Source organism: Desulfovibrio piger (genome assembly GCF_012843875.1).
Lineage (GTDB): Bacteria > Desulfobacterota > Desulfovibrionia > Desulfovibrionales > Desulfovibrionaceae > Desulfovibrio.
Genome location: NZ_JABAFY010000015.1, coordinates 1 through 55,720, shown reverse-complemented (window position 1 = coordinate 55,720; position 55,720 = coordinate 1). Strand labels below are relative to the sequence as shown.

Here is a 55,720-nt window from a genome sequence, read left to right as displayed (position 1 = left end):
GGTTTCAATCCACGCACCCGCGTGGGGTGCGACTTTCAGCTCGTCGATTAGATCACGGGTGAGGTCGAGTTTCAATCCACGCACCCGCGTGGGGTGCGACGGTAAGCGCAAGATTAGATATTATTTATGCGGAGTTTCAATCCACGCACCCGCGTGGGGTGCGACAAGATATACTCGCAAAGATATCACCGTGACGATGGTTTCAATCCACGCACCCGCGTGGGGTGCGACTTTCAGCTCGTCGATTAGATCACGGGTGAGGTCGAGTTTCAATCCACGCACCCGCGTGGGGTGCGACGGTAAGCGCAAGATTAGATATTATTTATGCGGAGTTTCAATCCACGCACCCGCGTGGGGTGCGACACGGGAGCAGCATCATCAGCACCGCATCGAACGCACGTTTCAATCCACGCACCCGCGTGGGGTGCGACGGCAAGCGGAAGATACGGTATTATTTGTGCGGTGTTTCAATCCACGCACCCGCGTGGGGTGCGACGTGCCAACGCTGCAGCTCTCAATCAGGCAAATTATGTTTCAATCCACGCACCCGCGTGGGGTGCGACGTGCCAGCTTGGCTACGCTTTGAGCCGCAAGCCGTTTCAATCCACGCACCCGCGTGGGGTGCGACTCGACAAACTGTACACAATGACGCCATCTTTTCAGTTTCAATCCACGCACCCGCGTGGGGTGCGACGATAAGGATATACGCCATGATGCGCGAGAAAGTGACGTTTCAATCCACGCACCCGCGTGGGGTGCGACTCCGGATGACGTTTACACAATTGACGATTTTTCGCCGGTTTCAATCCACGCACCCGCGTGGGGTGCGACTTGTACGCGTCTATTATGAAAAGCGCTTTACTATCGTTTCAATCCACGCACCCGCGTGGGGTGCGACTCAAGCCAATAGTCGCCCTCGCGCCATCCACCGTTAGTTTCAATCCACGCACCCGCGTGGGGTGCGACGATAGGGAAACTGCTATCCTGTGTCAATAAAAAAGTTTCAATCCACGCACCCGCGTGGGGTGCGACCGGCACAGGAGCTGCTCCACGCGCAGGTTGTTTCCGGTTTCAATCCACGCACCCGCGTGGGGTGCGACTGTTTCCATGTTTTATCCAGTAGATTCCCGTGATTAGCAAATCCTTTTCGAGGATGAAAAAAGATTCAGGTCAAAGGCAGGACGTTTTTTCAAACTGGAAATATATTTTTTAATGATATCAATATATAACAGGCATCGATATCCTGCCGGGAAAAGACGCCCCATAGAGGTCCTCGATCAGAATATCAGCGGACCTTCCGGATCGTAGGCTGCCTTGACGCCGATATGCTCTATCTTGCTTCGCCAGTGGTTCCCCAAAAAATAGAAGCGCAAGCTGTCCCGTTCCGGGTCCATCTCGTCCAGGAGCTGCGCACGCAAGACCTGCCATTGGGCATTATCGAGCAGGCACTCAAAAACAGAAAACTGGACCCGCTGCCCCCAGCTGGTGCAAAGCCTGGCTATGCGGCGCAGCCTGCGTTTGCCTGCGGCATCCTGTGTATTCACGTCATAGCTGACAAGGACGACCATGATCACCTCACGACAAAGGGGGGATAGGCTTCCAGATCATCACGGAGGGTCCTGGCCAGCAGGCGGGCCTGGATGAAAAAACAAGGCCGACAGCCATGCGTTCATGGAGGAAGGGATGCTCCACGTCGTCTTTTTTTCTTTCCTGCCAGGCAACGATGACCTTTTTTCGGCTTTTTTCCTTCATGGTGACAGCTCCCGACGGTGCGCGGATGAAGTCCTTTGCCGTCAGCTGCTGTCGGTTGATGAGCGACAGGGCCAGCCTGTCCGCAAGATACGGACGAAATTCTTCCATGATGTCCAGCGCCAGGCTTGCCCGGCCGGGGCGTTCCCGATGGAGAAAGCCGACGGCCGGATCCAGGCCGACGCTTTCGCACGCGCTGCGGATATCATGGGCAAGCAGGGTATAGAGAAAGGAAAGGAGACAGTTCACCTCGTTCATGGGAGGGCGCCTGCTCCTCTGCTCAAAGACCATGCCCCCGGCACGGCATTGGGGACGGATGAGCAGATCGAAGGCGCCGAAGTATGTCCGGGCGGCATCGCCTTCCAGCCCTCGCAGGGTCTCCAGGTCGTCTTCCCGGCGGAGCTGCCTGAGGGTATGGCCCAGGGATTCGATGGCGGCGGACAGGGCCGGAAGAGGGGCGTTGCGCGCCTGTCGCATGAGTATGGTCCTGCAGTTGGCCACCTTGCCTATCAGGAAGGAGCGCGCAAGGTCGGCCGTCTGCCGGGGGCTGTCGGTCGCGCGGTACTGGGCCCGGCGCAAGAGCACGTTCCCCCTGGTCGGGCCCTGGACAGACGCCATGAAACGGCCGCTCTCGGAAAACCAGGAGACCGTGACGCCCAGTGCCGCACAATGTTCCAGAAGATACGGGCTGCAACTTACCCGGCCAAAGCAGGCGATGGACTGGAGTGTATGCAGGGGGATGGTCCCAAGGCTCTGTCCGTCATGGTGCAGCTCCACACATTCCCCCTGTTTGGAGAGCCAGGTATCCTGCGTGGTGACGAACAAGGTATTCAGATAGCGTTTCATCCCTCTTCCTCACACAGTTTGTCCAGATAGACGGAAACAGCAGGCGGCGAACCGGGCATGCAGCAGGCAGCAAGCGAGCAGGAAGAACAGACGGCGCTTTTTTGTGCGCAGGGCAGCCGGGCGCTTGCCAGCATCTCCCGCACGGCCGCGACGGTCCGCTCCGTTTTTTCCCGAAGCTCCGGGCTGAACCGCACCAGCGTACGCCGGTGAGGCGTGCCGTAAAACAGGGCCCCTTCGGGGATGGACGTGGCAAACATCTCTTCCAGACACAGGGCTTGCCCGCAGAGCTGGATGCTGTCCGCCAGACAGTCTCCATGGGGAGAGCCTTTTTTGTATTCCACCGGGTAGGGCCGCCATCGTCTGCCGTCGCGGTGGAGCTCCACGGCATCAGATTTGCCGCGGAGCCCCAGCCGCGTGGAATGGAGTTCAAGGTCTGTGACGATCCTGACGCCGTCCCGCAGCCGGGTCTCCCCGCTGTGGACGGACTCGTGCAGCAGGCGTCCCGCGGCGGTGTGCTCGTTTTCCGTCCATATCTGTTCCATATGGATGAGCGCGCACTGCCGGGGACAGACCACATAATGCTGCAGGGCGGACAACAGGATGTCGTGCATGGCTACAGGCGTTCTTCCACACTGATGCCTTCAGGGCAGGTGCCTTCCAGCGTGACGGCATAATCCGCAAAGCCGCGGGCCGGGCCTTCACTGGTGCGGCGGCAGTGCACCATGTCGAAAAGCTTTTGTGCGGGCGCGTTGCCCATGCGTTTTTCATGCTTGAAGATGAACAGCTTGCGGGCGCCCATCTTGCCGCGTGCCGCTGAGCGGTCATGCTCGAACATGTTGCTGAGCGCCTCCCACAGCAGGTCCAGGTCGTCATCGGCAAAGCCGCTTTTTTCCGCCAGCGGGACGGAAACAAAGCCCTCCATCCGGTACAGGCCGTAAGGCACGATGAACTTGCGGCCCATGGTGCGCTCTTTTTCCAGGTCTTTTTCATTGGTCACGGCCATACGCGTGATGCTCACCTCGGCAGGGACGACGGGCTCCACGCTGCGGGCAAAGGTCAGCTGCACCGGGCCGCGTACCTGACCGCAGTTCACTTCCGTGCTCATGACAGCGCCGAAGGTACGGATGTCGAAAAAGTTCTCGCACATCCAGGCCGTGACGGCGCGGGCGTCGTCAGGCTTTTTGGGCAGCTTTTTGGATTCCGCCTTCAGCGACAGGGCCGTGTAGGCTTCCTGGTTCTTCTGGTTGAGCACGGCTTTTTCCTGCACATAGATCCGGTAGCCGGTGGCTCCTTCCTTGGCCAGCTCCACATAATTGCGCACCTTGCGCTTGAGGCAGACGTCCGTCACCAGCCCCAGGCCGGTCTCGGGATCGATGCGGGGCATGTTGCCGGCGTCGGGATCGCCGTTGGGGTTGCCGTTCTCCACGTCGAAGAAAAGCACGAAGTCATAACGGTTCGTGATGGCAGGCATGGCAGTTCTCCTTAGTTTTCGGCGTCGTCAGCCGTCTTTTTCTGATAGAGTGCGTTGTTCTGATGATAGTAGCCCAGCATGAAGCGGCCCTGATCCTCCAGCGAGAGCACAGGCGGAAAGACCGTCATGCCGTCCATGATCTCGCTTACCAGACGGGAAAAGCGGATGTCGTAGCCGGGATGCTGCTTGGCACTTTTGGAGATGTGGAACTGGGCCGTCTTCAGCAGCTGCGGGAACACCAGGCAGGGCCGCGTCGAGGCCGCGCCGATGTAGCGTTCCCGGAGCGACGCGTTCACGCTGCCCAGCGCGTCGGTCTGGGCTTTTTCCAGGACCGCGAACAGGCGGCCCAGCCGGTAACCCTTGTTCTGTTCTTCCTTGTCCAGTGACATGGTGGCTCCTTTTGCTGTCGTATCGCAAAGATGGGCCTTGATGAGCGCGGCCCGGTAATAGGTGACGTTCTTGTCCGCGTGGATGCGCTGCAGGGCGGCAGTGTACATGCTTTGCGGCCAGGCGCGCCCCAGCAGGATGCTGCGCAGCAGCTGCCCGCCGAGCAGGGGCGGGATGTTTTCGGATTTTTGCAAGGGGGCAAGGTCCCGCAGCAGCTGCCACAGGGCGGGGTGCTCCTCTTCGCCGGGGTAGCGGCGTTCGATGGCCAGGTCGCGATACCAGCGGCCGAAGCGTTGCAGCAGATTGCCGAAGGTGTCCGTCACCCAGAGACGGACGCCCAGCCGGGCGGCATTGGGGGCAAGTCCGAGTACGAAAAAGCGTACGCTGGTGTCGATACCGTCATCTTCACTGACGGGGCGGCCGCAGGCCATGGCCGTCAGCAGGGAGCGGACCTTGTGCAGCAGGGCGTTGTCCTGCGTCTGCTCGGTGGCGTCGAGGCCGTCGAACAGGGCCCCGAGCAGGGATTCCTCCGCGCAGGCCCTGTCCGTCCAGAAGACGATGCTGTCTTCCCCCAGGCGCACGACCTGTTTGTGCTCCTTTTGGAGCAGGTAGTTCAGGGCCGTGGTATAGCCGCGGGCCGCGCGCGGGCTGACAGGGGCATTTTCGCTTTGTTCCTTGCCGAAGGACTGGAACGAGTTGCAGGTGAACGAGATGAGACGGGCCCCCGAGGTCTGGGCGCCTATGACGCCTTTGATGACGGGATGCACTTTCAGGATGGGGCCTTCCCTGCCCGTGACGAGGCACTGGCCCTGCGGGCATTCCTGTCCGTCGAGATTGTCCAGCCAGATCCGCTGCAGGGCGGGGTGTTCGTGCAGGAATCCCTCTTCGCCCTGGAGCCGGAAGACCAGGTTGCTGTCCAGAAGGGCCTGACGTTCGGGCAGGCTTTGGAGCATCTCCGGCTGCCAGCGGTCCAGAAAGGCCAGCAGGGCGCGGGCGTGTCTGTCGTCCGCATCCTGCAGCAGTTTCCTGTGGAGGGCGTGGAAGGCTGCCGCGGTCTCCGGGCTGGGGCGTGTATCGTCCTTTCCGTCAACACCCAGCACATACGCCGCCTCATCCCAGAGCATGTTCGGGAGCAGTTCCTTTTTCTGCCGCCGTGCCGCCGGGACGGACATCTTGCGCGGCTTGCCTTTACTGTCGCGCAGGTCGCGGACAGATCTCAGGCTGCCGTCTTCAGCGATGACCAAGGCAAAGGAGATCTCTGCGCTGCCCGTTGCCGGGCCTGTGTCCATGGCCGGTTCTTCGTGGAGGAAGCGGTCTTCGCCTTCAAGCTGGAAGACCAGGCGGCTACCCAGCAGGGCCTGACGTTCGGGCAGGCTGTGGAGCATCTCCGGCCGCCAGTGATCCAGAAAGGCCAGCAGCGCCTTGGCGTGTCTGTCCGGGCAGGCATCGAAACGCTCATGATGCAGCGCCAGAAAGGCCTGTCGTTTTTCCGGGGAGGGGCAGGAATCGTCACGTCCGTCGATGCCGAGGACGTAGGAGGTCTTGTCCCACAGGAAGTTGGCGGCGACATTGCTCGATCGGCTGACCGCCGCCGGTACGAAACGGCGCAGCGGCTTGCCTTTGCTGTCGCGCAGGTCATGCACGCCTTTCAGGCTGCCGTCTTCGCCGATGACCAGAGCAAAGTGGATGGCTTCGGCGCTCATGCCTTCGGGCGGCATGCCGGACTGGGGATCCTGCGTCATGCGTTCGTAAAAACGGTACAGTTCTGTCAGATACATAGGGTTTCCCTTTTCCAGCGGGCCACGTCGATGATCCCCTGTTCCAGGCGCGGACGATAGAACAGGGGCTTCATGCCGTGGGCATAGTCGATGTCGTACAGCATATAGCCGAGATCGCGCGGCGCATCGTGGGCCAGGCTGGAGGCGGGCATCGCATCCTCTTCTTCCAGAAGGGAAAAATAGGCGGGGAACTCACGGCAGCCCAGGCAGGGCTGCTGGAAGCACTCGCCATTCCGTGCGCGGCGCCGAAAGATGTCGATGTGCTTGCCTTCGTTGTCCGACGGGCCGGCTTTGTCCGTCAGCTCGAAATGGGCCTCGATGACGTAATCCACATGCCGCAGCAGCAGGGTGGCCCGTTGCTGGCGGCATTCGTCGGCGAACAGGTACAGGGGCGTGCCGTTCTTTGCCGCATTTTTGACGCTTTTCAGGCTGGGGCCCTTTTCCGAGACCTCGTTGCGCCGGATGCTGTCGAACACGATGGGGTTCAGGACGTGGATCCTGTCCACGAGCCAGCGTATGGCCGGTTTCCAGTGGATGGCTTCAAGGATGCCGCGCATCGCCGATGGCGTGGGGACATCATAGCTGCAGCGTTCCCCCTTGTTTTCCGGGCGGGTGAACAGGGCATAGTCGCCCCGGACCCGTAATCTGACTCCGATCATGGGAGCCTCCTTTCAGTTGCTGTCCTTGCCGGGATCTTCCCGGCCTGTCTGGCGGATCAGAAAACCAGATCTGCCGAGGAGATGCCGTCCGCCATCCGCACATCCAGTCCGGTGTCCTCCGCATAGCCCAGACCGCCGCTGAGCAGGTACACGCAGTCATGGAGGCACTCCAGCCGGCCGGCCTGTTCCATGGCTTCCCGTTCCCAGCGATAGACCTGGACGCTGTAGGATTGCAGCCTGCGGAACACCCGGGAGGGGAGGGCCTGCGCGTTGCGCAGGCAGGTGCGCAACTCTTCCGGGAGCTGGGATTCGATGACCACGCTATCCGTTTGAGATTCGATAAACTGGAATGTTCTGTCGATCTCCGCAAAATCCGCATCCAGCTTGGGGATGCGGTAAAAGCGCGGGTCCAGTGCGGCATTGGAGGAGGTGACGAGCTTCATCTTCCGGAGGATGGCGTGCTCATCGAGCAGTTCCGGGTGGCTGTACAGGGCCTGGAAATAACGCCGGATGGTCGCGGGCCCGAACAGGTCGTCCGCATCCTGGACAAGGGCACAGGCCTCGCGCCTGCGGTTCAGGTCGGCGGCCCGGAGGGGAACGGGCTGTTCGCCGTCAAAGACGCAGACCTGCCCAAGCTCCCGTTCTCCATGCCTGTTGCAGCGCCCGGCTGCCTGGGCAATGACATCGAGGCCGTTGCGTTCGCGGTAGACCACGGGAAAGCTGATATCCACGCCGCACTCGATGAGCGAGGTGCTGATGACACGGCAGGGAAGGCCGCTGGCCAGCCTTTCCCGTATGGTCTGCAAGGTGCGGCTGCGGTGGCAGGGCGTCATGTACGCGCTGAGATGGAAAAGATCCTCGTTTTTGCCGCATCGCTCGAACAGCGCGCGGGCATGGCGCCGTGAATTCAGGATGCAGAGCACCTGGCGCTCCGCCAGCAGGCGTGCGCCCAGTTCCGCATCGGTGAGCATGGGCTCAAAGGTCGTCCGCACGCGTTCAAAGATCCTGAACAGGGCCGGGAGGGTCGCTTCGGGCACCAGGCTGCGGACTTCGTCCGGCTCAAACCCGCAGGGCAGGGCCGTGGAGCGCAGCAGGGCCGGCTGGGTGGCCGTGCAGAGGACGATGCTTGTCCCGTAGTGCCCGGCAAGGCTGCGCAGGGCTTCCACGCAGGGGGCGACAAAGGGCACGGGGATCATCTGGGCTTCGTCGAGGATGACCACACTGCGGGCGATGTTGTGCAGCTTGCGGCAGCGGGAAGGCTTGCAGGAAAACAGGGATTCGAAAAACTGGACGGACGTGGTGACGATGACGGCTGCTTCCCAGTTTTCCGTACTCAGCCGGTATTGCAGGCTGGCCGTGCTTTCGTCATCACCTTCGTCGGGATGGACGAAATTGCTGTGGTGTTCCAGCACCACCTCATCGCCGAGCGCCTCGCGGAATATTTGGGCGTTCTGTTCGATGATGCTGGTGTAGGGCACCACAAAGATGATGCGGCGCAGATCGTGCCGGATGGCGTGCCGTATGGCGAAAGACAGCGAGGAGAGCGTCTTGCCCCCTCCGGTCGGGACTGTGAGCGAGAACAGGCCGGGAGCGGCGGCCGCAGCCTGTTCGCACTGTTCGCGGATGAAGGAGCGGGCCAGGGCGATGGCCTTTTGGCGTTCACTGCTGCCGCAGGGCGCGGCCGCACCTGCCTCAAGTTCTTCCGGGGCCACACGGCTTGCGTGCAGGAATCCTTTGCGATGCAGATAGTCTTCCAGACGGACGGCCAGCGGCGACAGGGCGGGGACCGCTGGCCGGAGCCGGTAGATGTCGGGGGTGCAGAAACGTTCCGTATCGAGATAGTCGGCATCCACAAGGCAGGAAAACAGCATGCGCAGGGCAAAGCAGATGCGGAAGGGATCAGGATGGCGTCCCTGCTTGCAGATGAGCGGGAGCATCTCCTGGTAGATGTCCATGGGAGAGGCCGGAAGCGGGATGGCCGCGGGGTCCCAGGAGGGGAGATTTTGGATATTGCCGGGAGCAAGGCGATGGTCGAGACCGGTACCGTATTCGGATCCGGCGTCGGGCAGGCCGCCGTGATGTCCGAGGATGGGATAGGCCAGAAAACGGGACAGCATGGTGCCCAGGGCGGCGGTCTGCCGGGATGGAGACGCTTCCCAGCGTTGCCCGAGCAGTACGGCCCCTGCTGTGGAATGATCGACACGTAGGCCGCCTTCCAGCCTGCGCTGGAATCCTTCTGTGGCTTTTCCGGCATCGTGGTGGGTACCCAGCGTCGCCCCTGTCCTGGCGGCTCCGAACAAGGAGGCAAAGTCCGCTGCCAGCCTGCCGACGTTGTCCAGATGCTCCTGCAAGGTCTGCCAGTCTTTTTTCGGATGGCCGGCGAGCGTATGCGCGTACAGCATGCGTCCCTCCCGAGAGTATGGAAAAATATATGTGTCTTTATTTTATTGTATCATTTTATTTGTAATGGCTGCAATGCGAACGCTGGAGAAAATCATGCCGGCTTTGTGATGTCTTGTTTTTCTTCTGTGATTCCAGATTATTGAAGGCTGTCGCGTTGTGTGTGAGGGGCTTGGAAGGGCGTCGTGTGTCACTGCTGCGCCGACAGGCTGGAAAGATTGCTGGATCGTCTGCCCTGCGCATGACGGAGAGGGAAAAAGTCCCGTCCCGCAGCTGCATCCGGCATAAAAAAAGCCCGGCATGGAGCATTCCATACCGGGCGTGCCTTGCAGGCGGATGCCGTCAGCCCGTCAGGCCGCGGCGGGGAGGTCCTTGCCGATTAGGCAAAGAACATCTTGGACAGGGTCATGGGATCGATGTACTTGCCGTCCTTGTAGACGCGCATGTTGCCGGAGGCGATCTCGTCGATGAGGATGACCTTGCCGTCGGCGTCATAGCCGTATTCGAACTTGATGTCGTACAGGACCAGGCCCTTTTCCTTCAGGTCGTCGGCCACGATCTGGGTGATCTTCTGGGTCATGTCCTTGATGTCGTCGTACTGCTTGTCGGTCATCACGCCCAGGGCCACCAGGGCGTCCTTGGTGACCAGGGGGTCGCCCAGGGCGTCGTTCTTGAAGGTGGTTTCCACATAGGCGGGCAGGTCGGCACCTTCTTCGATGTAATCACCGTAACGGCGGATGAAGCTGCCCACGGCCTTGTGGCGGCAGATCACTTCCAGGCCCTTGCCGAAGGGCTTGGCAGGCAGGACTTCCATGGTGGTGTCGGCCAGGTTGGCGCTCACATAGTGGGTCTTGATGCCGGCGGCATTGATCTTTTCGAAGAAGTAGATGGACATGCGCAGGTTCACGTCGCCCACGCCGTCGATGGTCAGGCCCACGGAGTTCTCGCCGGGATCGAAAACGCCGTCCTTGCCGGTGCAGTCATCTTTGAACTTCAGCAGATAGTTGCCGTTTTCCAGGGCATAGACGTTCTTCGTTTTGCCAGTGTAGATGAGCTCCATTTTCGATACCTCCGTGAAGCTATGGTGGGAGAAAAATTTTGTTTCGGCCCGGCAGGGCCGGTCAGAATCAAAAAATGTCCGGTATGCATATAATTATTATAGTGTGAAATCAAGCAGGGAATATGGGGGATATTTTTTACTGCATAAAGGCAATACATTAAGAAAAAGAGTGAGTAAATTTTTTATTTTTTATCTAATTTTATAAAAAAATCCTGTGCGATGGATGAAAAAAAATTCCATAAATGGCATTATTATGTAGTGTTACATTTGTTTTTTCTGTTTTTTGTTGCAGTATGTTGAAAGCATGATGGCTGCATCGGGACCACGCTTTGTTTCCCGTACGCTTTTTTCCCTGATGCATGGCCCTGCGGCTGCCTGCGAGGCCTTGAAAAAAAATGAAAAAAGTCCCCTGGCCACGATGGTCAGGGGACTTTTTGTTTCAGGCAGGGACCCTACTTGTTGTCAGCCAGGTTGGCCTGTTCGAATTCGTCCAGGGCCTTGCTCACGACCTTGGCCAGACCGATGAGGGCGATAAGGTTGGGGAAGGCCATGAGGCCGTTGAACATGTCGGCCAGTTCCCACACCAGGTTCACCTGCAGCAGGGAACCCATGACGATGAAGCACATCACCACCACGCGGTAGGGGGTCACGCCGCGGGTACCGAACAGGTACTTGACGTTCTGCTCACCGAAGAAATACCAGCCCACGATGGTGGAGAAGGCGAAGAACAGCAGGCAGATGGCCACGAACTTGATACCAAAGGCACCCAGACCGGTGGAGAAGGCCTTCTGGGTCAGGGCGATACCGGTGGTGGTACCGTCCAGAGCGCCGGTGACGAAGATGACCAGGGCGGTCATGTTGAGCACGACGAAGGTATCGATGAACACGCTGACGATACCCATCAGGCCCTGCTGGGCGGGGTACTGCACCTTGGCCACGGCATGGGCGTGAGGCGTGGAACCCATACCGGCTTCGTTGGAGAACAGGCCGCGGGCCACACCGTAGCGGATGGCTTCCTTGACACCGGCACCGATGATGCCGCCGGTGGCGGCCGAAGGATCGAAGGCGCCCACAAAGATCATCTTGAAGGCGGGGATGATCTGGTCGGCATTGCTGAGGACCACGAACAGGCCGCCGATGACATACAGCAGGGCCATGAGGGGCACCATCTTTTCGGTCACGGCAGCGATGCGGCCGATGCCGCCGAAGAAGACAAAGGCACCGCAGGCGGCGATGATCAGGCCCATGACCAGGGGCGGCACGTCAAAAGCGGTCTTGAAGGCGTCGGCGATGGAGTTGGACTGCACCATGTTGCCGATGCAACCCAGGGCGATGATGATGGAGACCGAGAAGAACACGGCCAGCTTGTGGCTGCCGAGACCTTTGGAGATGTAGTAGGCGGGGCCGCCGGTGATGTGGCCGGCGTCGTCGCGGGTGCGGTAGACCTGGGCCAGCACGGCTTCGGCAAAGATGGTGGCCATGCCGAAGAAGGCGGCGATCCACATCCAGAAGATGGCGCCGGGACCACCCATGGCGATGGCGGTGGCGGCACCGGCCAGGTTGCCGGTACCCACCTGGGCGGCGATGGCGGTGGCCACGGACTGGAAGGAGCTCATGCCGTGCTTGTCGGCGCGCTTGCCCTTCAGGGAAAGGTCACCGAAGAGCATGCGCACGGCCTGTCCGAACTTGCGGACCTGGATGAACTTCAGCCGGATGGTGAAGTATATGCCCACACCACACAGCAGCGGGATAAGGCAGTACATGCCCCAGATGAAGCTGTTGATGTTGGAGACAAGTTTCGTCAATTCTTCCATGGTTTCCCCCTCAGGCTATCCGGCCTGCATGTCATCCGGCAGGAGAACCCCGTGTCCGTCCGTCGTCTGGCAAGGCATGTCGAATATGGAATGATGGTGTCATGTTCCCGGCAACCTTCGCGAGATTCATGTATGGATGAATGATCTGCATCCATACGGGGCCAAAAAAACAGCGCGTCCTTTTTTCGTTCCGGGGCGGGCCCGGTACGGATGCCGGTACGGTGGTGTCCGGCGGGCAGGGGCGCTGTCGCTGTTCGCTATGGTTGTCATCGATTTATCTATGCATGTGCGACATTAAACCGTAACGCGGAAAATGTCCATGCCGGAATTGATTGGGAATCATTTCCCAAGCATCGCGTGGAGAGCAAAAAAATATGCGTGATGCCGGCTTGTTGGCTGCCGTTTATGGAAAAGTCCTGCCCCGGGATGAGCGGATGGGAGCGCCCTTGCTCTTGCGGTCCGGAGAGGGGCATGCAGCCCGTCAGGGACGGGGAAGACCGGGATCAGGGGCCGGGAGGGCGCGTACCCTTGGCAGTGGCGGACGAAAGGCGGACGGGGCTGGCGGATCCCGGTGATGGAAAAAATTGACCTGCATCCCGAAAAGGAAAATCAGCAAGGGAAAAAGAAAAAGGGACCGCACGGATGCAGTCCCCAAAGGCATCAGTCCTCGTCCCGGACGCTGCTGCGGCGTCTGCGGCGGGGTTTTTCTTCTTCCACTTCTTCAGGCAGGTCGGGCGTGGAGAGCTGTTCCCGGATGCGGTCGCGCTCTTCCCGGGGCTTGGCCACCAGGCGCAACTGCTTGACCAGCACCTTGCCGATGACCAGCACTTCTTCCACATCGGCCAGCTGTTCGAAGTCCGGGGCATCGGGGCTGAAATCTTCGGGAGCGTCCCGCAGTTCTCCAGAAGTCATCCTGAAAATATACATGACGTGCCTCCGTGGCAGCAGTTTTGAGTTTTTCGTATCCAGCTGGACAAAGGGCGACGTGCGCAACAGGGCCAGCCGTTCTTCCGTCATGGCGCGACAGGGGAAATGCCGGCAGGCCAGACAGGCCAGCAGGGGCCGCTGATGCCCCTTGAGCGGGCAGCGGATGGCTTTTTCCGTAGGGTCTGCGTATCTTCCCATGACGAACACCTTTGCCTTGCTATAGCAAAGAGTGCCTTCCGGGCCTAGCCGGGAAGAGGGAAATTTTTTCGCCGTGCCCGGCCTCGGCGCGCTCGACGTGCCCGGCGGAAGATACGGAGTGCCGGAGGGCTGCCCCGTCCTTTCCGTACAGGGTCGCTGCGGGGAGAGGAGCCGAAAAAATTTTATCAAGATGTGTGCAGCTCATGGGCGGCACATCGCAGACCTCGCCGGCGGCGATGGCGTGTGCAGCAAGGGGAGCGGCGGTGCCCCTTGGCAGTGCCCTGCCGATGCGGGAGGGCAGGGACGCCCGCTGCTGCTGGTTCCTCCGGCGGATCAGTCCCGGCGGGCCCAGGTGCAGCGGTCCAGACCGGCCAGATCCTGCTCGGTGCGGGGCGCGCCGTAACCGGCCTCCATCAGCAGACGGCGCACGGCCTCGCCCTGGCGGTAACCGTGTTCCATGGCGATAAGGCCGCCCGGTTTCAGGGCCTGCTGTCCGGAACGGATGACGGCGTGCAGGTGGCGCAGACCGTCCTGCTCGGAAAAGAGCGCGCTGTGCGGCTCGTGATGCAGGACTTCCGCCATGACCTCGTCTTCTTCCGCAGCGGCGATGTAGGGCGGATTACTGACCAGCACGTCCAGCCCCTGCGGCAACAGCGGCGGCGTGAACATGTCCCCCCGTACCAGGGCCAGACGGTCAGCGGCCTGCAGGCTGCGGATGTTGCGGGCCGCCACGGGCAGGGCCCCGGCGCTGTATTCCAGCAGCAGGCCCCGGCTGTGCGGCAGCTCCAGAGCCAGCGTGATGCCGATGCAGCCCGTGCCCGTGCCCAGATCCGCAAAGCGCACGTCCCTGTGCCCTTCGCATTCCCGCAGCACGATCTCCAGCAGCAGCTCGGTCTCCGGCCGGGGGATGAGTGTCTGCGGACTGACCTCGAAATCGCGGCCGAAGAACTCGCGCCGCCCGGTGATGTGGGCCAGCGGTTCACCGGCGCAGCGGCGGGCGGTCAGGGCGCGGATGGCGGCGGCTGCGTCGTCCGCCACAGGGGAGGGCATGGCCAGCATCAGGCCGATGCGGTCAAGGTGCAGCACATGGCCTGCCAGCAGGCGGGCCTCCAGCGCGGGGGCATCTGTGCCTGCGGCGTGCAGGTCGCGGGTCAGCGAGGTCAGCAGTTCCTGAAGGGTCATATCCTTGTCCTGTGTGCGGCTGGGCAAAGCAAAAAGGCCCGGGGCAACGCCATGTCGTCCCGGGCCATCCGCGTCACCGCCTTGCAGGGGCGACAGCGGCGTTATTTCTTTTCCGTGGCCGGAGCGGCTTTCTTGGCACGCGCGGCCGTCTTTTTGACAGGTTCGAAGGCCAGGGCCAGCACATCATCATAAGTGTGCGCGGGGTGGACCTTGATCTTTTTCAGCAGTTCCTTGGGGACCTCTTCCAGATCCTTGACGTTCTGGCTGGGGATGATGACATGCTTGAGCCCGCGTGCCACACCGGCCAGGATCTTTTCCTTGATGCCGCCCACGGGCAGCACCTGGCCCTGCAGGGTGATCTCGCCGGTCATGCAGGTATCGGCCCGCACGATGCGGCCGCTCAGGGCCGAGATCAGGGCCGAGGTCAGCGTGACACCGGCGGAGGGGCCGTCCTTGGGCACGGCACCGGCAGGCACATGGATGTGGATGTCCTGCGTATCGCTGAAGTCCGCGTCGATGCCCAGGCTGTCGGCCCGGCTGCGGATGTAGCTCATGGCGATGCGGGCGCTTTCCTTCATGACGTCGCCCAGCTGGCCCGTGAGCTGCAGGTTGCCCTTGCCCTTCATGCAGGCGCATTCGATGGTCAGCACCTCGCCGCCGGCCGGGGTCCAGGCCAGGCCCAGAGCCATGCCGGGCATGAGGCGCTTGTCCTTCTCGTCTTCGATGAAGCGCGGCGCGCCCAGCAGTTTTTCCACCATGGCGCTGTCCACGGTGAAACTGCCCTTCTTGCCTTCGGCACGCTGGCGGGCCAGCTTGCGGCAGATGGAGCCCAGCTCCCGTTCCAGGTTGCGCAGGCCGGCTTCGCGGGTATAGCCGCGGATGACGGCGGTAAGGGCGGTATCGTCCATGATGACGTCACCTTCACGCAGGCCGTTCTCCGTCACCTTCTTGGGCAGCAGGTGGCGTTTGGCGATCTCCACCTTTTCCTGCATGGTGTAGCCGGGCAGGCTGATGACCTCCATACGGTCGCGCAGGGGAGCCGGGATGGTCTCCAGATGGTTGGCCGTACACAGGAACATGACCTTGGAAAGGTCGAAGGGCACGTTCAGGTAGTGGTCGCTGAAGGTATGGTTCTGTTCGGGGTCCAGCACTTCCAGCAGAGCGGACGAGGGGTCGCCCCGGAAATCGGAACCCAGCTTGTCCACTTCGTCCAGCACGATGACCGGGTTGCGGGTACCGGCCTGCTTGATGGCCTGGATGATGCGGCCGGGCATGGCGCCGATATAGGTGCGGCGGTGGCCGCGGATCTCGGCCTCGTCATGCATGCCGCCCAGGGACAGGCGCTGGAAATGACGGCCCAGGGCCCGCGCGATGGAGCGGCCCAGCGAGGTCTTGCCCACGCCTGGAGGGCCGGCGAAGCAGAGGATGGGCCCCTTGGACTGGGGATTGAGCTTGCGCACGCTGAGGAATTCCAGGATGCGGTCCTTGATCTTGTCCAGACCGTAGTGGTCCTCATCCAGGATGGCCTTGGCATGAGCGATGTCCAGACGGTCGCGGGAAAGCTTCTTCCACGGCAGTTCCACCAGCCAGTCGAGATAGGTGCGCACCACGTTGGCCTCGGAAGAATCGGCGTGCATGCCGGACAGGCGGCGCAATTGCTTGTCCGCTTCCTTGCGCACGTCCTTGGGCAGACCGGCCTTGTCCAGGGCCTTGCGCAGCTCGTCCAGCTCTTCTTCGCCTTCGGAGGCCGCATCGCCCAGTTCGTGACGGATGGCCTTGATCTGTTCGCGCAGGAAGTATTCCTTCTGCGCCTTGTCCATGCCTTCGCGGGCCGTGCTCTGGATGTGGGCCTGCATGGTGGCCACTTCCACCTCGCGTTCGAGCTGGATGTTGACCAGCATCAGGCGCTCCACGGGGTTCACGGCTTCGAGGATGCGCTGGGCCTCGGCGGTCTTCATGCGCAGGTTGGCGGCGATGAGGTCGGCCAGACGGCCCGGTTCATCCACGCCTTGGAGCACGGCCAGGATGTCCGGAGAGGCCACGCCGCGCAGCTGGAGCACCTTTTCGCTCTGCTCACGGGCGGAGCGCAGCAGGGCTTCTATCTTGGCGTCGCGCGGGGGCGTCTCTTCCTGCAGGACGGTGATGCGGGCTTCCAGATAGGGCTCCACACGGTGGTAGCCTTCCACCTTGGCCCGGCTGGCGCCCTGCACCAGGATCTTGATGCGGCCGTCGGGCATCTTGAGCATGCGCATGACCTGCACCACCGTACCGGCAGAGTAGAGGTCGTTGGGGCCGGGATCTTCGGTGGATTCTTCCTTCTGGGTGCAGACCAGCAGGTGGCGGCCCTTCTTGAGGGCGGCTTCCACGGCTTTGACGGATTTTTCGCGACCGATGAACAGCGGCAGGATCATGTAGTTGAACACTACGACATCCCGAACGGGCAGCACCGGCAGCAGGTCGGAGATCTGCTGTTCGCCGGGGGCCGACGCCTGTTCGTCGCCGCTCGTCCCCTGGTCCTGTCCGGCGGCATCCACCGCCTGGCTCAGGGCATCCTGCAATTGGGACAGCATGTCCTCCAGCGGATGGTCGTTCTTTTTCTGATCAGACATATATACTCCCGGACTGCTTACAGGTGTCTGCACTGGCAGATGCTGTAGCAGCCATTATCGGTGACGATCACATGGTCCAGAAAACGCAGCCCCATGTTGACGGCCAGCTCCCGCACGGTATTGGTGAAGATGAGGTCGGGCTGGGAGGGCCGGGTCTGGCCGCCCGGATGGTTGTGCACCAGGATGATGCCGCTGGCCTTGTAGCGCAGGGCAGGCTCCAGTACATCGCGGGGCAGCAAAGGGACGCTTTCCACATTGCCCTGGCGCAGGCGTTCCCAGGCCACGAGGCGGTTACCCGCATTGACCATGGCCAGCCAGCATTCTTCCTGCTGGCTGCCGGCCAGACGGGCCCGGGCCATCTCGGCCACTGCCTGGGGCGTTGCCACTTCCACCCCCTGCAACAGGGGCGCGGCCGCATGGCGGGCCAGCACTTCGCGCAGCACCTGCCACATGGAGAGCAGGCCGGGGCCGAAACCCGGCACGGCCAGCAGCTGTTCCGGCGGAGCGTCCAGCACGCCGCGGATATTGTGGAAGCGCAGCAGCAGTTCCCGGGCCAGCGGTTTGGTATCCTTGCGCGGCTGCCCGTAGCCCAGCAACAGTTCCAGGATCTCATAATCGGCCACAGCCAGAGGCTCGCGAGCCAGTCGTTGACGCAGGCGGCTGCGGTGGCCGCTATGGGGAGAGGCAGAGGATACAGGCATTGCGGTCATAAGGTAAGATGCTTTTTGGCAAGCGCAAGGGGCAGAAAAGAGATTCATTGAGGGGAGGGGGCCCCTCATCTCTGCTGTCGATGCCCGTAAGGCTCCTTCGTCGCTAACGGGCACGGCCTGCGGCCGCCTTCGGTCGTTGCCGGCGCGAGAGGTGTCCCCCTCCCTTCCCCCAATAAAAGCGACACGGGCCGTGCCCGTTGCGACGGAGAAAGCTGCGGGCGACAGCGGAACAAGGGGGCTTCCCCAAAAAAATCAGTGTACTTGCAAAAATCCCTAGCGCCGGGCAGCGGCGAAGAGGGCCACAAGATCGGTGGCCAGCTTGTCCAGGCTTTGCTCAGGCGTGCAGCGGCCGCTCTTGATGGCCAGCTCGGCGTCCATGATCATGCCCAGGCAGCGGGCCAGGGCGGCGGGGCCCAGACGGCGTGCCAGCTGTTGCTTGGCGTTGGCTTCGGAGGGATGGAAGCGGACCTTCTCGCCCGCGCAGGCCTGCCAGAGCTGGCGGAACTCGCGGGCCAGCAGGGAGAGCAGGGGGAAGAGCAGGCCTTCCACGTCCTTGCGGCCCCGGGCCAGCTCTTTCCAGACAGCGGCCAGGTTGCCGGCTTCCATATGGCGGATGCAGGCGAAGATATTGCATTCCGGGGCCCAGGAGCTGGTGGCCAGCATGTCCGTGGTGACGGACCAGGGCATGGCCTGCCCGTCATCCGCCGGGCGCAGGAGCAGGAGTTTTTCCAGTTCGTTCTCCACGGCCTGGGCATCGGGGGGCACGGAGGTGCAGAACTGTTCGAAGGCGTCGGCCTCGAAGGGGATGCCCAGGGCCTGGGCGCGGTCGCGGACATATTTCTTGATGCTGCGCTCGCTCAGGCCTTCGCTGCGCCAGATCCAGCCCTGCTGGTCGGCAAAGCCCAGGCAGCGCAGCTTGGCGATGTGGGCCGGGATCTTGGGCTGGCCTTTTTCCCAGGCTACTTCCAGGCAGAAGAAAGGCCAGCACTGTTCCGAGGGCCGGGCCAGAGCGGCGGAGATCTTTTTCCAGACCGCGGCGGGCCAGAGATGGGCCTGACGCACCACCAGCAGGCGCGGCGTACCGAACAGCCCCTGGAGGGTGAGCTGTTCCCAGAAGCGCGGCGAAGGCTCCTCGTCCCCCCAGTGGACGTGCCGTTCCCAGCGGCCGCTGTCGCCCTGGGCGCTCACAAGGGCTTCCAGACGGGCCTGCAAAAGGCGGCTGTCCGGGCAGACGAGAAAGGAAAAACCGGGTCTGGGCATGGTACGTCCTGGGTTCGGGATGGAAAACGACGTTGCGGGGAAAAAAGGCGGACGGCATGTCCGGGCCTTCTTCCCCCGCAACGGTTCAGTTCGGTATTGCGGAGCGGGGCTCCCTGCGGGCTAGTTGGCCACCACGTTGACCAGCTTGCCGGGCACCACCACGACCTTGCGGATGGTCAGGCCGCTGGTGTGACGCTGCACGGCGGCGTCGGCCAGGGCCACTTCTTCCATCCGGGCCTTGTCGGCACCGGCGGGCACTTCGATGGTACCGCGCAGCTTGCCGTTGACCTGCAGGGCGATGGTGACGGTATCCTGCACCAGGGCGCTTTCCTCGCACACGGGCCAGGCTTCTTCCTGCAGGGAAGAGGTGTGGCCCATGCGCTGCCACAGTTCCTCGCACAGGTGCGGGGTGATGGGCGAGAGCAGGGTCAGCACCGTGGCCATGGCCGAAGAGAAGACGCGGTTCTCGGCGTCGCTCTTGCCCAGCTTTTCACGGGACAGGTACATGGCGTTGACCAGTTCCATGACCGCGGAGATGGCGGTGTTGAACTGGAAGCGGTTGCCCATGTCCTCGGTGACCTTCTTGACCGTCAGGTGTTCGCGGCGGCGCAGGTCGCGGGCTTCGGGCGTGGTCACGTCGTCGGCACCGGCGCCGCAGGCCTTGACCGCGGACAGGCGCTCGGCCTCGTCCATGAACAGACGCCAGACGCGGTGCAGGAAGCGCGAGGAGCCTTCGATGCCGCTGTCGGACCAGTCGAAGTCACGCTCCGGCGGCGCGGCGAAGAGGCAGAACAGACGCACGGTGTCCGCGCCGTACTTGGCGATCATGGCCGTGGGGTCCACCACATTGCCCTTGGACTTGGACATCTTGCTGCCGTCCTTGAGCACCATGCCCTGGGTGAGCAGGTTGGTGAAGGGCTCGTCCAGGCCTTCGGGGTAGAAACCCAGGTCGCGCAGGACCTTGGTGAAGAAGCGGGCGTAGAGCAGGTGCAGGATGGCGTGTTCCACACCGCCGATGTACTGGTCCACGGGCAGCCAGTACTTGAGGGCGTCCATATCGAAGGCGCTCTCGGTATTGCGGGCGCCGGTGTAGCGGGCGAAGTACCAGGAGGACTCCACGAAGGTGTCCAGGGTATCGGTCTCGCGACGGGCCTCGCCACCGCAGACGGGGCAGGTGCAGCGCACGAAGGAGTCGGTCTCGGGCAGGGGAGAGCGGCCGTCTTCACGCACATGGGCATCCAGGGGCAGGAGCACGGGCAGGTTCCCTTCCTTCTCGGGCACCACGCCGCACTTGTCGCAGTAGATGACCGGGATGGGGGCGCCCCAGTAACGCTGGCGCGAGATGTTCCAGTCACGCAGGCGGAACTGCGTGGTGGCCTTGCCCTTGCCTTCCTTTTCCAGACGTTCGGCCACGGCCTTCTTGCCGTCGGTGTTGGGCATGCCGTCGAAGTCGCCGGAATTGACCATCACGCCTTCGGTGGTGAAGGCGGCTTCCATGGTGGCGGGGTCGAGGACCTCGCCTTCGGGGCTGATGACCACCTTGACGGGCAGGCCATACTTGCGGGCGAATTCGAAGTCACGCTGGTCGTGGGCGGGCACGCCCATGACGGCGCCGGTACCGTAGTCGGCCAGGACGAAGTTGCCCAGCCACACGGGCACCTGCTGGCCGGTGAAGGGATGGATCACATAGGCGCCGGTGAAGATGCCTTCTTTTTCCAGATTGTCGGACTGGCGCTCCAGACGGTCCATGTTGCGGATGCGGGTCACGAAGGCGCGCACTTCGTCGGCCTTTTCGTAGCCTTCGATGAGCTTTTCCACCAGCGGATGTTCGGGGGCCAGGGTCAGGAAGGTCACGCCGAACACGGTGTCGGGACGGGTGGTGAAGACTTCCAGATGGTCGACGCCGTCCAGGGGAGCGGGCAGGCCGAAGCGCACGGCCGCACCGGTGGACTTGCCGATCCAGTTGCGCTGCATGGAGAGCACGCGGTCGGGCCAGCCGCCTTCCAGCTTCTGCAGGTCCTGCAGCAGTTCGTCACCATAGGCGGTGATGCGCAGGAACCACTGGGTCAGGTCCTTCTGTTCCACATGGCTGTCGCAGCGCCAGCACAGGCCGTCGATGACCTGTTCGTTGGCCAGCACGGTGTGGCAGGAGGGGCACCAGTTCTGGGGCGCCTTCTTGCGGTAGACCAGGCCCTTTTCCAGCAGGCGCAGGAAGAAGCTCTGCTCCCAGCAGTAGTACTCGGGGCGGCAGGTGGCCACTTCGCGGGACCAGTCATAGGAATAGCCCAGACGGCGCAGCTGCGCGCGCATGTTGTCTATGTTGGCATAGGTCCACTTGGCCGGATGGGTGTTGTGCTTGATGGCGGCATTTTCCGCGGGCAGGCCGAAGGCGTCCCAGCCCATGGGATGCAGCACGTTGAAGCCCTGCATGCGCTTGCAGCGGGCCACCACGTCACCGATGGAATAGTTGCGCACATGGCCCATGTGGATGTTGCCCGAGGGGTAGGGGAACATCTCCAGCACGTAATACTTGGGTTTGTCGCTGTGATGGTCGCAGGCAAAGGCATCCTGCTGCTGCCAGCGCTCCTGCCATTTCTGTTCGATGTCCTGCGGGGAATAACGATCTTGCGTCATGACACTTGTCTGCTTTTAGTTGGTGGAATCCTCTCCGGCGGAGAGGGAACCCTTTTCCAGAGCCTTGGCGGCGGCGTCCAGAATACCGTTGACAAAACTGGTGGCGTTGTCTTCGCCGAACTGGCGGGTCAGCTCCAGGGCCTCGTTGATGGCGACCTTGGCGGGGACGTCCTGGCGGTACAGCAGTTCGTACATGGCCAGGCGCAGCAGGGTCAGCTCCACGCGACCCATGCGGTCCACGCGCCAGTTGCGCGAGAAGCGGCTGATGGTCTTGTCCAGCTCATCGCGCCTGCTCCACACGCCCTGCACCAGATCCCAGGCAAAACCGGAAGGCAGCTCGCCTTCTTCGGTCTCCTGATGGTCGGGGGACTGCAGGAAGGCGCGGCGCACGTCTTCCAGCGAGGTGGCGTCGGCGAAGGACAGCCCGTACAGAACCTGAAAAGCCTGGGCGCGTTCGCCCCGGCGGCTGGCGGATTTACCCTTGCTCATGGATTACAGCTGCTCCAGCACGCGGATGGTTTCCAGCATGGCGGCGGCAGCTTCCACGCCCTTGTTGCCGCCCTTGGAACCGGCGCGTTCGATGGCCTGCTCGATGCTGTCGCAGGTCAGCAGGCCGAAGCCGATGGGGGTCTTGTACTGCAGCATCACCTGGGCGATGCCCTTGCTGGCTTCGTTGCACACGTAGTCGAAGTGGGGGGTGGCACCGCGGATCACGGCGCCCAGGGCCACGATGCCGTCATACTTGCCGCTGGCGGCCAGCTTCTGGCAGACCAGGGGCATCTCGAAAGCACCGGGGATGCGCACGATGGTGATGTTCTTGGCATCGAGGCCGTGGCGTTCCAGGTAGTCCAGGGCGCCGCCGGTCAGGCGGTCCACGATGAAGTCGTTGAAACGGGTGGCCAGGATGGCGATCTTGAGGCCTTTGGCATCAAGCATGCCGCTGATGGTAGTGGGATTGCTCATGGTCTGCTCCTAAAGAAAACCGTTTTGCAGTAAAAATTCCTTGTTGATGCCGCTGCTCTTCTGCGGCGTGGCGGGCCCGTCGGCCTGGCACTGCATGATGCGGCGCACGTACTTGCCGATGAGGTCCGTCTCCATGTTCACGCGGCTGCCCGGGCGCCAGTGCAGCATGGTGGTGCGTTTCTGGGTGTCCGGGATGACGTTGACGGTCAGGAAATCCTTGCCGCAGGCATTGATGGTCAGGCTGATGCCGTCCAGCGTAACGGAGCCTTTTTCGATAACTTCCGCCGCAAAGGCCGGCGGGAAGGCCAGCGTGCAGCGCAGGGAAGAACCGGCCTGTTCCACGGAACGCACCGTGGCCACGCAGTCCACATGGCCGCTGACCAGGTGCCCGCCCAGGCGGTCGCCCAGGGCCAGGGCCCGTTCCAGATTGACCAGGTCGCCCTTGCGCAGGTCGCCCAGGGTGGTGCGGGAAAGGCTCTCGCCCGAAGCATAGACAGTGAAGGTGGAACCGCTGTGCCGTTCCACGGACAGGCAGGCGCCGTTATGGGCGATGGACTCCCCGTCCACGATATTTTCCAGAGGGAAGAGGGGGCGCACTTCCATGCGGCACTCCTGGCCGCTGCGGCGCAGGCCCACGATCTCGCCCTGTCCCTGGATGATGCCGGTAAACATGGTCTACTCCTGAGGAATGGCCGGGCGCAGCTGCAGGTGGACGTCGCCGTCGCACAGGGAGGTGCGGCAGACGCGCAGGTCCAGGGCCTCGGCCATGGTGAGGGGGCTGCGGCCGTCGAACAGGGGCGCGGCCTCGTTGTCGCCCAGGATGCGCGGCGCCAGATGCAGCAGGAATTCGTCGGCAAAACCCGCTTCCAGCAGGGAAAGGGCCAGATGCCCGCCGCCTTCGCAAAGCACGTAGGGGCAGTGCAGGTCCTCGTACAGCATGTGGAACATGGCCGGAAAGTCCGGGCAGCCGCGCTGCCCGGGGCCAAGGGCCAGCACGCGCACGCCCATCTGGCGCAGGGCGTGGGCCGCCGTGGAGGCCGCCGCCGCAGGCGAGCAGAGGAAGACCGCCTGGTGGGGACGCTCCTTGAGCAGATGGATGTCGCCCGCGGGATTGGGCAGGCGCGAGGTCAGCACACAGGCCAGCGGCTGCTGTTCCACCGTCTCACCGGGGATGCGGGCCGTGAGGCAGGGGTTGTCGGCCCGGAAGGTGCCGCCGCCCACCAGCACGGCGCCCCCGGCACGGCCGATACCGGCACGCAGGCGATGCACCAGGGCGCGCGAACCTTCGCTGCTGACCCAGCGGGAGTGGCCGGTACGGGTGGCGATGCGCCCGTCCATGGTGGCGGCCATCTTGAGGATCACATAGGGGCGGCCCTGCTGCCAGACCAGGAAGTCGGCCACCTGGTCGCGGCATTCCCGCTCGCAGACCGGGCCGATGACTTCCACACCGGCGGCACGCAGGCGTTCGGCACCGCCGGCCGCCTTGGGGGTGGGGTCGTACAGGCCGATGACCACGCGCTTGATGCCCGCGGCCAGCACGGCTTCGCTGCAGGGCGGGGTCTTGCCGTAATGGTTGCAGGGCTCCAGCGTGACCACCAGGGTGCACTGGGCGGGGTCGATGCCCTGACGCTGCGCGTCGCGCAGGCATTCCACCTCGGCGTGGGGCTGCCCGGCGGCATGGTGCCAGCCGCGCGCCACCACCTGACCGTCGCGCACCAGCACGGCGCCCACCGTGGGATTGGGACAGGCGCTCCAGCGGCCGTTCTCGGCCAGGGCCAGGGCCTCACGCATGAAGGGGGCGAAAATGTTCTCAGACATGCTGCGGTCCTTTGAGCATGTCGGGCGAGAAGGGGATCTGCTCGAAGGTCACACCGGCCTCGCTGAGCATGGCCAGTCCCAGCTCGTCGGGATAATGCTCGCTGTACCAGATATGTTTGATGCCGCAATTGATGAGCATCTTGCTGCACATGGCGCAGGGGAAGGTGGTGCAGTACAGCTCCGCCCCGGCGATGCTCACGCCGTGCACGGCGGCCTGGATGATGACGTTCTGTTCGGCGTGCAGGCCGCGGCAGATCTCGTGGCGCTGCCCGGAAGGGATGCCCATCTTTTCGCGCAGGCAGCCCGTCTCCAGACAATGGCGCACGCCGGAGGGCGCACCGTTGTAACCGGTGGCCAGGATGTGCCTGTCCTTGACGGCGATGGCGCCCACCTTGCGGCGCAGGCAGGTGGAGCGCTCGCGCACCAGATAGGTGATGCTCATGAAATAATCGGGCCAGGGCATTCGTTGCATGACAGTACTCGCAATAAAAAGTTGGACTACCTTACACGCAGCCGGGGCAAAAGCCAAGCCCGCCGGTGGCAGGGACCACGGACGGAAAAGGCCGCCAGAGGCGGCCTTTCCAAAAGGGGGGCTTTCCGCAAGGCACCGTCAGCAGCAGCGACCGGCAGGTCGGGGCCGCCGGCAGGCGCGGCGGAAAAAAAGAGGGAGGGACCCCATCCCGTACGGGACGGGGCCTCCTCCCTCCTGTCGTGCATGGTTACCAGGTGAACAGGGGATAGGCGCGGGCGAATTCCTCCACGCGGCTGCGGATGGCGGCCAGGGAGGCAGGCTCGTTGCGCTTTTCGATGGCTTCCACGATGAAGGCCGCCACCTGGCGCATCTCGTCTTCCTTCATGCCGCGGGTGGTCAGGGCAGCGGTGCCCAGACGCACGCCGGAGGTCACGAAGGGCGAGCGGGTCTCGAAGGGGATGGTGTTCTTGTTGACCGTGATGCCGGCGGCATCGAGGGCATGTTCGGCATCCTTGCCGGTCACGTCCTTGTTGGTCAGGTCCACCAGCATGAGGTGGTTGTCCGTACCGCCGGACACCAGCCGGAAGTCCGCATCGGTCAGGCACTGGGCCAGCACGGCGGCGTTCTTGACGATCTGCTGGCTGTAGGTCTTGAAGCCGGGGCGCAGGGCCTCGCCAAAGGCCACGGCCTTGGCGGCGATGACGTGCATCAGCGGGCCGCCCTGGATGCCGGGGAAGATCTGGCTGTTGAGGCTCTTGCCGCGGGTCTCGTCGGAGAGGATCATGCCGCCGCGGGGACCGCGCAGGGTCTTGTGCGTGGTCGTGGTGGTGATGTGGGCGTACGGGATGGGGCTCTCGTGCAGACCGGCAGCCACCAGGCCCGCGATGTGGGCCATGTCCACCATGAGGACGGCACCCACTTCGTCGGCGATGGCGCGGAAGCGGGCGAAGTCGATCTTGCGGGGATAGGCGCTGGCACCGGCCACGATGGCGGCGGGCTTGTGCTCACGGGCGATACGGGCCACTTCGTCATAGTCGATGCAGCCGGTCTCGCGGTTCACGCCGTAGAAAACGTTGTTGAACAGCTTGCCCGAGAAGTTGACGGGGCTGCCGTGGGTCAGATGGCCGCCGTGGCTCAGATCCATGCCCAGGATGGTGTCGCCGGGCTTGAGGAAGGAAAAGTAGGCGCCCATGTTGGCCTGGGAACCGGAGTGGGGCTGCACGTTGGCGTATTCGCAGCCAAAGAGCTTCTTGGCGCGCTCGATGGCCAGGTTCTCGGCGATGTCCACGTATTCGCAGCCGCCGTAGTAGCGCTTGCCCGGATAGCCTTCGGCGTACTTGTGGGTCATCACGCTGCCCTGGGCCTCACGCACGGCCGGGGAAACAAAGTTTTCCGAAGCGATCAGTTCCAGTTTGGTGACCTGGCGCTGGGATTCCAGGATGATGGCCTGGGCCAGTTCCGGGTCCTGAAGCAAGATTTCATCCATTCTACCGCTCTCCCTTTGGGGCTAGTCGTTCCACTTCTTCAGGATCAGGCTGGCATTGGTGCCGCCGAAACCGAAGGAATTGCACATGGCGTATTCACAGGGGATATGGGCGGAACCGCCGGCCATGTAATCCAGATCGCAGTTGGGATCGGGATTTTCCAGATTGATGGTGCCGGGCAGCCAGCCGGTATGCAGGGCCATGGCGGTGAACACGCTCTCCACACCGCCCGCGGCACCCAGCAGGTGACCGGTCATGGACTTGGTGGCAGAGATCTTGATCTTGGAAGCGTGCTCGCCGAACACCAGTTTGATGCCCTTGGTCTCGGTCTTGTCGTTGAGCTGGGTGGAGGTGGCGTGGGCATTGATGTGCCCGATGGCCTCGGGGGCCAGACCGGCGTCGCGCAGGGCGTTCTGCATGGCGCGGGCCATGCCTTCGCCGGAATCGGCGGGAGCGGTCATGTGGAAAGCGTCGTCGGAGGCGCCGTAGCCCACCACTTCGGCGTAGATCTTGGCGCCGCGGGCCTTGGCGTGTTCCAGTTCTTCCAGCTGCAGCAGGCCGGCGCCTTCACCGATGACGAAGCCGTCGCGGTTGCCGTCGAAGGGACGGGAGGCCTTGGCAGGCTCATCATTGTAATGGCTGGAAAGGGCCTTCAGGGCCGTGAAGCCGGCCACGCCCAGAGGCGTCACCGTGGCTTCCACACCGCCGGTGATGGCCGTGCTGATGCGGCCCAGCAGGATCTCGCTGAAGGCGGTGCCGATGCCGTGGATGGCGGAAGCACAGGCGGTGGTGGTCACGATGTTGGGACCCTTGGCGCCGGTGAAAATGGCGATCTGGCCGGGGCCCATGTTGGAGATGAGCATGGGGATCAGGAAGGGAGAAACCTTGCCGGGACCACCCTGCAGCAGCTTGGCGTGATAGGTCTCGATGGTCTTCAGGCCACCCAGGCCGATGCCCAGGATGACGCCCACGTCGTAGGCGTTGTCGTCATTGATGACCAGGCCGGAGTCTTTGAGGAGCTGCTGGGCGGCCACCACGGCGAACTGGGTGAAGCGGTCCATGCGGCGGGCCTGTTTGGCCGGGATGAAATCTTCGGCAACGAAGTCTTTCACTTCGCCGGCAACGCGCGAGTCATAGTCGGTGGCATCGAAAAGGGTGATGGGGCCGATACCGGATTCGCCGGCAAGCAGGCGCTTCCAGGTAGTTTCAAGGTCATTGCCCAGAGGGGTGATGGCGGAAAGACCAGTGATGACAACGCGCGGACGACTCATGGATACTCCTTGGACAGGCGGGGCTTGTGCCTGGAAAAAATACTCGAGTTGAGGCCGGAAGGGGAAAAACGCACCGGGCAAGCCCGGTGCGTTCCAATTTTCCGGCAGACAGGGAAAAACTTAGCCCTGCTTGCTTTCGATGTAGCTGATGGCGTCCTGCACCTTCAGGATCTTCTGGGCGTCGTCATCGGCGATTTCGATGTCGAATTCTTCTTCCATGGCCATGATCAGTTCGGTCAGGTCCAGGGAGTCAGCGCCCAGGTCTTCCACGAAGGAAGCTTCGGGCTTCACTTCTTCAGCGCTCACACCCAGCTGGTCCACGATGATTTTGGTCACTTTGGCTGCAACTTCAGACATGGTTATCCTCCAACTCGCTTTGTGTTTTCCGGTAGCGGGAGCGGCAGCGTGCGCGGCCGCAGTTTTTAGCAGTACATGCCGCCGTTGACGGCCAGCACCTGGCCGGTGATGTAGGCAGCCTTGTCCGAAGCCAGGAAGGCCACGGCATCGGCGATCTCCTGGGCGGTGCCCATGCGTTTCAGCGGGATGGCGGCTTCATAGGAGGCGCGCACATCGTCGCTCAGGGCGGCGGTCATGTCGGTTTCGATAAATCCGGGGGCCACGGCATTGACCGTGATCTGGCGCGCGGCCAGTTCCTTGGCGCAGGACTTGGTCAGACCCAGCAGGCCGGCCTTGGCGGCGCTGTAGTTGGCCTGTCCGGCGTTGCCCATCTGGCCCACGACGGAAGAGATGTTCACGATGCGGCCGTGACGGGCCTTGGTCATGATCTTGGCGGCTTCGCGGGTGCAGATGAAGGCACCGCGCAGGTTGATGGTGATGACGCGGTCGAAGTCATCGTCCTTCATGCGGACCAGGAAGCCGTCCTTGGTGATGCCGGCATTGTTGACCAGCACGGCCAGATTGACCTTGCCTTTGATATGTTCGGCAAAAAAGGCAGCCACGGCTTCGCCGTCGCCCACGTTGAGGGGCAGGGCCAGGGCACGGCCGCCGGCAGCCTCGATCTCCGCCACGGTCTTGTCGGCTTCTTCGGGACGGCTCACGTAGGTGAGGATGACCTGATAGCCGTCACGGGCCAGGGTCAGGGCAACGGCGCGACCGATGCCGCGGGAACCGCCGGTAACCAGCGCGGTAGGAGTGGTGGAATCAAGATTGCTCATGATGCTGCCTCAATGGATTTTATGATATAGCAGAAAAGGGCCGAGTTCAACGCCGCGGCAGCCTAGAACTGCAGCAGGGCCGCGCCCCAGGTCAGGCCGCTGCCGAAGGCGGTCACCAGCACACGGTCCCCGGCCTTGATGCGGCCCTGGGCCATGGCTTCCACCAGGGCCAGCGGCACGGAGGCGGAAGAGGTGTTGCCGTATTCGGCCACGTTGGTGAACACGTGATCCAGACCGATCTTCAGGCGGCTGCCCACGGCCTCGATGATGCGCATGTTGGCCTGGTGGGGCACGAAAAGATCGACGTCAGCGGCCGTGAGGCCGTTGCGCTCCAGCAGTTCCTGGCAGATGCCGGACATCTGGCGCACGGCATGCTTGTAGACTTCACGGCCCTGCATGGAGATGAAAAAGTCGTCGCCCACGGGATCGCCGGGCTTGTACTGGCAGCTGGTGCCGCCGCCCACGATGATGAGGTCGTGCAGGCTGCCGTCGCTCTTGCAGATGCTGTCCTGCACGCGGGCCAGGGCGTTCTCGGGATCGCTGTTCAGGATGCAGGCGCCGGCGCCGTCGCCGAAGAGCACGCAGGTGCTGCGGTCGCTCCAGTTGACGCGGCGGGTAAGGGCCTCGGTGCAGACGAAAAGGATCTGGGAAGCCGGATCCTGGCAGAGCAGGGCGTCCGCCAGATGCAGGCCGTACAGGAAGCCGGAGCAGGCGGAGCCGAAGTCGAAGGACATGGCCGGGCCGGCACCGATGTTGCCGCCGATGATGCAGGAAAGCGAGGGGCTGAGATGGTCCGGCGTACAGGTGGCCGTGAGGATGTGGGTCAGCTTGGCAGCATCGAGACCGGCATCTTCCAGAGCCTTGCGGGCGGCATGGGTCCCGAGGTCGGAGGCATTCTCTTCCTGGGGCAGGCGGTGACGACGCTTGATGCCGGTACGGGTGGTGATCCACTCGTCGTTGGTCTCCACCAGTTTGCTCAGGTCATCGTTGGTCAGGACCTCGGCGGGAACGTAGCTGCTGAGGGCGTGCAGATAGCAGTTTGGCTTCATAGAGATACCCGTGGCTTAAATGGCGCGTGAGAAGCGGGTGAGTTCCTCGTTGGCCAGGATGGTTTCGGCAAGACGGTCGTTGGTGCCCTTGCGTACGAAGGTGCCGGCCATCTTGATGGCGTTCTGCATGGCGCGGGCGCTGGAACGGCCGTGGCAGACGATGGCCAGGCCCTGCAGGCCCAGAAGGGGGGCGCCGCCGTATTCGGCGTAGTCGATGGTGGTGGCGAACTTTTTGAAGGCGCCCTTGGCCAGCATGCCGCCCAGGGCGGGCAGGAAACCGGAGGTGAACAGGCGCTTGAGCATGCGGACCAGGGCCGAGGCCAGGCCTTCGCTCATCTTGACCACCACGTTACCCACAAAACCGTCGCAGACCACGACATCGATATCGCCCGTAAAGATGTCGCGGCCTTCGGCATTGCCCACGAAGTTGAGATTCTGGGCGAGTTTGAGCAGTTCGTAGGCTTCCTTGACCTGGCTGTTGCCCTTGCCTTCCTCTTCGCCGATGCTCAGCAGGCTGACACGCGGGGCCGCATAGCCCAGCAGGTCACGCGCGAAGGCGTCGCCCATGAGGCCGAACTGGAAAAGATGATAGGGCCGGCAGTCCACGTTGGCGCCGGCGTCCAGCACGACCACGGGATTCTTTTCCGTGGGCAGCAGGGCAGCCAGCGCCGGGCGTTCGACGCCCGGCAGCCGACCCATGATGAACATGCCGCACGCGACCGTGGCGCCGGAATGACCGGCGCTGACCACGGCATCGGCCTTGCCGTCCTTGACGAGACGGCAGGCCACCTGGATAGAAGCGTTTTTCTTGCGGCGAAGGATGTCCGAAGGCTTTTCATTCATGTGCACCACATCATCAGCCTGGACGATGTCGAAATGCACGTTGGCAAGGTCGAGCTTGGCGAGTTCCGCTTCCACCTTGGGGGTATCCCCCACAAGGAGGACGTGCAAGTCATGAAGCCTGGCGGCGTCGATGGCACCAGGAACAACCACGGAGGGGCCAAAGTCCCCTCCCATGGCATCAACGGCTATGATGGGGCGCGCGTTCATTACTCAGCTTCGGTCTTGGCGATCACCTGACGGCCCTTGTAAGCGCCGCAGTTGGGGCACACGCTATGGGGCACGGTGGGCTCGCCGCAGGAGCAGTAGATGACGGTGGGGGTGGCTACGCGGTCGTGGGAACGACGCATGCCCTTGCGGGAACGGGACTTTTTGTTTTGCTGGACAGCCATGATGTTCTCCTTCTCCGAGAGATCGGAAATGATATGCTTTTTGGGCGTGAGTGACCCTATGGGCCAAGCTCAAGAGGCAAGAGCCTAGCAGAAAAAAATTTTGATGTCTAGTTTTTGCGCAATTTCAGCCCGCGCAGGACGGCCATGCGCGGGTCGCCCTCTTCCGGGGCGCACTGGCAGGGGCCGTCATTGAGGTTGGCGCCGCACTGGGGGCACAGGCCTTTGCAGTCAGGGCGGCACAGGGGATTGACCGGCAGGGCCAGGACGAATTCTTCCCAGCAGATGGCGCCCAGATCGAGATACGACACGCCATTCTCCACGACGACGCGACTTTCCAGCAGGTCTTCACCGGTGGTCGCGGCCTCTTCGTCTTCGGGTTCGGCGGCGGTCTCCTCAAAATTTTCGAAATGCGAATCCACGGTCACGGTCACGTCTTCGGCGCAACGGTTGCAGGGCAGCACCACGGTACCGGTGATGCTCCCGCGCACCAGATAGCCGCCTTCCAGGGGCATGATGCCGAGCTCGGCTTTCAGGGGATCGATGATGCGGCAGTCCATCTGGAACTCGGCCAGCGGTCCCTGCCAGATGGCGGGATCGTCCAGCGTCATGTCCTTGCCGGAAGGGGAAATCTCACTGAGCGGGATACGATAGTTCTGCATGGTCACCTCAATGCGGCCTTCTTACTCGGCGCTCAAGCCTGTGTCAAGCCCGGAAGGGGCGGCGTCACAGGCCTTTGCGCGGCTCAGGCCACGCAGGAAAAGATCAGCATCACGGCCAGGGCCACGAAGACCAGACCGGCCACGCGGTGCATGAGCATCTGGCCGCGCGGCGAGCTGTTGAACCAGTGGGCCAGGCGGCCGCCCAGGGCCGAGACGGCCGTGAAGACGAGGAAGGCCGCCAGCATGAAGAGCAGGCCCAGTTCCATGACCTGCAGGGCCACGCTGCCGCGTTCCGGCGCGCAGAACTGCGGCAGGAAGGCCAGGAAGAAGAGCGTCACCTTGGGGTTGGTGATGTTCATGATGACCCCGCGGCGGTACAGGCCCCAGTAGCCCAGGAACCGGCTTTCCTGCAGATGGGCCATGCTGGCCCCGGCCCGGAAGGAGAGCCAGGCCAGGTAGAGCAGGTAGGCCGCCCCGACGACGGTCAGCAGGGTGAAGGCCAGCGGCGAGGTCATGAAGATGCCCGCCACGCCCACGGCTACTATTGTTGTATGGAAGCACAGGCCGGAGATGAGCCCCAGGGTGGTGGCCACACCGGCCCGCATGCCGTAAAGGGCGGACTGGGTGAGGACGAAGATGATGTCCGGTCCCGGGGCAAGGGCCAGCATGAGGGCAGTCACGAAAAACGTCAGGACAGTATCCAGGGGCAGCATTGGGGAAACTCTTTCAGGGCCTGTTCCTTGCGGGAGCGGGGCAGTCGTTTGATATGATATTCCAGGCGCAGGGCCTCCTGCCGGGACGTACAGGCCCGGGAGAGCAGCAGGGCCACGGGCCTGCGCGGGCGCGTATAGCGGGCCCCGCCGGCCAGACGGCCGTTGTGCTGGGCCAGACGCCGGTCAAGGTCGGTGGTCACGCCGCAGTACAGGGTGTCATCGGCGCAGCGCAACAGATAGACATGCCATGTGGCATCACTGGAAGCCACCGGAGAGCCAGCCTACCAGCAAAAAGCTGATGGTCCAGCTGAGGATGCGGCCGGGCCACGGGTTGGGGGGATTGCCCGCCAGCATGGAGCGCATCTCGCGCATGGAGTTGAGGACAGAGCCGATGGCATGGAAGACCATGAAGCCGATACTGGCCAGCAGACCGAACTGGATCCCGGCGATGATGATCAGGGCCAGGGTGATGCCGGGCGCCAGACCGGCCTGCCGGCTGCTGCCCGAGGTCCAGATGGTCTGGAAATGGAGACCGCCGTTCCAGGGGCTGCGGCTGCCGCGGAACTGTTCCTGGCCGTAACCGCCCCGGCAGGAGCGGCCGTAAGGCCCCTGGCCCCTGCCGTCGTCACAGCCGTCGTGGATGATCTCGGCTTCGATGACGCGTTCGTCATCGCGGGACTGACCGCTGTCGCTCCGGGGAGAGGGGTATCTGTTCTGGGGATCGGGATTGAAGGGGGACATGATACTCCTGTATCAGGTAGGAAGGTTATAGCGGGCGGCTATGGCCCGTAGCACGCCCCTGCCCAGGCAGCGGGCGCGTGAGGAAACTTTGTCCAGGGGCACGTGGTCCAGCGGCTCGATGTCGCACACCTTGGCCCCTGCACGCACCGGAAGACCGGAGCGCAACAGGCCGCGCAAACGGCCGGACAGGGGAGCCGGGACGGGAACACCGTCCACCCGGCCCACTTCCTGCCCCTGAAGGACATGGCTGCCCAGAGGCAGGGGGCTTGCGAAGACACCGGCACACGGGGCACGGCCCACGCGCTGTTCGGAGCGGCCATGCTCACAGGGGATGCCGGTATTGGCCAGGGCCTGTCCCTGCCGGAGGCAGCGGCCCATGTCCGGGCCGAAACTTTCGATGACGCAGTGGACGTCCCGTCCGGCTTCGATGCCCGGGCCAAGGGCGATGACCAGATCCGCCATATTCGGGGAAAGACCGCGGGCCTTCTTGATCATGGTGGCGTCCACGAAGACCTGCGGGCAGAGCTCGCGCAGGCTCGCGCCGTCTTCGTCCACCAGCAGGGGCAGGGCCTCTCCGGTCTGCCAGAGGGCACGGCAGGCGGCCGCATCGGGGCACAGACGGGCTTCGAGTCCTTCCACCCGGGCCTTGCCTTCGAAGACCGCCTCGGAAAAGACCACCAGACGGCGGATGGCACGCGGCCGGGCGCACTCCAGCAGCACGAGCCTGTGCAGGCCCGCGTGCCACAGTTCCAGGGCCACACCGGTGCCCATGTCTCCGGCACCCCGGATGACGATAAGGGGACAGAATCCTTTTTGCATCATGACAAAAATGCATCTTGCCGGGCCAGTCGTCAAGGGCCGGGGGACGCGCGGACAGGATGCTTGTGTCCCGCCTCGGGGCGGCGTATGGTGGCCTGCACGCGTGTCCCCGGCCTGATGCCGGAAGAGGAAACGACACGCAAGGAGAGATCATGAACAAGATACTCGCGACAGGCCTGCTGGGCCTTGCCCTGGTGAGCGCCATCCCTGCCGTGGCCGCGGACAGCAAGGCGGACAAGACCTGGCAGGAAGCCTGGACGGCCTACAATATCGGCCAGTACAAAAAAACGCTGCGCCTGCTGCAGCCCCTGGCCTCGGACGGCGATGCCCGCTCGCAGGTGCTGCTGGGCCGCTGCTACGAGAACGGCCTGGGCGTCCCGCAGGATCTGGCAACGGCTTTCAAATGGTATATGCTGGCGGCGGAACAGAACGATGCCGAAGCCCAGACCCTGGTGGCCTATATGCTGCGTTCCGGTGCGGGCGTGCCGCGCGACACCAATGGCTATCTGCAGTGGATGCAGCGTGCGGCCCAGAGCGGTTATGCCGAGGCCCAGTTCAACATGGCGCTGATCTGCGCCGACGGTGAACTGGTGACCAAGGACCCCGAACAGAGCTTCGACTGGGCCAAGCGTGCCGCCGAACAGGGCAATGGCCAGGCCCAGCGATTCCTGGGCGCCTGCTATGAAGTGGGCTTCGGCGTGCCGCAGGATGCCACGGAGTCTGCCCTCTGGTATGCCAAGGCCGCCCAGCAGGGACTGGAACGGGACGGCAGCATCTTCTCGCATATCCGCCAGTATCCCAAGCCGTAGACCGTACTTATCCGTCACTGCGGCACGTCCGGTACCGCATCTGACGGACAGATAAAAAAACAGGGCCAGTCTCCCTTGTGCGGGGGACTGGCCCTGTTGCGCAGGTGGTCCAAAAAAAACGATGGCCGGCAACATATCGTATGGTGCGCCGGAAGGGGGGCCGTCCAAACTGTCCGGCCGTGCCGCGTAGGGCATCTCATGCGCGGCGGCAAGGCGATGCATCTCTTTCCGGGGCGCCCCCATTCTTTGCCTTCATGCCGGACCTTGTCTTTCTCCCGCATCATGCCGGGGGACGGTGAGTCGCGCACAGCCTGCGCGACACGAGGCCTTGCCGGTGATCCGGTCAAAAGTTTTTGGCAGGGATGGGGGAGTTTGAGGGGGAAGGGGAGACCTTTTTTCAAAAAGGGCCCCCTTCCCCCTCATCCTTTTATTCCTGCTCTTCAGCTTCCATATCGGCCAGCAGCTGGCGGATGCCGTCCAGGCGGGCGGCCGCCGTGTCCTTGAGACCGGCATGGAGCTCATTGCCGACGATGCCTTCCAGGGTATCGGCCAGCCAGGGGAAGAGGCTGTCGGCCAGGGCTTCGGCCTGCGTCACCGAAGAAAGGCCGCTCAGGGCCTGACGCTGCATGCGGATGTAGATCTCTTCCGCCGTGGCCAGGTTACGATGACGGGCAGTGAACAGATCGCCCAGGCAGGGCGTGGTGCAATCCTGCGCGGCGGCTTCCAGCGACTGGCGCTGGGCCTGCATGGTCTGGCGGAAACCGTCTTCGGGCAGACCGTCCTTGTCTTTTTTGTTCTGGGCGTAGGTCTGGGCAGCGGCGGCATAGGCCTGGGCGTCACAGACCAGGGGCAGGAGCTCGGCGGCCTGTTCCAGGCTCTCGCGCTGGCGTTCCAGGCTGTGGATGATCTTGCGGGCAAAGGCGGCCATCTTGCAGGCTCCGGGCTGCCCGGCGGCGTGACCGGCCTCGGCGGCTTCGGCCTCCTGCATGGCCAGGTTCAGGTCTTCGGCCACATGCAGGATCTCCAGCCCCAGCATGGCCTGGAGGTTGTTCTCGGCACGGGCCTGTTCCAGCAGCAGGATGTCCAGACGGGTCTCCTGCTCCAGATCGAGATATTCGGGCGACATGCGGCAGACCTGATCCATGACCAGGGCCACGTGTTCTTCCCAGACCTGTTGCAGCACGCTCTGGTCAGGCTCCTTGGCGTGTTTCTGCTGGGCGGGCAGGGCGGCCACGTCGATGCCGTCCAGATTGAAATTCTCCAATCCCTTGGGGCCGTAACAGCGGGCCAGACGGGCGGCCAGGGCCTGATCCAGCGGGTACTGGCTGATGAGGGCGGTGATGGCATTCTCGTCAGCGCCCACGCGTTGGGCCTGGGCGATGTCCTGCAGGACGCTTTCCTTGTACGCGGACAGCTCTTCGGGCTGCTTCATGACGAACTCCTGAAAAGCCGGATGATCCCGGCGTGTGATCTGTTGAAGGTGAGGGCGCGGCGCAGTCCCCTTGTCTCGTGAGGGGGGAGGGTGCCGCAGGCAGCCGTGGCCGCGGGCCTGTCCCGGACTGCCTGCCGGAGCAGGGATACGGGCGGGAGGGCCGGGCCGGACGGCGATGGCACGGGCGCGGGAAGCGCTCCCGGCGCTGCCGTCGGGGCTGCCGTGTTCAAAGGGTAAGCCTCAAATGGCATCTGTGAAGGATGCGGAAGGAAATTTCCGGGATTTTGTGGCCGCAGACAGGGCGCGCAGATACGGGGGATGCCATCCGCCCGGGGAGAAGAGAAGGTACGTCCCTGCACGGCGCGGCCCGGCGGTACCGCAGGGACATGGCTGACGGCAGCCTGGGGAGTGGCAGCAGGGCGATGGCTGCCCGGAACCTGCCGGCTGTGCGGGACGGCATCAGCTGGTGAAGAACGGAGATGCGTCCAGCGCTCCGCCAGAGGAGAAAGCAAAAGGGCCGCTTCCATACGGGAAGAAGGCCCTTCAACGATCCTTATTTGCGCGGGCTAGTCGGCCACGGGCTGCCAGTCCTTGATGCCCACGTCGATGGAGGCCACGCCCCGGTAGTAGTCCAGACGCGGCGTATAGGCCACACGGATGCGTGAGCCCACGGAAGAGGGCGGGAAGGCCGTGGCCATGTTCCAGCCCTTGGCCATGAGAGTGATGCCGCTGGCGCTGTCCTTCAGGCGCAGGCGCACATGGTCGCCGCTGTAGCCCAGCGGGCTGCGGTCCACCACCGTGAGTTCCGGGGAGGCGAAGACCGGTTCGGCATTGCCTGCCCCAAAGGGCTGCATGAGTTCCAGCTCCTGCAAGAAGGCGGAATCCGAAGCCTGCTGGAAATCCAGCTCGCATTCCAGCAGCAGGGCCGGGGTCAGGGGCTGCTCGCCCAGCTCGTCCGCCACGACCCGTTCGAAGGCCTCGCGGAAGCGTTCCAGCTGATTGGGTTCCAGGCGCACGCCCGCGGCCAGCTTGTGGCCGCCGAAGCCCGCCAGCACGTGGGCCGTCTTCTGGAGCCCGGCGTAAAGGTCGAACTCGCGGATGGAGCGGCCCGAGCCCTTCATCATATTGTTGTCGTCGCAAAGGATGATGGTGGGCCGGTAGAATTCTTCCACGATGCGCGAGGCCACGATGCCCACGATGCCGGGGTGCCAGTCGCCGCCGTAGAGCACCAGGGCCGGGCGCTGGCGCTGCTCCAGCTGGCGGTGGGCCTGCTCGCGGGCGGCGGCCCAGATGCGCTCCTCTTCCTCGCGGCGCTGGGTGTTGAGGGCATCCAGATGCTGGGCCAGGCGGAGGGCCTCCACATGGTCCTTGCTGCGCAACAGCTGGAGAGCGGTGTCGGCCGCGCCCATGCGTCCGGCGGCATTGATGCGCGGCGCCAGACGGAAGACCACCTGCCCGGCGTTGAGGCGGGCGGCCGCGTCGGAACCGCTCACGGTCTTGAGGGCGGCGATGCCGGGACGGGCGGCCTCGGCCAGCTTGTCCAGCCCGCCGCGCACGAGGATGCGGTTCTGCCCGCCCAGGCGCATGACGTCGGCCAGCGTGCCCAGGGCCACCAGATCCAGCACCTTGTCCATCTTGAAGCGGCGGCCCGTGTGCGGGGCCAGGGCCGCGTTGACGGCGGCCATGAGGAAGAAGGCCACGCCCACACCGGCCAGATGGGGGCAGGGCATGTCGTCTTCCGGGCCCAGACGGGGATTGCAGATGGCGTCGGCCGGGGGCAGTTCCGGCGGCGGCAGGTGGTGGTCGGAGACGACCACGGTCATGCCCAGCTCGCGGGCGCGGGCCACGGCCGCCATGTCGGAGATGCCGCAGTCCACGGTGAGCAGGATGCCGCAGCCCTGCGCGGCCAGTTCTTCGATGGCCGGGATGTTCAGGCCGTAGCCTTCGCTGCGGCGGTCGGGCACATGCCACAGGGCTTCCAGGCCGTGGGCTTCCAGCACGTCCAGCACCAGCGTGGAGGACGTGATGCCGTCCACGTCGTAGTCGCCCCAGACGGCCAGCTTCTTGCCGTCCAGCAGGGCCTTGCTGATGACCTCGGCCGCCTGCGGGAGCTGGGGCCAGCGGGACGGCGGCACCAGATCGGGCAGACGCGCCGAAAGATAGGCGTCCAGCTCTTCGGGGCTGTCCAGGCCGCGCCGCCAGAGGATGTCCAGCAGCAGGGGAGAGATGGAGAGCTCACGGGCCAGACCGCGCGGCGGCGAACCGGCAGGGGGCTCACGGAACAGCCAGCGCTTCATGCCGCCACCTCCCTGACAGGCCCGCGACGCCGGATGCTGGGGCGACGGGGCATGCTTGAGGTGCGGAAAAGGGCAAGAGGGGCGCTGGCTGTCATGCGGTCTCCTTTAGACGGCGGCTTTCATCTCGGCCTGGATGGCACGGGCGGCCTCGGCGGGCGAGGGGGCCTTGAGGATGGGACGTCCCACCACCAGGAAGTCGGCACCGGCCTGCACGGCACGGGCGGGCGTCATGATGCGCTGCTGGTCGTCGGTATCGGCGCCCGCGGGACGGATGCCGGGGCACAGGCAGCGCAGGCCCTGACAGGAGGCCTTGATGCGGGCGGCCTCATGGCCGGAGCAGACCACGCCGTCCAGGCCCCAGCCGCGGGCCTTGCCGGCCAGCTCCAGGGCAAAGTCCGAAGGATCGGCGCTGATGCCGGGCATTTCGCCGGGGCCGAAGCTGGTCAGGGCCGTGACGCCGAAAAGCTGGGGAGCCTTGCTGCCGTAGCTGTCGGCGGCAATACGGGCCTCGCTGCACATGCGCTCGCCGCCCTGGCAGTGCAGGGTCAGCAGTTCCGCACCGGCGGCGGCAGCGGCCTTGACGGCCTGGGCCACGGTGTGGGGGATGTCGTAGAATTTTATGTCCAGGAAGACATGGAAGCCAAGGTCGTGCAGTTCGCGGATGATGTCCGGGCCGGCCAGTGTGAACAGTTCCATGCCCACCTTGCACCAGGGCACGGCGCCTTGCAGTTCGCGGGCCAGGACGAGAGCGTCTTCCTTGCGGGGCAGATCCAGAGCGACAATGAGTTGGGCAGCCATCGTTCTTCTTCCTTTAAAGGAGGTGTCCGTTGTTCAGGGCCTCCACCAGCCCGGGGCGGCAGTGGGGAGCCAGGGTCGCGGCCAGGTAGGCGGCGCGCAGGTGGTCGTAAGCCGTGTCCAGGTCGTCATTGACGATGAGGGCATCATAGTGGGGCGCTTCCTGCATCTCGGCGCGGGCATTGGCCAGGCGGCGCAGGATGACGTCCTCGCTGTCCAGGCCGCGGCCGCGCAGGCGGCGTTCCAGTTCTTCCATGGAGGGCGGCAGGATGAAGAGGAAGCGGGCATCGGGCATGTTCTTGCGCAGCTGGGCGGCGCCCTGCACGTCGATGTCGAACAGGATGTCCTGGCCTTTGGCCAGCATCTCGCGCACAGGGGGCAGGGGCGTGCCGTAGAAGTTGCCGTGCACCTCGGCCCATTCGGCAAAATGGCCCTGGTCGCGCAGCTCCACGAAGCGTTCGCGGCTCAGGAAGTGATAGTCCTTGCCGTCCACTTCGCCCTCGCGGGGGGCGCGGGTGGTGCAGGAGATGGAATAGCCGAAGTTGGGGAATTCCTTGCGCAGGCGTTTGATGAGCGTGGTCTTCCCTGTGCCGGAGGGCGCGCTGATGACCAGCGCGATGCCGAGTCTGTTCATGATGTCAAAATCTCCTTCCGCAGGCAGGGCCCGCGGAGCTCAGTGTCGGACGACCGTGACGGGAACCCGCCGGCTATTCGAGGTTCTGTACCTGCTCGCGGCACTTTTCCAGTTCGTTCTTGAAATCGACCACCATGCGCGAAAGCTGCACATCGGGGATCTTGTTGCCGCAGGTGTTGATCTCGCGGAAGCATTCCTGCAGCGTGAAGTCCAGACGGCGGCCGGCATCCTTGCCCGCATCCAGCAGTTCATGCAGACGGGCAAGGTGGGTGTGCAGGCGGGTCAGCTCTTCGGTGACGTCCAGACGGTCGGCCAGGATGGTGACCTCCTGCAGGAAGCGGTTCTCGTCCAGGCCGTTGACAGCTTCCAGCGCCTCGTTGAGGCGTTCGCGCATGACGGCGGCGCGCTCTTCCTTGATCTCGGGCGCGCGTTCGGCGATGAGGCCGGTCCATTCTTCCATGCGCAGGATGCGGGAATGCATGTCGCGGGCCAGGGCGCGGCCCTCGGCGGCGCGGGCGTCGTTCCAGTCCTCCAGGGCCAGGGAGAGGCCTTCTTCCAGGGCCAGGGTCAGGCTCTCGTCCACTTCGTCACCGGCATCGCCCCACAGGCCGGGCAGGGCGAGCAGGGCGTTGTAGTCGGGGGTGAAGGACTCGCCACGACGGGCAGCCAGTTCTTTCAGGCTGTCCAGCATGGCTTCGGCCTGCATGGCCTCAAAGCGCGGCGCGGGGCCGGTGCCGCCGGTGTACTGGAGGGTCAGGCTGATATCCACGCGGCCGCGGGAGGCGAAGCGGCGCACCACTTTTTCCAGGCGCGGCTCAAGGCTGCGCACGCTCATGGGCAGACGCCATTTGAGGTCCAGATGGCGGCTGTTGACGCTTTTGACTTCCCATTGCTGGGTGAAGCCTTCGCTCTCTACCAGGCAGCGGCCGAAGCCGGTCATACTGCGCAGCATAATATCCCCCTGAAGTGAAAATATTCCAAAAGAATAGGCCAAGCAGCTCCATAATGCAAGGAACGCGCCCGCGCGGCTGGATACATGCCGCGGAAGGCGCGTCCCCAAAATGAACGTATCCTTCCAGGATACGAGGAGCCTAGGCTCAGGAGAACTTGCCGTTGCCGCCGCAGGCGGAGCCGGAGCTGGGCGCGGCGGGGGTGCTGCCGCCGCAGCCGCCGGCCTGGCCGCAACCGGCAAGGCCCTTGCCCATCTTGGAGGCCAGCGGATGCACCGGGCCGGGCTTGAAGGGGAAAGCGCCGGTCTTGAGCGGGCTGGGCACGCTCATCTGGCGCTGGGTCTCGGCATGGCCGCACTGGGGGCAGGCGGGCGTCTCGTCACCGAACGCCAGCTCTTCGAACTGGGCCCCACAGGCGGGGCAGACAAAATCATACAGGGGCATGGAGCACTCCTTGCCATGTTTTGGGCGGCAGCCGGGGCCGCGGGACAGTGGGGTGTATCGGCAGGCAGCCGCCGGGACGGAAAAGCTCCGGCCTGCCTCTTGTCTGTAACGTTCCGCTGCTTATATAAGCAGTATATGAGCGATGGCAAGAGCGGGCCCGGCTTCTTTGTTCCGGACGGGCGCCTTGCCGCACAGGAGTATACGATGAAAAAGATTCTGCTGCTGGCCGGCGATTATGTGGAAGATTACGAAGTGATGGTGCCTTTCCAGATGCTGCTGATGCTGGGCTACGAAGTCCACGCCGTCTGCCCCGGCAAGAAGGCCGGTGATTTCGTGCGCACGGCCATCCATGACTTCGAGGGCGACCAGACCTACAGCGAGAAGCGCGGCCACAACTTCGCTATCAACTATGACTTCGACAAGGTCGATGTGGCCGACTACGCCGGTCTGGTGGTGCCCGGCGGGCGCGCTCCCGAATACCTGCGCCTCAACGAACGCGTGCTGGAGATCGTGCGTGAATTCGACGCCGCCGGCAAACCCATCGCTGCCATCTGCCACGGCCCCCAGCTGCTGGTGAGCGCGGGCATCCTCAAGGGCCGCACCTGCACCTGCTACGCTGCGGTCAAGCCCGATGTGGTGGCCGCGGGCGCCACCTGGCATGACTTCAACGCCACGGCCAGCAACGCGGTGGTGGACGGCAATCTGGTCACGGCTCCGGCCTGGCCTGCGCATCCGGCCTGGATCGCCGCCTTCGTCAAGCTGCTGGGCGCCCAGATCAGCATCTAGCCAGCGAATAACAATATCCCCTGACAGAAGAGGAGGGAGCCTGCCCTGCGGCACGGCTCCCTCTTTGTGTATGGATTCGTCTGTTGAGCCCCGAGGCGCGAAACCAAAGGCATGCGCCATACGGGTGGGGCGTATGGGGATGGCCGGGGATGCAGGCACAGCGCTGTCCGGCCCATCCGGCATGTGCCTGCCCCGGTAGCCGACAGGAAGATCCTGGGCTGCCGGTGCGGGCCTGTCTTCTTTCTCCGGCGGGGAAGAGGGTTGCCTCTCTACCTCGTGCGGGCAAGGAAGACGGCGTCATTGCGGTAACGCACCGCAGGCTGCGTGGACGGGCCGCCCAGGTTCCCGCTGTTGTCCTCGGCAAAGATGCCGCGCTGGCCGATGCGCGAGACGAAGCCGGGATGCGCCTGGTAGTGGGGCTTTTCCGGCTGCTGGGGGATGGGCGTCACGCTCTGGAGCACGAGGCAGGCACCCACACGGCTCGCCTGGGCGGCGGCATCGTCGGCGGATGCGGGGACGGCGCTTTCCCATGTGGCCCGGCCCAGACGGACATAGCCGTCAGCAAGGGCCGCGGCAAGGCGTTTTTCCATAACGGATGCCGGGAGCTGTTCCACGCGGGGGGCGCTACAGGATTCAAGGGTATCCACGGGGCGGACATGGTCGTCCGCCGCCTGATAATGACGGGAAAAACCGCCGGCACAGCCGGATGCCAGCAGGGTGAGGCCCAAAAGGGCGGGGAGAGCATAGCGGCAGGACATGGCTTTTCCTCTCTTGGTTACAGGGATGCGGCCGGAAAGGAGGGGAGGGAGAGCGTTCGCTCCAGTCATGCATGCCGTGGCACGGGGCGGTGGCGGGCAGATCTTGTTGTCGGGAGCGGGACTTTCCCGTCCGGCCGTTGGGACGGGGAGCAAGAAACATATTTTGTTGCTATGTTTTATTTCAGGAATCGGAACTTTTAGCAAGTTCTTTCCGGCAACCATCCCCCGTATCACGCGGTATCTTGAGAGGATGGAGCCGGAGAAGGCGCTGGCCGCTGCTGCCACTGTCCTGAGTGCCTTGCGGGCATGCCCGGCAGGGCTTCGGACATCGACAGCGACGGGACGGCAACGCCCCTCCCCGGGCTCCGGAACAACGAGATCTAGTCCGCCAGCGGCTCCACCAGCAGCCCCTTGTCCGTGACGGACAGGGGACGTACGGCCAGCAGTTCGCGACCGGGATGGGTCCCGGCGGGCAGGATGCAGGGCACATAGAATTCATTGACGCCCTTGATGGCTTTGCGACGGCGGGCAGGGGCCTGGTCGGGAGCGGGGCTGTCGGCGGCCAGCAGCATGCGCGGCAGGGCCAGCTGTGCCTGCCAGAAAGCCTGACGGCGTTCTTCCACGGCGGCGCGGACGCGGGCGGCCCGCTCCTGCTTGACCTGCTGGGGCAGGTGGCCGTCAAAGCGGTCGGCGGCAGTGCCGGGGCGACGGGAATAGGGGAAGACGTGGGCATAGCTGAAGGGCGTCTCGCGCACGAAGTCCAGCAGGCAGGCCACATCTTCCTCACGCTCGCCCGGGAAGCCCGCGATGATGTCCGCCCCCAGCCCCATGACGGGCCAGTGGGCGTGCAGGCGTCCCACGGCACGCTGGAGCATTTCTGCCGTGTAGTGGCCGCGGCCCATGCGGCGCAGCACGGGCTGGCTGGCATGCTGCAGCGAGATGTGCAGCTGCGGGCAGAGCATGCGGCAGGCCATAAGGGTCTCCACCCCTTCGTCATCGAGCTGCGACGGCTCCAGGGAGCTGATGCGGAAGCGGCCGCGTCCGGCGAATTCCGGGGCCAGGGCGGCATCCAGACGGCGGAGCAGACTCCAGAAATCCCCGAAAGCGGCGTTGTCCCGGCCATACTGGCGCAGATTGATGCCGGAGATCATGATCTCGGCATGTCCGGCCAGCAACAGGCGCCGGGCCTCGGCGATGACGTCTTCCGGCGGGCGGCTCAGGCAGCGGCCGCGGGTGAGGGGCACGATGCAGTAGGTGCAGCGGTGCTGGCAGCCGTCCTGCACCTTGAGCACGGGGCGGGCGCGCCGGAAGCCGCTGATGGCAAAGGGCGGGTAGGAAGGGGCCTGCGCTTCTCCTGCCAGAGCCTGGGCTTCTTCCGTCCAGGGCCCGGCCAGCAGCAGGCGCTTGTCGCCCTGGGGCAGGACGAGGTCCGGCTGCACGCAGTCCTCGTGGCCGTGCCGGCGAAAGTCCTCGAACAGGCGGGCCGCACAACCGGTCAGGATCAGGCGGGCAGCGGGGGCCGCACGGCGCAGGCGGAACACGGCATTGCGGGCATCGCGCTCCCCTCGGGCCGTGATGGCGCAACTGTTGACGCAGACCACGTCCGCCTGGGCGGGGTCGTCGCATTCCACGCCGCCACGGGCCTGCCAGGCCTCGCGCAGGGATTGCGTTTCGTACTGGTTCACCTTACAGCCAAAGGTAATGAAGTAGAATTTCCATGCTTGCATGGCTGCTATGTAGGGCAAAGGCCGTCCCCTTGACAAGAGGCGGCCGGGCCCGCTGGAGATGGATGATGAAAGGATGTGTGGGGCGGCATCCCTCCCGCTGGGGCGGGCTGCTGTTGTGGCTGTTGCTGCTGCCGCTGTGCTGTACGGCGGAGACGGCTGCCGGCGAACGTGGCGGCGAGCTGTCCGGGCTGTCCGCCGAGGACCGTATCAATCTGCTGTGCCTGCGTTCGGCCTACCCGCAGATCAGGGCGGTGGAATCCGGGCCTGACGGGATCTGGCTGCGCCTGGAAGGGGAGCGGCGGGTGCTCTATGCCTCGGCAGCGGAGCTGGCGGCCCATCCTTATGATGATGCGACCCTGCTGGACAGGGAACAGCGCCTGGCCCGGCGTCTCGATCCCGCACGCATGGATGTCTCGCTGCGTGCCAGCATGCACTTGCCCTATCTGCCGGACCCGGAACGGGCGGCCACGCCACTGGGCTATTCACCCGGCCGCTGGCGCAGCTATGCCTTTTTGAAGGCCCTGTACGGTGCGGATGCGGCCACGGTCCGCCGGGGCCTGGGCGTGACGTCCCTGCAGGGGCGCAAGGTGCGGATGAGCGGGGCCGCCGTGCGGGCGCTGGTCGCCGTGGACGGCCGCCTGCGCGAGGCCGTGCGGCAGCGGCCGGAACTCAAGCCCTGGCTGGTCTCGGCCGGAGGCTTTTTGTGGCGCCACATTGCCGGAGAGCAGCGCCTGAGCCCGCATTCCTTCGGTATCGCCATCGATCTGAGCCCGCAGCGGGCGCCGTACTGGCGCTGGGCTAGGATGGAGCGCCATCCCCTGCAACAGTCCTACGACAGCGAGATCGTCCGGGCCTTCGAGGCCGAGGGCTTCATCTGGGGCGGCAAATGGCATGAGTACGATCTGATGCACTTCGAATACCGGCCCGAGATCATGGCCAAGGCCCGTGTGCTGCACCAGCTGGAGACGGCGGGCGGGAGCGGGCTCGAAGGTCTTTCCGGCGGGGCCGAGCGGGACGGCGGCACAGTCGCGTCCCCTCATGGCCTGTCGGGAGTGGGGGCGGCCGGGGGGAGCAACGGCTGAGAGGCATCTGTCCCGACGGCCGTCCCTGGCGGGCAGCGAGCCGGGGCGGGGATGATGTGTCGTCGCGAACGCGTCGGGCAGGCAGAACCCGCAAAAAAAGGAGGGGTCCCGGTGGGGCCCCTCCTTTGTCATTCGTATGGCAGGACGGCCTAGTCCTGACCGGTGGCCGCGGCCTCGTCCACGACCCAGATCAGGTCGCCCACGCTGGGGCGCACCATCTGGGCAGGCAGGGTGGGCTCGGCCAGCAGATCAAGCACCTGGCCCAGCACCTGATGCTTTTCCTTGCCCGTGACCAGGAACATGCAGCAGCGGGAGTTGTTGATGACCGGCAGGGTCAGGGTCAGGCGGTCGGCCTTGCGTTCGGGCACATACTGGTCGATGACCAGACGCTTGCGTTCGGCCAGGGCCGGAGAGTTGGGGAAGATGGAACCGGTGTGGCCGTCATCGCCCATGCCCAGAATCATGAAGTCGAAGCGGGGCAGGTCGTTGGGACCGATATTGAAGTCCTGACGGATCTGCTGCTCGTATTTGACGGCAGCTTCCACCGGGTCGATGTCGCCGCGCATGCGGTAGAAGTGGGTGGCAGGCACATGGCTCAGCAGTTCGCGGCGGGCAAGGCCGTAGTTGCTGTCAGGATGGTCGGGACCCACGCAGCGTTCGTCCACCCAGAAAAAGTTCATCTTGTCCCAGGGCAGGCGGTCGGCCCAGTCACTGGCCGCCAGCAGACGGAACAGGGGGATGGGCGTCTGGCCGCCGGAAAGGGCGATGCGGAACACGCCGCGTTCGGCCACGGCTTCTTCACAGGCGGCGGCCAGGATATGGGCGGCGCGCTCGGCCATGGCGGCAGGATCTTTATGGATATGCACGGAAAGATGGATGGATCTGCTGCGCGCTTTCATGATGATCTCCTTATTGTGGACTGCGCAATAAAAACGGCGCGGCACAGGATACCGCCCGTGTTGCTGTCATTTCCTTCAGGACGTACCACCATAATGCAGGCCGGTGCCGGCGGCAAGCCCCCTGAGGCTTGTCTGCCGCTGCGGGCGGGAGAGGAATGCCGAAAATCCCCTGCGCTGTGGTCTCCGGGAACAGAAAAAATTTTTCCTGTGATTCAGGGATGCTGTTTTTGTGCCGGGGGCTGGCCGGTGGTGCGCAGGGAGTCGTACTCCATGACGGGGCGGGCGGTATCCAGACGGGGGCGCAGACGCAGGGGCAGGGGCGTGCCCGTACGGCGGGGCGACATGTCCAGACGCAGGACGCACCAGGCCCCGAAGGGCAGGCGGGAAAGGGCCGCGGCATGGACGTGCGTCCCGTGATGCCAGCGGCAGGCGGGCCGCCAGAGGCAGCTTGCCGCGTGCAGTCGTCCCGGGCGGGCGGCCAGCAGTCGCCAGGCGGTCCAGAAGGGCAGGCAGTGCCCGGGCCAGGCATGGCGACGTCCGTGCAGCCGCCAGGTCAGCCAGGGCAGGGAGGCGCTGTTCCAGAAGGTGAGGGCCAGACCGCAGGCCGCCACGCGGCAGGCCTCGCCCAAGGTCGCAGGCAGGGCGGCGGGCGGCAGTTCGTCGGCCCGCAGCAGTACCCAGTCGAAACTGTTGTCGGCAAAGGGCAGCCAGTCCGGGGACGCGGCTTCTATCTCCACGCCTTGCGGGGCCCTGCGCCGGGCCTGTTCCCGCAGGGCCGGAGAGGTCTCGCAGGCGCTCAGGTCAAAGCCGCTCTGCCAGAGCGGAGGCAGGACATGCCCCGCCCCGCAGCCGATGACCAGCAATTCTCTGCCCCGGCGCGGCCAGGGGGCCAGCATGGAGAGCAGCAGGGCTGTCCTTTCCGGCAGGGCGATGTGCTGATGGAACGGGCTGGGGGGCTGGAGGGGCATGCAGGCTCCTTGAAGGTGAGGGTTCTCTATCCTGCTAATGTAGGGCCTGCCGGAGCGGCAGGCAAGAGGGATGCGGGATGAAGTCCCGATGCTCCAGGGGATGTCCGGCCTGCGGGAGCGGAAAAAAGGCGGGCAGACGGGCTCCGGGAGGGCTATGCGTCACCGCGGCGCGCGCAGGACCAGCAGCAGGATCTCGGAAGGCACGCCCAGGCGCAGGGGAAAACCGCCCCACAGGCCGCTGCCGGGGCCCACATACAGGCGGGCGTCGTCCCGGGCATACCAGCCGCGCACGAAACCGCCGTTGAACAGGGCCACGCCCTGATCCAGCAGCAGGGCCAGCCCGCCGTGGGTATGGCCGGAAAGCTGCAGGTCGATTTCCGGGGCCGTCTCATGGAAGAGCTCCGGCTTGTGGGCCATGAGGATGCGCGGTCGCGGCGTCCCCTCCAGGGCCCTGTGCGGATCGGGACCGGGCAGGCCGAAGCGACCGGCCACATTGTCGGTGACACCGGCCACGGTCAGGTGGCTGTCCCGCACCGGCAGCACCACGGCCTCGTTCTCCAGCAGGGTGATGCCGTGAGCGCGCAGGACGGGCCGCCAGGCAGGCAGGTCGGAGTAATATTCATGGTTGCCCGGGCAGGCGAAGACGCCCAGCGGCGCCCGCAGGTCGGCCATGGGCGCGAAGTCCTCGCGCCGCAGGGCGGGGCTGCCGTCCATAAGGTCTCCCGTGAGCAGGATGATGTCCGGCCTGAGGGCATTGGTCCTGTCCACCACGGCCCGGGTCCACTCGGCGGGGAAGTTGCGGCTGATGTGCAGGTCCGTGAGCTGGGCCACGCGCAGGCCGTCCAGGGCGGGAGGCAGGCCGGGCAGGACGATCTCCTGCGTGCGGACATCGGGGACACGCAGTGCCGCGGGCACGGCCATGACGGTCATCACCAGGGCCACCAGCAGCAGGGCGGCCATCTGCCGGTTGCTGCCGGGCAGGGCCGGAAGGCCCGGACGCAGGCGGCGCGCCAGCCACCAGATGAGGCAGACGCCGTCCCGAAGCAGCGAGAGCAGGGCCAGCAGGAAGAAAAGCACATGCGGCACGCCCGTGCTGACCAGCACCCAGCGCGGCAGCTCGGGATTGAAGGTGGCGTAGAGCAGGGAAAAAATGTGCAGGCGGAAGCCCACCAGCAGCACCAGCAGGGCCAGCAGCATCTTGAGCGGCCGCTTGCAGCGCAGGGGCAGCACGCAGCGGACCAGCATGTAGACGCAAAGGATGGTCGTGACGATCTTGAGCATAGGCAGGGAGCGGAGGAAGGCGCGGCTCCGGGACAGGCGGCAGGAAGCCGGCCGGGGGAACGCAGGGAGCCGGATGGAAAAAGGAGGGGCATCCCTTTGCAGGACGCCCCTCCCGGACAGGCTTAGAGGGCGGCGATGGCTTCCACTTCCACCTGGGCGCCCAGAGGCAGGCTCTTGATGGCCACGCAGGAACGGGCGGGGAAGGGTTCGCAGAAGTATTTCTTGTAGACTTCGTTGACCTTGGGGAAGTCGTTCATGTCGGCGATGAACACGGTGGTCTTGACCACGTTGGCGGTGGTCAGGCCCTGGGATTCCAGCAGGGCCACCACGTTCTTGCAGCACTGCTCGGCCTGGGCGCAGATGTCGCCTTCCACCAGCTTGCCGGTGGCGGGATCCAGCGGGATCTGGCCGGAGAGGAAGAAAATGTCGCCCACGCGGATGCCCTGGCTGTAGGGGCCCACGGCGGCAGGAGCGTTGGGGGTGCTGATGACGTCCTTGTTCATGAGGAACTCCTTGCGTATTGGCTGCTACTTGAAGACAGGCAGCAGGTTGAAGACATACAGGGTATGGCAGACGGCCACGATGATGCCGTAGACCAGCAGCAGGGGCACGGTGGTGGAACCGCCGGGCACGCGGTACAGGCTGGCCTGGAACTTGCGGCGGCTGGCGCGCAGCAGCAGGGCGGGCACGATGACCGACCAGATGGAGGCCGCCAGACCGGCCCAGCCGATGGCGGGCAGGAAGCCGTCGGGCCAGATGATGCCGCCGATCATGGGCGGCACGAAGGTGATGAGCATGGTCTTGGTGCGGCCCAGGCGGCTGTTGTCGAAGCCGCACAGGTCGGCCATGTAGTCGAACAGGCCAAGGCCCGCGCCCAGGAAGGACGTGGCGATGGCGAACAGGGCAAAGGCCTCCAGCATCTTGAGGATGATGCCGCCCAGGCTGGTGCCGGAAGCGGCCACCAGATCGCCCACGTTGGTGATGTGCTTGAAGTCGTCACGCGGGATGATGCCGTCGGCGGCGGCGATCCAGACCACGTAGCAGAGCAGGGCGATGACCGTACCGATGCGCAGGCAGCTGTTGATGGTGCGGGCGTCCTTGCCCAGATATTTGATGAGGCTGGGCACCGAGGCGTGGAAGCAGAAGGAGGTCAGGTAGGTGGAGGCCGCGCCGAAGATGAAGATGAATTCGCCGCTCTGGCCGTCCAGGCCCAGCATGGAATCCAGGCGGGCCTGACCGATCATGCCGCCGATGGACAGCAGGAAGGTGATGACCATGCCGCCCATGAGGATGGCGGACAGACGGTCCACAGCCTTGGAGCTCCACCAGACACAGGCCGTGAGCAGGATGGTGAAGATCAGGCTGGTGAGGACACGGGGCGGCGTGATGCCCCAGCTGGACTGCAGGGCATGCTGGACCACGGAGCCGCCGCTGCTGACGTAGGCATAGACCAGCGTGTAGAGCACGAAGGCCACGGAAAAGCCGTTGAGCACGCTCCAGAAGGAACCCAGCGTGTTCTGCACCAGGGTGTGCAGGCTGTCGCCGGGCTCGAACAGCAGGTTGACTTCAAGGATGGCCTGGCTGGCGCGCAGCATGCAGAACCAGGAAAGCAGCATGAGCACCATGGACCAGTTGAACCACATGCCGGCCGAGGTCATGGGCAGGGCCAGCATGCCCGCGCCGATGGCCGTACCGGCCACCATCATGGAACCGCCCAGAGTGCGTTGGAAACCCTCACCGAAAATGAACTTCATGAATCCTTCTCCCCGGAATCAGACGTTACGGGACGCGTTGCCCAGAAGTTGGAGAGCAGCGCGCCGGAAATGTTCTGCCAGACGCTGAACAGGGCGCCGGCAATGGCGGCGGCAGGCGTAAAGTGCGCCAGCGCCAGGGCTGTGGCCAGCCCGGAATTCTGTGTGCCTATCTCTATGGCCAGGGCGCGGCGGCGCGACGGCGCAAAGCGCAGCCGGCAGGCGGCGAACCAGCCCACGGCCAGGCCAAGGAGGTTGTGGGCGATGACCGCCGCGAAGATGGCGGGCCCGGCCGAAAGGATGTTCTGCGCATTGACGGCGATGATGCCGGCGATGACCAGGGTGATGACCAGGGCCGAGGCCAGCGGCAGGAAGGGCATGAGCCTGTCCACCAGGCCGCGCTGGAAATGGTGCAGCAGCAGACCCAGCAGCACGGGCACCAGCACGATCTTGACGATGGACCAGAAAAGGCCGCCCATGTCCACCGGCACCCACACACCGCCCAGCAGCCAGGTCAGCGGCGGGGTCAGCAGCAGCGAGACCAGGGTGGCCGCTGCCGTCATGGCTACGGAAAAAGCCACGTCGCCGCGGGCGATGAAGGTCAGCACGTTGGAGGCAGTCCCGCCCGGGGCCGTGCCCACCAGGATCATGCCCATGGCCAGTTCCGGCGGCAGGGCGAACACATGGCACAGGGCAAAGGCCAGCAGCGGCATGCAGCCGAACTGCACCACCAGTCCCAGCCCCAGATCGCGGGGATGCCGCAGCACATGGCTGAAGTCCTGCCAGTGCAGGGTCATGCCCATGCCCAGCATGATGATGCCCAGCATGGCGGAAATATGCGGCGCCACCCAGGAAAAGATCCAGGGTTGCCACAGGGCCAGCGCCGAGAAGGCGATGATGATGACACCCATGAAGCGGGTCAGAACGACACTGAGCCTGCGCAGAACCGACAGCATACGGCCTCCTCCTTTGCGGACATGACGAACCATGCATCTTGGCAGACTCAGGGCGGCAAATCAAGCCGTTCATCCGGCCGCGGGAACAGACAAAATCCTCGGCCGGGGGCGTGGGCAAAGGGGCGTCGCTCACGCATCCCTGACGCCGGGCATGTTCCCGTGGCTGCGGCGCGTGCTTGAAATGTGGCGCAAGCCCGGCTAGACTGTACGCCCTGCCGGCCCGGCCGGCACACATCACTTTTGAGGATACTATGAGCAACGAACCGGACAAGATCATTTATTCCATGATCCACGTGTCCAAGCGCCACGGCCAGAAAGAAGTGCTGAAGGACATCTCCCTTTCGTACTTCTACGGGGCCAAGATCGGCGTTTTGGGCCTCAACGGCGCGGGCAAGTCCAGCCTGCTGAAGATCCTGGCCGGTGTGGACGAAGCCTTTGACGGCAAGACCGTGCTGGCTCCCGGCTACACCATCGGCTACCTGGAACAGGAACCCCTGGCCGGGGAGACCCGTACCGTGCGCGAGGTGGTGGAAGAGGGTGTGAGCGAACTCATGGCCATCGCCAAGGAGTTCGAGGAAATCAATGCCCGTTTCGCCGAACCCATGGAACCTGAGGAGATGGACGCCCTCATCGAGCGTCAGGCCCAGGTGCAGGAACTGATGGACCACAAGGGCGTGTGGGATCTGGACGCCCGTCTGGAAATGGCCATGGACGCCCTGCGCTGCCCGCCGGCCGACATGACCGTGGACAAGATCTCCGGTGGCGAACGCCGCCGCGTGGCCCTGTGCCGCCTGCTGCTGCAGGCCCCGGACATCCTGCTGCTGGACGAACCCACCAACCATCTGGATGCCGAATCCGTGGCCTGGCTGGAGCGTTACCTCTCCACCTTCCCCGGTACGGTCATCGCCGTGACCCACGACCGCTACTTCCTGGACAACGTGGCCGGCTGGATCCTGGAACTGGACCGCGGCCGGGGCATCCCGTGGAAGGGCAACTACTCCTCCTGGCTGGAACAGAAGCAGAAGCGCCTGGCCAATGAGGAAAAGGCCGAAGCCGACCGCCAGAAGACCCTGGCCCGCGAACTGGAGTGGATCCGCATGTCGCCCAAGGGCCGCCACGCCAAGGGCAAGGCCCGCATCAACGCCTACGAGGCCATGCTCTCCCACGAGAGCGAGAAGCACGCCCCGGATCTGGAGATCTACATCCCGCCGGGACCGCGTCTGGGCAAGAGCGTCATCGAGCTCACCGGCGTCAGCAAGAGCATGGGCGACCGTGTGCTGATGGAAGATGTCAACGCCATCATCCCGGCCGGTGCCATCGTGGGCATCATCGGCCCCAACGGCGCGGGCAAGACCACGCTCTTCAAGATGCTGGTGGGGCAGGAACAGCCCGATACCGGCACCGTGAAGGTGGGCGATACCGTGCAGTTCGCCTATGTGGACCAGGGCCGCGAGTCCCTGGAACCGGGCAAGAGCGTGTACGACATCATCAGCGAAGGCCACGACACCATCAAGCTGGGCAGCCGCGAAGTCAACGCCCGTGCCTACTGCACGCGCTTCAACTTCCACGGTGCCGACCAGCAGAAGAAGGTGGACGTGCTTTCCGGTGGCGAGCGCAACCGTCTGCACCTGGCCCGGATGCTGAAATCCGGCGCCAACGTGCTGCTGCTCGACGAACCCACCAACGATATTGACGTCAACACCATGCGCGCCCTGGAAGACGCCCTGGACAACTTCGCCGGCTGCGTGCTGGTGGTGAGCCACGACCGCTGGTTCCTGGACCGCATCGCCACGCACATCATGGCCTTCGAGGGCGACTCCAGCGTCATCTTCTTCGAGGGCAACTTCAGCGAATACGAGGAAGACCGCAAGAAGCGTCTGGGCAAGGAAGCGGAGACCCCGCACCGGCCCAAGTTCCGCAAGCTGACCCGCTGATGTTCGCCGCGGCTGTCCCGTCGCTCCGTGCCCTTGCCGGCATGGGCGCGACGGGGCGGCCCGGCCCCGCCTTTCCTGCCTGCCCCCGGGACGACCCGGCAGACAGGGCTTTCCCGGAGGCACGGCATGGTGCCGTGTCCCCGTCCCGGCCGGGACGTCTTTCCCGGCTTTTCCCTTCGCCTTCCTGTCCGGGGCGCCCGCCCCGGGATCCTTTTCCTCTTCCCGGCCTGGGCACAGGCCACCTGCCGGTTCCGGACAGGGCGGTATTACTGACCTGAAAAGTCAGGAACAGGATGATGAAACAAAAGACAACTGGACACCGTCGTATCCCTTCCCGCCTGCTGGGAGTCTCGCTCCTGCTGGCGGGCATGAGCCTTGTCCCCGTATCCGGGCCGGTCTGGGCCCGCGAAGGCGCCACCGCGGCCACGTTCGGCCTGGTGGACGAAGCGCCGCATACCTTCCTGCGCCCGAAGCAGGTCTCCCTCTTCCCCACCCACGCGCTGGTGCAGGGGGAGGAAGAGCTGGAGGTCCGTGTGCGGGACGGCGTGGGGCGTGTGGAACTTTTCGTGCCCGAGAACGCCCGCAACCTGCAGTTCGACCTGGGGGACGTGCGTCTTGCCAGCTGGCGCAGCCGGGTGGCCCCGGCCGCAGTGGCCGACGGTGACGCCCGCCGCCGCCAGGATCTGCTGGCCCGCAAGCGTGCCGTGGAAGGCGAGCTGGAAGCCGTCTCGGCCCGTCTTGGCCTGTGGACGGCCCATGCCGGGGAACGGAGCCTGGAAGCTCTGGAAAAGCTGGATGCCCGCATGGCCGAAGTCATCCCCCGTCTGCGTGAGCGTCAGGCCGCCCTGCAGCGCGAGCTGAAGACCATCAGCAATGTGCTGGCCAGCCTGCCGCGCGTGACGGAGAGCGGCCAGCTGGTGATCCTGCTGCTGGACGGCGCACCGGCCGGGAAGGTCTGCGTACGCTACGCCTACACGCTGGACAACAGCGGCTGGGATCCCGTCTATGATCTGGATGCCCGGCCGGAAGAAGGCACTGTCCGCGTGCTCCTGACGGCCCGGTTGCGCCAGAACTCGGGCATGGACTGGCGCGGGTGTGACCTGTCCATCGTCTGGCAGGACGCCCGTCCGCTGGATGCGCCCGCCCTGCCTGTCTGGCGGGTGGACGAGGGCCCGGTGCCGCGTCCTTACGCCCGGGCCGCTGCGGAATTCAAGGCCGCCCCTGTGGTGCTGGCCGCCCGGGCCGACAGCGCGCCCAACGCTCCCGCCGCTCCTGTGCCGGTGCTGGACAAGGGCACCTATGCCCGCTGGGATCTGGGCCGCGTGACCCTGCCGCAGGGGCAGGAACGCCTTGTGCTGCGGCAGGAAGAATGGAAGGCCCCCTTGCAGTGGGTGGCCCGTCCTGACGAGCAGGGCAGCCCGGTGTGGCTGATGGTGGAACGGGCGCTGGACAGCACTCCCTGGCCTTCGGCCCAGGCCGAGTTCTCCGTGGACGGCCTGCCGGTGGGATCGGGGCGTTTCGTGCCCGAAGGCAATAAGGTGCGCCTCTATTTCGGGGTGGATCCCCGCGTGTCGGTGACCACCACCACGGACGACAAACGTCGCGGAGAGACCGGGATCATCGGCAAGCGCCAGACCTGGAGCTGGAACTGGACCTACACGGTGCACAACGCGCGTGCCCAGGCCGTGACGGTGCGTGTGGAGCGGCCCGAGCCCCTGCCCGTCAACAAGTCCGTGGAAGTGTCGCTGGACGGCACCCGGGCGCAGAAGGGCGAGGATCACAGCCTGTTCTGGAAGGTGGAGGTGCCCGCGGGCGAGAGCCGCAGCATCAGCCACGGCGTGAACGTCAGCGCACCGGCCGAGCTGGGCCTGAGCCCTGTGGCGCCGTAAAACGTTTTTTTTGTTGTGAGGTCCCTTCCGTCGCCTGACGGCGGGAGGGACTGGAGGCCGGACAAGGGCGGGACATCCCACCCTTTTTTCGTCTCTTCGCAGGCTGGTCGCCGGGCAGGGATGGCGGGAAGAAGAGACTCGGTACTTGTCTGAAGGTGGGGGCAGGTCTGGTTTGGGGGGGGGGGGGGGGGGGGGGGGGGGGGGGGGGGGGGGGGGGGGGGGGGGGGGGGGGGGGGGGGGGGGGGGGG

The 55,720-nt window shown here is 64.5% G+C and carries 51 protein-coding genes and 1 CRISPR repeat array; of the genes, 5 read left to right on the top strand and 46 right to left on the bottom strand.

What is annotated here, in order from left to right; genetic code table 11:
- Position 1: 1 nt before the first annotated feature.
- Positions 2-1,100: direct repeats of the CRISPR family, unit length 32 nt; unit sequence GTTTCAATCCACGCACCCGCGTGGGGTGCGAC.
- A gap of 177 nt (positions 1,101-1,277) precedes the next feature.
- From cas2 to yqeB, 32 genes are all read right to left on the bottom strand, one after another.
- Entirely contained in the window at positions 1,278-1,568 is a 291-nt protein-coding gene (cas2, locus tag HF854_RS05765) for a CRISPR-associated endonuclease Cas2 (protein WP_168935437.1), read from the bottom strand.
- Between the two features lie 7 nt (positions 1,569-1,575).
- Positions 1,576-2,595, bottom strand: coding sequence for a type I-C CRISPR-associated endonuclease Cas1c (gene cas1c / locus HF854_RS05760; RefSeq protein ID WP_346765648.1), 1,020 nt, complete (start codon positions 2,593-2,595; stop codon positions 1,576-1,578).
- The gene (gene cas4, locus HF854_RS05755; protein ID WP_168935436.1) at positions 2,592-3,206 is read right to left on the bottom strand and encodes a CRISPR-associated protein Cas4; all 615 of its coding nucleotides are present in this window, start codon (positions 3,204-3,206) and stop codon (positions 2,592-2,594) included. Before cas4 ends, cas1c begins: the two co-directional genes overlap by 4 nt.
- Before the next feature lie 2 nt (positions 3,207-3,208).
- The gene (gene cas7c, locus HF854_RS05750) at positions 3,209-4,066 is read right to left on the bottom strand and encodes a type I-C CRISPR-associated protein Cas7/Csd2 (RefSeq protein WP_168935435.1); all 858 of its coding nucleotides are present in this window, start codon (positions 4,064-4,066) and stop codon (positions 3,209-3,211) included.
- A gap of 11 nt (positions 4,067-4,077) precedes the next feature.
- Complete coding sequence (gene cas8c, locus HF854_RS05745; RefSeq protein ID WP_168935434.1) at positions 4,078-6,231, bottom strand: type I-C CRISPR-associated protein Cas8c/Csd1; 2,154 nt, start codon at positions 6,229-6,231, stop codon at positions 4,078-4,080.
- Complete coding sequence (gene cas5c / locus HF854_RS05740) at positions 6,222-6,890, bottom strand: type I-C CRISPR-associated protein Cas5c (protein WP_168935433.1); 669 nt, start codon at positions 6,888-6,890, stop codon at positions 6,222-6,224. The genes cas8c and cas5c overlap by 10 nt, the downstream gene beginning before the upstream one ends.
- 56 nt (positions 6,891-6,946) lie before the next feature.
- The gene (gene cas3, locus HF854_RS05735; RefSeq protein WP_168935432.1) at positions 6,947-9,292 is read right to left on the bottom strand and encodes a CRISPR-associated helicase Cas3'; all 2,346 of its coding nucleotides are present in this window, start codon (positions 9,290-9,292) and stop codon (positions 6,947-6,949) included.
- Between the two features lie 377 nt (positions 9,293-9,669).
- The gene (locus tag HF854_RS05730) at positions 9,670-10,350 is read right to left on the bottom strand and encodes a phosphoribosylaminoimidazolesuccinocarboxamide synthase (protein WP_006003800.1); all 681 of its coding nucleotides are present in this window, start codon (positions 10,348-10,350) and stop codon (positions 9,670-9,672) included.
- A gap of 452 nt (positions 10,351-10,802) precedes the next feature.
- The gene (locus tag HF854_RS05725; RefSeq protein WP_006003804.1) at positions 10,803-12,164 is read right to left on the bottom strand and encodes an alanine/glycine:cation symporter family protein; all 1,362 of its coding nucleotides are present in this window, start codon (positions 12,162-12,164) and stop codon (positions 10,803-10,805) included.
- 660 nt (positions 12,165-12,824) lie between these two features.
- Complete coding sequence (locus HF854_RS05720) at positions 12,825-13,289, bottom strand: hypothetical protein (protein ID WP_168935431.1); 465 nt, start codon at positions 13,287-13,289, stop codon at positions 12,825-12,827.
- A gap of 333 nt (positions 13,290-13,622) precedes the next feature.
- Entirely contained in the window at positions 13,623-14,471 is an 849-nt protein-coding gene (gene prmC / locus HF854_RS05715; protein WP_168935430.1) for a peptide chain release factor N(5)-glutamine methyltransferase, read from the bottom strand.
- 101 nt (positions 14,472-14,572) lie between these two features.
- Positions 14,573-17,041, bottom strand: a complete 2,469-nt coding sequence (lon, locus tag HF854_RS05710; RefSeq protein ID WP_430392467.1) for an endopeptidase La — start codon at positions 17,039-17,041, stop codon at positions 14,573-14,575.
- 56 nt (positions 17,042-17,097) lie between these two features.
- Entirely contained in the window at positions 17,098-17,790 is a 693-nt protein-coding gene (locus tag HF854_RS05705) for a JAB domain-containing protein (protein ID WP_168935428.1), read from the bottom strand.
- Between the two features lie 273 nt (positions 17,791-18,063).
- On the bottom strand, positions 18,064-19,050 hold the full coding sequence (gene holA, locus HF854_RS05700; protein ID WP_168935427.1) for a DNA polymerase III subunit delta: 987 nt from the start codon (positions 19,048-19,050) through the stop codon (positions 18,064-18,066).
- 120 nt (positions 19,051-19,170) lie between these two features.
- Positions 19,171-21,684, bottom strand: a complete 2,514-nt coding sequence (gene leuS, locus HF854_RS05695; protein ID WP_168935426.1) for a leucine--tRNA ligase — start codon at positions 21,682-21,684, stop codon at positions 19,171-19,173.
- A gap of 15 nt (positions 21,685-21,699) precedes the next feature.
- Positions 21,700-22,173: a transcription antitermination factor NusB gene (nusB, locus tag HF854_RS05690; RefSeq protein WP_168935425.1), complete on the bottom strand. Its 474-nt coding sequence runs from the start codon at positions 22,171-22,173 to the stop codon at positions 21,700-21,702.
- Between the two features lie 3 nt (positions 22,174-22,176).
- Positions 22,177-22,647, bottom strand: a complete 471-nt coding sequence (gene ribH, locus HF854_RS05685) for a 6,7-dimethyl-8-ribityllumazine synthase (protein ID WP_006003824.1) — start codon at positions 22,645-22,647, stop codon at positions 22,177-22,179.
- Positions 22,648-22,656: 9 nt separating this feature from the next.
- Positions 22,657-23,319 carry a riboflavin synthase gene (locus HF854_RS05680; protein WP_168935424.1) on the bottom strand — a complete coding sequence of 221 codons (663 nt, stop codon included), beginning with the start codon at positions 23,317-23,319 and terminating at the stop codon, positions 22,657-22,659.
- A 3-nt stretch (positions 23,320-23,322) separates the two neighbouring features.
- Complete coding sequence (ribD, locus tag HF854_RS05675; RefSeq protein WP_168935423.1) at positions 23,323-24,465, bottom strand: bifunctional diaminohydroxyphosphoribosylaminopyrimidine deaminase/5-amino-6-(5-phosphoribosylamino)uracil reductase RibD; 1,143 nt, start codon at positions 24,463-24,465, stop codon at positions 23,323-23,325.
- Positions 24,458-24,937: a deoxycytidylate deaminase gene (locus HF854_RS05670; RefSeq protein ID WP_168935422.1), complete on the bottom strand. Its 480-nt coding sequence runs from the start codon at positions 24,935-24,937 to the stop codon at positions 24,458-24,460. The genes ribD and HF854_RS05670 overlap by 8 nt, the downstream gene beginning before the upstream one ends.
- Positions 24,938-25,184: 247 nt before the next feature.
- Positions 25,185-26,423: a serine hydroxymethyltransferase gene (gene glyA / locus HF854_RS05665; protein WP_168935421.1), complete on the bottom strand. Its 1,239-nt coding sequence runs from the start codon at positions 26,421-26,423 to the stop codon at positions 25,185-25,187.
- 21 nt (positions 26,424-26,444) lie between these two features.
- Positions 26,445-27,692, bottom strand: a complete 1,248-nt coding sequence (gene fabF, locus HF854_RS05660; RefSeq protein ID WP_168935420.1) for a beta-ketoacyl-ACP synthase II — start codon at positions 27,690-27,692, stop codon at positions 26,445-26,447.
- A 120-nt stretch (positions 27,693-27,812) separates the two neighbouring features.
- On the bottom strand, positions 27,813-28,049 hold the full coding sequence (acpP, locus tag HF854_RS05655; RefSeq protein ID WP_006003837.1) for an acyl carrier protein: 237 nt from the start codon (positions 28,047-28,049) through the stop codon (positions 27,813-27,815).
- A 65-nt stretch (positions 28,050-28,114) separates the two neighbouring features.
- Positions 28,115-28,867 (bottom strand): 3-oxoacyl-[acyl-carrier-protein] reductase, encoded by a 753-nt coding sequence (gene fabG, locus HF854_RS05650; RefSeq protein WP_006003839.1) that lies wholly within the window; start codon positions 28,865-28,867, stop codon positions 28,115-28,117.
- A gap of 62 nt (positions 28,868-28,929) precedes the next feature.
- The gene (locus tag HF854_RS05645; RefSeq protein WP_168935419.1) at positions 28,930-29,916 is read right to left on the bottom strand and encodes a beta-ketoacyl-ACP synthase III; all 987 of its coding nucleotides are present in this window, start codon (positions 29,914-29,916) and stop codon (positions 28,930-28,932) included.
- 15 nt (positions 29,917-29,931) lie between these two features.
- Complete coding sequence (gene plsX / locus HF854_RS05640) at positions 29,932-30,966, bottom strand: phosphate acyltransferase PlsX (RefSeq protein WP_072334025.1); 1,035 nt, start codon at positions 30,964-30,966, stop codon at positions 29,932-29,934.
- On the bottom strand, positions 30,966-31,148 hold the full coding sequence (gene rpmF / locus HF854_RS05635; protein ID WP_006003844.1) for a 50S ribosomal protein L32: 183 nt from the start codon (positions 31,146-31,148) through the stop codon (positions 30,966-30,968). The genes plsX and rpmF overlap by 1 nt, the downstream gene beginning before the upstream one ends.
- A gap of 107 nt (positions 31,149-31,255) precedes the next feature.
- The gene (locus HF854_RS05630; protein ID WP_168935418.1) at positions 31,256-31,807 is read right to left on the bottom strand and encodes a YceD family protein; all 552 of its coding nucleotides are present in this window, start codon (positions 31,805-31,807) and stop codon (positions 31,256-31,258) included.
- A gap of 83 nt (positions 31,808-31,890) precedes the next feature.
- Positions 31,891-32,520: a LysE family translocator gene (locus HF854_RS05625; RefSeq protein ID WP_168935417.1), complete on the bottom strand. Its 630-nt coding sequence runs from the start codon at positions 32,518-32,520 to the stop codon at positions 31,891-31,893.
- Entirely contained in the window at positions 32,496-32,789 is a 294-nt protein-coding gene (locus HF854_RS05620) for a GIY-YIG nuclease family protein (protein ID WP_168935416.1), read from the bottom strand. The genes HF854_RS05625 and HF854_RS05620 overlap by 25 nt, the downstream gene beginning before the upstream one ends.
- A complete protein-coding gene (locus HF854_RS05615) occupies positions 32,776-33,261 on the bottom strand; it encodes a hypothetical protein (protein ID WP_168935415.1) in 486 nt (161 codons plus the stop codon). The genes HF854_RS05620 and HF854_RS05615 overlap by 14 nt, the downstream gene beginning before the upstream one ends.
- 12 nt (positions 33,262-33,273) lie before the next feature.
- Entirely contained in the window at positions 33,274-34,083 is an 810-nt protein-coding gene (yqeB, locus tag HF854_RS05610) for a selenium-dependent molybdenum cofactor biosynthesis protein YqeB (RefSeq protein WP_168935414.1), read from the bottom strand.
- A 149-nt stretch (positions 34,084-34,232) separates the two neighbouring features.
- Between yqeB and HF854_RS05605 the strand changes: the two genes are divergently transcribed.
- Complete coding sequence (locus tag HF854_RS05605) at positions 34,233-34,889, top strand: tetratricopeptide repeat protein (protein WP_168935413.1); 657 nt, start codon at positions 34,233-34,235, stop codon at positions 34,887-34,889.
- Between the two features lie 427 nt (positions 34,890-35,316).
- On the opposite strand, the gene HF854_RS05600 is transcribed toward HF854_RS05605, so the two are convergent.
- The 6 genes from HF854_RS05600 to HF854_RS05575 form a co-directional block, all read right to left on the bottom strand.
- Positions 35,317-36,321 (bottom strand): hypothetical protein, encoded by a 1,005-nt coding sequence (locus HF854_RS05600; RefSeq protein WP_168935412.1) that lies wholly within the window; start codon positions 36,319-36,321, stop codon positions 35,317-35,319.
- 566 nt (positions 36,322-36,887) lie between these two features.
- Positions 36,888-38,618 carry a single-stranded-DNA-specific exonuclease RecJ gene (gene recJ / locus HF854_RS05595; protein WP_168935411.1) on the bottom strand — a complete coding sequence of 577 codons (1,731 nt, stop codon included), beginning with the start codon at positions 38,616-38,618 and terminating at the stop codon, positions 36,888-36,890.
- Between the two features lie 105 nt (positions 38,619-38,723).
- Positions 38,724-39,416, bottom strand: coding sequence for an orotidine-5'-phosphate decarboxylase (gene pyrF / locus HF854_RS05590; protein WP_168935410.1), 693 nt, complete (start codon positions 39,414-39,416; stop codon positions 38,724-38,726).
- A gap of 13 nt (positions 39,417-39,429) precedes the next feature.
- A complete protein-coding gene (gmk, locus tag HF854_RS05585) occupies positions 39,430-40,047 on the bottom strand; it encodes a guanylate kinase (RefSeq protein WP_168935409.1) in 618 nt (205 codons plus the stop codon).
- Positions 40,048-40,120: 73 nt separating this feature from the next.
- Positions 40,121-40,999: a YicC/YloC family endoribonuclease gene (locus tag HF854_RS05580; protein WP_168935408.1), complete on the bottom strand. Its 879-nt coding sequence runs from the start codon at positions 40,997-40,999 to the stop codon at positions 40,121-40,123.
- Between the two features lie 145 nt (positions 41,000-41,144).
- Entirely contained in the window at positions 41,145-41,441 is a 297-nt protein-coding gene (locus HF854_RS05575) for an FmdB family zinc ribbon protein (protein ID WP_168935407.1), read from the bottom strand.
- 204 nt (positions 41,442-41,645) lie between these two features.
- Here HF854_RS05575 and HF854_RS05570 point away from each other — a divergent pair, with 204 nt between their 5' ends.
- Entirely contained in the window at positions 41,646-42,227 is a 582-nt protein-coding gene (locus tag HF854_RS05570; protein WP_040368924.1) for a DJ-1/PfpI family protein, read from the top strand.
- A 269-nt stretch (positions 42,228-42,496) separates the two neighbouring features.
- Here HF854_RS05570 and HF854_RS05565 read toward each other — a convergent pair whose 3' ends face one another.
- Positions 42,497-42,985 carry a hypothetical protein gene (locus HF854_RS05565; protein ID WP_168935406.1) on the bottom strand — a complete coding sequence of 163 codons (489 nt, stop codon included), beginning with the start codon at positions 42,983-42,985 and terminating at the stop codon, positions 42,497-42,499.
- Positions 42,986-43,365: 380 nt separating this feature from the next.
- Positions 43,366-44,712: a MiaB/RimO family radical SAM methylthiotransferase gene (locus HF854_RS05560; protein WP_168935405.1), complete on the bottom strand. Its 1,347-nt coding sequence runs from the start codon at positions 44,710-44,712 to the stop codon at positions 43,366-43,368.
- 62 nt (positions 44,713-44,774) lie between these two features.
- Between HF854_RS05560 and HF854_RS05555 the strand changes: the two genes are divergently transcribed.
- On the top strand, positions 44,775-45,794 hold the full coding sequence (locus HF854_RS05555; RefSeq protein WP_168935404.1) for a M15 family metallopeptidase: 1,020 nt from the start codon (positions 44,775-44,777) through the stop codon (positions 45,792-45,794).
- Positions 45,795-45,943: 149 nt separating this feature from the next.
- Here the strand turns inward: HF854_RS05555 and pgl are convergent, their stop codons facing one another.
- From pgl to HF854_RS05525, 6 genes are all read right to left on the bottom strand, one after another.
- Entirely contained in the window at positions 45,944-46,693 is a 750-nt protein-coding gene (pgl, locus tag HF854_RS05550) for a 6-phosphogluconolactonase (RefSeq protein WP_168935403.1), read from the bottom strand.
- Between the two features lie 212 nt (positions 46,694-46,905).
- A complete protein-coding gene (locus tag HF854_RS05545; RefSeq protein ID WP_168935402.1) occupies positions 46,906-47,661 on the bottom strand; it encodes a class I SAM-dependent methyltransferase in 756 nt (251 codons plus the stop codon).
- Positions 47,662-47,820: 159 nt separating this feature from the next.
- Entirely contained in the window at positions 47,821-48,942 is a 1,122-nt protein-coding gene (locus tag HF854_RS05540) for a metallophosphoesterase (protein ID WP_168935401.1), read from the bottom strand.
- 122 nt (positions 48,943-49,064) lie between these two features.
- Entirely contained in the window at positions 49,065-49,445 is a 381-nt protein-coding gene (locus HF854_RS05535; RefSeq protein WP_006003888.1) for a RidA family protein, read from the bottom strand.
- A 24-nt stretch (positions 49,446-49,469) separates the two neighbouring features.
- Complete coding sequence (locus tag HF854_RS05530; RefSeq protein WP_006003889.1) at positions 49,470-50,696, bottom strand: aromatic amino acid transporter; 1,227 nt, start codon at positions 50,694-50,696, stop codon at positions 49,470-49,472.
- Positions 50,693-51,649, bottom strand: a complete 957-nt coding sequence (locus HF854_RS05525) for a bile acid:sodium symporter family protein (RefSeq protein WP_168935400.1) — start codon at positions 51,647-51,649, stop codon at positions 50,693-50,695. Before HF854_RS05525 ends, HF854_RS05530 begins: the two co-directional genes overlap by 4 nt.
- A 251-nt stretch (positions 51,650-51,900) precedes the next feature.
- Here HF854_RS05525 and ettA point away from each other — a divergent pair, with 251 nt between their 5' ends.
- Complete coding sequence (gene ettA, locus HF854_RS05520) at positions 51,901-53,583, top strand: energy-dependent translational throttle protein EttA (RefSeq protein WP_168935399.1); 1,683 nt, start codon at positions 51,901-51,903, stop codon at positions 53,581-53,583.
- Positions 53,584-53,879: 296 nt separating this feature from the next.
- Entirely contained in the window at positions 53,880-55,472 is a 1,593-nt protein-coding gene (locus HF854_RS05515; RefSeq protein WP_168935398.1) for a DUF4139 domain-containing protein, read from the top strand.
- Positions 55,473-55,720 lie beyond the last annotated feature (248 nt).

Excerpts from the sequence above, each read along its gene's own strand:
- HF854_RS05605 (WP_168935413.1), top strand. The coding sequence starts at position 34,233 with ATGAACAAGATACTCGCGACAGGCCTGCTGGGCCTTGCCCTGGTGAGC.
- HF854_RS05515 (WP_168935398.1), top strand. The coding sequence starts at position 53,880 with ATGAAACAAAAGACAACTGGACACCGTCGTATCCCTTCCCGCCTGCTG.
- recJ (WP_168935411.1), bottom strand. The coding sequence starts at position 38,618 with ATGAAGCGCTGGCTGTTCCGTGAGCCCCCTGCCGGTTCGCCGCCGCGC.
- HF854_RS05600 (WP_168935412.1), bottom strand. The coding sequence starts at position 36,321 with ATGAAGCAGCCCGAAGAGCTGTCCGCGTACAAGGAAAGCGTCCTGCAG.
- nusB (WP_168935425.1), bottom strand. The coding sequence starts at position 22,173 with ATGAGCAAGGGTAAATCCGCCAGCCGCCGGGGCGAACGCGCCCAGGCT.
- HF854_RS05720 (WP_168935431.1), bottom strand. The coding sequence starts at position 13,289 with ATGGGAAGATACGCAGACCCTACGGAAAAAGCCATCCGCTGCCCGCTC.
- fabF (WP_168935420.1), bottom strand. The coding sequence starts at position 27,692 with ATGAGTCGTCCGCGCGTTGTCATCACTGGTCTTTCCGCCATCACCCCT.
- HF854_RS05525 (WP_168935400.1), bottom strand. The coding sequence starts at position 51,649 with ATGCTGTCGGTTCTGCGCAGGCTCAGTGTCGTTCTGACCCGCTTCATG.
- HF854_RS05535 (WP_006003888.1), bottom strand. The coding sequence starts at position 49,445 with ATGAACAAGGACGTCATCAGCACCCCCAACGCTCCTGCCGCCGTGGGC.
- prmC (WP_168935430.1), bottom strand. The coding sequence starts at position 14,471 with ATGACCCTTCAGGAACTGCTGACCTCGCTGACCCGCGACCTGCACGCC.
- HF854_RS05670 (WP_168935422.1), bottom strand. The coding sequence starts at position 24,937 with ATGCAACGAATGCCCTGGCCCGATTATTTCATGAGCATCACCTATCTG.
- plsX (WP_072334025.1), bottom strand. The coding sequence starts at position 30,966 with ATGAACGCGCGCCCCATCATAGCCGTTGATGCCATGGGAGGGGACTTT.
- HF854_RS05645 (WP_168935419.1), bottom strand. The coding sequence starts at position 29,916 with ATGAAGCCAAACTGCTATCTGCACGCCCTCAGCAGCTACGTTCCCGCC.
- HF854_RS05560 (WP_168935405.1), bottom strand. The coding sequence starts at position 44,712 with ATGCAAGCATGGAAATTCTACTTCATTACCTTTGGCTGTAAGGTGAAC.
- leuS (WP_168935426.1), bottom strand. The coding sequence starts at position 21,684 with ATGACGCAAGATCGTTATTCCCCGCAGGACATCGAACAGAAATGGCAG.
- ribD (WP_168935423.1), bottom strand. The coding sequence starts at position 24,465 with ATGTCTGAGAACATTTTCGCCCCCTTCATGCGTGAGGCCCTGGCCCTG.
- acpP (WP_006003837.1), bottom strand. The coding sequence starts at position 28,049 with ATGTCTGAAGTTGCAGCCAAAGTGACCAAAATCATCGTGGACCAGCTG.
- yqeB (WP_168935414.1), bottom strand. The coding sequence starts at position 34,083 with ATGATGCAAAAAGGATTCTGTCCCCTTATCGTCATCCGGGGTGCCGGA.
- gmk (WP_168935409.1), bottom strand. The coding sequence starts at position 40,047 with ATGAACAGACTCGGCATCGCGCTGGTCATCAGCGCGCCCTCCGGCACA.
- HF854_RS05730 (WP_006003800.1), bottom strand. The coding sequence starts at position 10,350 with ATGGAGCTCATCTACACTGGCAAAACGAAGAACGTCTATGCCCTGGAA.
- pgl (WP_168935403.1), bottom strand. The coding sequence starts at position 46,693 with ATGAAAGCGCGCAGCAGATCCATCCATCTTTCCGTGCATATCCATAAA.
- cas7c (WP_168935435.1), bottom strand. The coding sequence starts at position 4,066 with ATGCCTGCCATCACGAACCGTTATGACTTCGTGCTTTTCTTCGACGTG.
- HF854_RS05580 (WP_168935408.1), bottom strand. The coding sequence starts at position 40,999 with ATGCTGCGCAGTATGACCGGCTTCGGCCGCTGCCTGGTAGAGAGCGAA.
- pyrF (WP_168935410.1), bottom strand. The coding sequence starts at position 39,416 with ATGGCTGCCCAACTCATTGTCGCTCTGGATCTGCCCCGCAAGGAAGAC.
- HF854_RS05565 (WP_168935406.1), bottom strand. The coding sequence starts at position 42,985 with ATGTCCTGCCGCTATGCTCTCCCCGCCCTTTTGGGCCTCACCCTGCTG.
- HF854_RS05530 (WP_006003889.1), bottom strand. The coding sequence starts at position 50,696 with ATGAAGTTCATTTTCGGTGAGGGTTTCCAACGCACTCTGGGCGGTTCC.
- HF854_RS05630 (WP_168935418.1), bottom strand. The coding sequence starts at position 31,807 with ATGCAGAACTATCGTATCCCGCTCAGTGAGATTTCCCCTTCCGGCAAG.
- cas8c (WP_168935434.1), bottom strand. The coding sequence starts at position 6,231 with ATGTATCTGACAGAACTGTACCGTTTTTACGAACGCATGACGCAGGAT.
- HF854_RS05545 (WP_168935402.1), bottom strand. The coding sequence starts at position 47,661 with ATGCCCCTCCAGCCCCCCAGCCCGTTCCATCAGCACATCGCCCTGCCG.
- HF854_RS05555 (WP_168935404.1), top strand. The coding sequence starts at position 44,775 with ATGATGAAAGGATGTGTGGGGCGGCATCCCTCCCGCTGGGGCGGGCTG.
- HF854_RS05540 (WP_168935401.1), bottom strand. The coding sequence starts at position 48,942 with ATGCTCAAGATCGTCACGACCATCCTTTGCGTCTACATGCTGGTCCGC.
- HF854_RS05705 (WP_168935428.1), bottom strand. The coding sequence starts at position 17,790 with ATGACCGCAATGCCTGTATCCTCTGCCTCTCCCCATAGCGGCCACCGC.
- ribH (WP_006003824.1), bottom strand. The coding sequence starts at position 22,647 with ATGAGCAATCCCACTACCATCAGCGGCATGCTTGATGCCAAAGGCCTC.
- HF854_RS05625 (WP_168935417.1), bottom strand. The coding sequence starts at position 32,520 with ATGCTGCCCCTGGATACTGTCCTGACGTTTTTCGTGACTGCCCTCATG.
- cas3 (WP_168935432.1), bottom strand. The coding sequence starts at position 9,292 with ATGCTGTACGCGCATACGCTCGCCGGCCATCCGAAAAAAGACTGGCAG.
- rpmF (WP_006003844.1), bottom strand. The coding sequence starts at position 31,148 with ATGGCTGTCCAGCAAAACAAAAAGTCCCGTTCCCGCAAGGGCATGCGT.
- HF854_RS05575 (WP_168935407.1), bottom strand. The coding sequence starts at position 41,441 with ATGCCCCTGTATGATTTTGTCTGCCCCGCCTGTGGGGCCCAGTTCGAA.
- cas5c (WP_168935433.1), bottom strand. The coding sequence starts at position 6,890 with ATGATCGGAGTCAGATTACGGGTCCGGGGCGACTATGCCCTGTTCACC.
- glyA (WP_168935421.1), bottom strand. The coding sequence starts at position 26,423 with ATGGATGAAATCTTGCTTCAGGACCCGGAACTGGCCCAGGCCATCATC.
- HF854_RS05570 (WP_040368924.1), top strand. The coding sequence starts at position 41,646 with ATGAAAAAGATTCTGCTGCTGGCCGGCGATTATGTGGAAGATTACGAA.
- lon (WP_430392467.1), bottom strand. The coding sequence starts at position 17,041 with ATGCTGTCCCAATTGCAGGATGCCCTGAGCCAGGCGGTGGATGCCGCC.
- cas2 (WP_168935437.1), bottom strand. The coding sequence starts at position 1,568 with ATGGTCGTCCTTGTCAGCTATGACGTGAATACACAGGATGCCGCAGGC.
- HF854_RS05680 (WP_168935424.1), bottom strand. The coding sequence starts at position 23,319 with ATGTTTACCGGCATCATCCAGGGACAGGGCGAGATCGTGGGCCTGCGC.
- HF854_RS05725 (WP_006003804.1), bottom strand. The coding sequence starts at position 12,164 with ATGGAAGAATTGACGAAACTTGTCTCCAACATCAACAGCTTCATCTGG.
- fabG (WP_006003839.1), bottom strand. The coding sequence starts at position 28,867 with ATGAGCAATCTTGATTCCACCACTCCTACCGCGCTGGTTACCGGCGGT.
- cas1c (WP_346765648.1), bottom strand. The coding sequence starts at position 2,595 with ATGAAACGCTATCTGAATACCTTGTTCGTCACCACGCAGGATACCTGG.
- cas4 (WP_168935436.1), bottom strand. The coding sequence starts at position 3,206 with ATGCACGACATCCTGTTGTCCGCCCTGCAGCATTATGTGGTCTGTCCC.
- HF854_RS05615 (WP_168935415.1), bottom strand. The coding sequence starts at position 33,261 with ATGTCCCCCTTCAATCCCGATCCCCAGAACAGATACCCCTCTCCCCGG.
- ettA (WP_168935399.1), top strand. The coding sequence starts at position 51,901 with ATGAGCAACGAACCGGACAAGATCATTTATTCCATGATCCACGTGTCC.
- holA (WP_168935427.1), bottom strand. The coding sequence starts at position 19,050 with ATGCCCAGACCCGGTTTTTCCTTTCTCGTCTGCCCGGACAGCCGCCTT.